The organism is Streptomyces caatingaensis, from assembly GCF_001187435.1.
Lineage (GTDB): Bacteria > Actinomycetota > Actinomycetes > Streptomycetales > Streptomycetaceae > Streptomyces > Streptomyces caatingaensis.
Genome location: NZ_LFXA01000002.1, coordinates 173015 through 230685, shown reverse-complemented (window position 1 = coordinate 230685; position 57671 = coordinate 173015). Strand labels below are relative to the sequence as shown.

Annotated in this window: 50 protein-coding genes and 1 tRNA gene (2 of these 51 running past the window's edge); 15 read left to right on the top strand and 36 right to left on the bottom strand. The window is 74.1% G+C overall.

The annotated features are described in order from the left end of the window. Positions 1-1461 carry the 3' portion of a malate synthase A gene (gene aceB, locus AC230_RS01795; protein WP_049714139.1) on the top strand. 156 nt of this gene lie to the left of the window's left edge, so 1461 of the gene's 1617 nt are visible here — the last part of the coding sequence; its start codon lies beyond the left edge, outside the window; the stop codon is at positions 1459-1461. Between the two features lie 13 nt (positions 1462-1474). Here the strand turns inward: aceB and AC230_RS01790 are convergent, their stop codons facing one another. The 7 genes from AC230_RS01790 to AC230_RS01760 form a co-directional block, all read right to left on the bottom strand. Continuing rightward, entirely contained in the window at positions 1475-2977 is a 1503-nt protein-coding gene (locus AC230_RS01790; protein WP_049714138.1) for a YfcC family protein, read from the bottom strand. Between the two features lie 37 nt (positions 2978-3014). Continuing rightward, positions 3015-4418, bottom strand: coding sequence for a nucleobase:cation symporter-2 family protein (locus AC230_RS01785; protein WP_049714137.1), 1404 nt, complete (start codon positions 4416-4418; stop codon positions 3015-3017). 122 nt (positions 4419-4540) lie between these two features. Then, the gene (locus AC230_RS01780; protein ID WP_049714136.1) at positions 4541-5926 is read right to left on the bottom strand and encodes an 8-oxoguanine deaminase; all 1386 of its coding nucleotides are present in this window, start codon (positions 5924-5926) and stop codon (positions 4541-4543) included. 29 nt (positions 5927-5955) lie between these two features. Then, positions 5956-6858: a factor-independent urate hydroxylase gene (gene pucL / locus AC230_RS01775; protein ID WP_049714135.1), complete on the bottom strand. Its 903-nt coding sequence runs from the start codon at positions 6856-6858 to the stop codon at positions 5956-5958. A gap of 7 nt (positions 6859-6865) precedes the next feature. Further along, positions 6866-7711, bottom strand: coding sequence for a 2-oxo-4-hydroxy-4-carboxy-5-ureidoimidazoline decarboxylase (uraD, locus tag AC230_RS30545; RefSeq protein WP_078870872.1), 846 nt, complete (start codon positions 7709-7711; stop codon positions 6866-6868). A gap of 129 nt (positions 7712-7840) precedes the next feature. Continuing rightward, complete coding sequence (locus tag AC230_RS01765) at positions 7841-8203, bottom strand: helix-turn-helix domain-containing protein (RefSeq protein ID WP_049714134.1); 363 nt, start codon at positions 8201-8203, stop codon at positions 7841-7843. Next, positions 8200-8451 carry a YkoF family thiamine-binding protein gene (locus AC230_RS01760; protein WP_078870871.1) on the bottom strand — a complete coding sequence of 84 codons (252 nt, stop codon included), beginning with the start codon at positions 8449-8451 and terminating at the stop codon, positions 8200-8202. The genes AC230_RS01765 and AC230_RS01760 overlap by 4 nt, the downstream gene beginning before the upstream one ends. A 256-nt stretch (positions 8452-8707) precedes the next feature. Between AC230_RS01760 and AC230_RS31700 the strand changes: the two genes are divergently transcribed. The 5 genes from AC230_RS31700 to AC230_RS01735 all read left to right on the top strand — a co-directional run bounded on the left by AC230_RS31700 (position 8708) and on the right by AC230_RS01735 (position 13721). Further along, positions 8708-9211, top strand: coding sequence for a transposase (locus AC230_RS31700; protein WP_107082035.1), 504 nt, complete (start codon positions 8708-8710; stop codon positions 9209-9211). 215 nt (positions 9212-9426) lie between these two features. Beyond that, positions 9427-10275 (top strand): TIM barrel protein, encoded by an 849-nt coding sequence (locus AC230_RS01750; protein WP_049714132.1) that lies wholly within the window; start codon positions 9427-9429, stop codon positions 10273-10275. Continuing rightward, the gene (locus AC230_RS01745) at positions 10272-11156 is read left to right on the top strand and encodes a 2-hydroxy-3-oxopropionate reductase (RefSeq protein ID WP_049714131.1); all 885 of its coding nucleotides are present in this window, start codon (positions 10272-10274) and stop codon (positions 11154-11156) included. The genes AC230_RS01750 and AC230_RS01745 overlap by 4 nt, the downstream gene beginning before the upstream one ends. Next, positions 11153-12871: a glyoxylate carboligase gene (gcl, locus tag AC230_RS01740; RefSeq protein WP_078870870.1), complete on the top strand. Its 1719-nt coding sequence runs from the start codon at positions 11153-11155 to the stop codon at positions 12869-12871. The genes AC230_RS01745 and gcl overlap by 4 nt, the downstream gene beginning before the upstream one ends. Before the next feature lie 160 nt (positions 12872-13031). After that, on the top strand, positions 13032-13721 hold the full coding sequence (locus AC230_RS01735) for a hypothetical protein (RefSeq protein ID WP_049714129.1): 690 nt from the start codon (positions 13032-13034) through the stop codon (positions 13719-13721). A 13-nt stretch (positions 13722-13734) separates the two neighbouring features. Here AC230_RS01735 and AC230_RS01730 read toward each other — a convergent pair whose 3' ends face one another. The 11 genes from AC230_RS01730 to AC230_RS01675 form a co-directional block, all read right to left on the bottom strand. Further along, the gene (locus AC230_RS01730) at positions 13735-13944 is read right to left on the bottom strand and encodes a hypothetical protein (protein ID WP_049714128.1); all 210 of its coding nucleotides are present in this window, start codon (positions 13942-13944) and stop codon (positions 13735-13737) included. Between the two features lie 357 nt (positions 13945-14301). Further along, entirely contained in the window at positions 14302-14502 is a 201-nt protein-coding gene (locus tag AC230_RS01725; protein ID WP_049714127.1) for a DUF6059 family protein, read from the bottom strand. Further along, on the bottom strand, positions 14499-15533 hold the full coding sequence (locus AC230_RS01720; protein WP_049714126.1) for a methyltransferase: 1035 nt from the start codon (positions 15531-15533) through the stop codon (positions 14499-14501). Before AC230_RS01720 ends, AC230_RS01725 begins: the two co-directional genes overlap by 4 nt. Before the next feature lie 116 nt (positions 15534-15649). After that, entirely contained in the window at positions 15650-17116 is a 1467-nt protein-coding gene (locus tag AC230_RS34450) for a methyltransferase (protein ID WP_338399775.1), read from the bottom strand. A 28-nt stretch (positions 17117-17144) separates the two neighbouring features. Beyond that, a complete protein-coding gene (locus tag AC230_RS01705; protein ID WP_049714125.1) occupies positions 17145-17438 on the bottom strand; it encodes an acyl carrier protein in 294 nt (97 codons plus the stop codon). Between the two features lie 52 nt (positions 17439-17490). Beyond that, positions 17491-18723: a ketosynthase chain-length factor gene (locus AC230_RS01700; protein WP_049714124.1), complete on the bottom strand. Its 1233-nt coding sequence runs from the start codon at positions 18721-18723 to the stop codon at positions 17491-17493. Next, entirely contained in the window at positions 18723-20000 is a 1278-nt protein-coding gene (locus AC230_RS01695; RefSeq protein ID WP_049714123.1) for a beta-ketoacyl-[acyl-carrier-protein] synthase family protein, read from the bottom strand. Before AC230_RS01695 ends, AC230_RS01700 begins: the two co-directional genes overlap by 1 nt. 1 nt (position 20001) lies before the next feature. Next, complete coding sequence (locus tag AC230_RS01690) at positions 20002-20418, bottom strand: cupin domain-containing protein (RefSeq protein ID WP_049714122.1); 417 nt, start codon at positions 20416-20418, stop codon at positions 20002-20004. A gap of 9 nt (positions 20419-20427) precedes the next feature. Next, positions 20428-20751 (bottom strand): TcmI family type II polyketide cyclase, encoded by a 324-nt coding sequence (locus AC230_RS01685; RefSeq protein ID WP_049714121.1) that lies wholly within the window; start codon positions 20749-20751, stop codon positions 20428-20430. 2 nt (positions 20752-20753) lie between these two features. After that, on the bottom strand, positions 20754-21092 hold the full coding sequence (locus tag AC230_RS01680) for an antibiotic biosynthesis monooxygenase family protein (RefSeq protein ID WP_049714120.1): 339 nt from the start codon (positions 21090-21092) through the stop codon (positions 20754-20756). Between the two features lie 44 nt (positions 21093-21136). After that, positions 21137-22774, bottom strand: coding sequence for an FAD-dependent oxidoreductase (locus AC230_RS01675; RefSeq protein WP_049714119.1), 1638 nt, complete (start codon positions 22772-22774; stop codon positions 21137-21139). A 668-nt stretch (positions 22775-23442) separates the two neighbouring features. Between AC230_RS01675 and AC230_RS01670 the strand changes: the two genes are divergently transcribed. Next, positions 23443-24255: a class I SAM-dependent methyltransferase gene (locus AC230_RS01670; protein ID WP_049714118.1), complete on the top strand. Its 813-nt coding sequence runs from the start codon at positions 23443-23445 to the stop codon at positions 24253-24255. Between the two features lie 144 nt (positions 24256-24399). On the opposite strand, the gene AC230_RS01665 is transcribed toward AC230_RS01670, so the two are convergent. Continuing rightward, a complete protein-coding gene (locus AC230_RS01665) occupies positions 24400-26019 on the bottom strand; it encodes an MFS transporter (protein WP_049714117.1) in 1620 nt (539 codons plus the stop codon). Between the two features lie 127 nt (positions 26020-26146). Between AC230_RS01665 and AC230_RS01660 the strand changes: the two genes are divergently transcribed. Continuing rightward, positions 26147-26800, top strand: a complete 654-nt coding sequence (locus AC230_RS01660; RefSeq protein WP_049714116.1) for a TetR/AcrR family transcriptional regulator — start codon at positions 26147-26149, stop codon at positions 26798-26800. Between the two features lie 194 nt (positions 26801-26994). On the opposite strand, the gene AC230_RS01655 is transcribed toward AC230_RS01660, so the two are convergent. Next, a complete protein-coding gene (locus AC230_RS01655) occupies positions 26995-28137 on the bottom strand; it encodes a methyltransferase (RefSeq protein WP_049714115.1) in 1143 nt (380 codons plus the stop codon). A 247-nt stretch (positions 28138-28384) separates the two neighbouring features. Between AC230_RS01655 and AC230_RS30190 the strand changes: the two genes are divergently transcribed. After that, positions 28385-29317 (top strand): helix-turn-helix domain-containing protein, encoded by a 933-nt coding sequence (locus AC230_RS30190; RefSeq protein WP_053160938.1) that lies wholly within the window; start codon positions 28385-28387, stop codon positions 29315-29317. Between the two features lie 265 nt (positions 29318-29582). Here AC230_RS30190 and AC230_RS34600 read toward each other — a convergent pair whose 3' ends face one another. Next, positions 29583-29993: a hypothetical protein gene (locus AC230_RS34600; RefSeq protein ID WP_157868478.1), complete on the bottom strand. Its 411-nt coding sequence runs from the start codon at positions 29991-29993 to the stop codon at positions 29583-29585. Positions 29994-31033: 1040 nt separating this feature from the next. Here AC230_RS34600 and AC230_RS01635 point away from each other — a divergent pair. Next, the gene (locus AC230_RS01635) at positions 31034-32170 is read left to right on the top strand and encodes a helix-turn-helix domain-containing protein (protein WP_198535378.1); all 1137 of its coding nucleotides are present in this window, start codon (positions 31034-31036) and stop codon (positions 32168-32170) included. Between the two features lie 224 nt (positions 32171-32394). On the opposite strand, the gene AC230_RS01630 is transcribed toward AC230_RS01635, so the two are convergent. Together AC230_RS01630 and AC230_RS01625 are read right to left on the bottom strand one after the other, a co-directional pair. After that, entirely contained in the window at positions 32395-34014 is a 1620-nt protein-coding gene (locus AC230_RS01630) for an AMP-binding protein (RefSeq protein ID WP_049714112.1), read from the bottom strand. Then, a complete protein-coding gene (locus AC230_RS01625) occupies positions 34011-35693 on the bottom strand; it encodes an AMP-binding protein (RefSeq protein WP_049714111.1) in 1683 nt (560 codons plus the stop codon). The genes AC230_RS01630 and AC230_RS01625 overlap by 4 nt, the downstream gene beginning before the upstream one ends. Before the next feature lie 447 nt (positions 35694-36140). Here AC230_RS01625 and AC230_RS01620 point away from each other — a divergent pair, with 447 nt between their 5' ends. The 3 genes from AC230_RS01620 to AC230_RS01610 all read left to right on the top strand — a co-directional run bounded on the left by AC230_RS01620 (position 36141) and on the right by AC230_RS01610 (position 38767). Beyond that, positions 36141-36569, top strand: a complete 429-nt coding sequence (locus tag AC230_RS01620; RefSeq protein ID WP_241833037.1) for an SAV_915 family protein — start codon at positions 36141-36143, stop codon at positions 36567-36569. A gap of 168 nt (positions 36570-36737) precedes the next feature. After that, positions 36738-38081, top strand: coding sequence for a diaminopimelate decarboxylase (gene lysA, locus AC230_RS01615; RefSeq protein WP_049714110.1), 1344 nt, complete (start codon positions 36738-36740; stop codon positions 38079-38081). Positions 38082-38188: 107 nt separating this feature from the next. Beyond that, a complete protein-coding gene (locus AC230_RS01610) occupies positions 38189-38767 on the top strand; it encodes a hypothetical protein (protein WP_049714109.1) in 579 nt (192 codons plus the stop codon). A 36-nt stretch (positions 38768-38803) separates the two neighbouring features. Here the strand turns inward: AC230_RS01610 and AC230_RS01605 are convergent, their stop codons facing one another. From AC230_RS01605 to AC230_RS01545, 13 genes are all read right to left on the bottom strand, one after another. Then, a complete protein-coding gene (locus AC230_RS01605; RefSeq protein WP_049714108.1) occupies positions 38804-39310 on the bottom strand; it encodes a GNAT family N-acetyltransferase in 507 nt (168 codons plus the stop codon). Positions 39311-39367: 57 nt separating this feature from the next. Further along, positions 39368-40153: an MgtC/SapB family protein gene (locus AC230_RS01600; RefSeq protein WP_049714107.1), complete on the bottom strand. Its 786-nt coding sequence runs from the start codon at positions 40151-40153 to the stop codon at positions 39368-39370. 47 nt (positions 40154-40200) lie between these two features. After that, complete coding sequence (gene mgtA, locus AC230_RS01595) at positions 40201-42945, bottom strand: magnesium-translocating P-type ATPase (protein WP_107082034.1); 2745 nt, start codon at positions 42943-42945, stop codon at positions 40201-40203. A 517-nt stretch (positions 42946-43462) separates the two neighbouring features. Continuing rightward, positions 43463-45355, bottom strand: a complete 1893-nt coding sequence (locus AC230_RS01590; RefSeq protein ID WP_157868477.1) for an FG-GAP repeat domain-containing protein — start codon at positions 45353-45355, stop codon at positions 43463-43465. A gap of 221 nt (positions 45356-45576) precedes the next feature. Further along, positions 45577-47376, bottom strand: coding sequence for a trypsin-like serine peptidase (locus tag AC230_RS01585; RefSeq protein ID WP_049714105.1), 1800 nt, complete (start codon positions 47374-47376; stop codon positions 45577-45579). A 138-nt stretch (positions 47377-47514) separates the two neighbouring features. Then, positions 47515-48144 carry an NAD(P)-dependent oxidoreductase gene (locus AC230_RS01580; RefSeq protein WP_078870865.1) on the bottom strand — a complete coding sequence of 210 codons (630 nt, stop codon included), beginning with the start codon at positions 48142-48144 and terminating at the stop codon, positions 47515-47517. Positions 48145-48170: 26 nt separating this feature from the next. Then, positions 48171-48761, bottom strand: a complete 591-nt coding sequence (locus AC230_RS01575) for a TetR/AcrR family transcriptional regulator (RefSeq protein WP_049714104.1) — start codon at positions 48759-48761, stop codon at positions 48171-48173. Between the two features lie 96 nt (positions 48762-48857). Continuing rightward, positions 48858-48930, bottom strand: a tRNA-Ala gene (locus AC230_RS01570). Continuing rightward, a complete protein-coding gene (locus AC230_RS01565) occupies positions 48921-50057 on the bottom strand; it encodes an XdhC family protein (protein ID WP_078870864.1) in 1137 nt (378 codons plus the stop codon). Before AC230_RS01565 ends, AC230_RS01570 begins: the two co-directional genes overlap by 10 nt. A gap of 24 nt (positions 50058-50081) precedes the next feature. Then, entirely contained in the window at positions 50082-51533 is a 1452-nt protein-coding gene (locus AC230_RS01560; RefSeq protein WP_049714103.1) for an NCS2 family permease, read from the bottom strand. 123 nt (positions 51534-51656) lie between these two features. After that, complete coding sequence (gene pucD, locus AC230_RS01555) at positions 51657-54044, bottom strand: xanthine dehydrogenase subunit D (protein WP_049714102.1); 2388 nt, start codon at positions 54042-54044, stop codon at positions 51657-51659. A gap of 3 nt (positions 54045-54047) precedes the next feature. Continuing rightward, a complete protein-coding gene (locus AC230_RS01550; RefSeq protein WP_049714101.1) occupies positions 54048-54545 on the bottom strand; it encodes a (2Fe-2S)-binding protein in 498 nt (165 codons plus the stop codon). Next, the gene (locus tag AC230_RS01545) at positions 54536-55423 is read right to left on the bottom strand and encodes an FAD binding domain-containing protein (protein WP_049714100.1); all 888 of its coding nucleotides are present in this window, start codon (positions 55421-55423) and stop codon (positions 54536-54538) included. Before AC230_RS01545 ends, AC230_RS01550 begins: the two co-directional genes overlap by 10 nt. Before the next feature lie 243 nt (positions 55424-55666). Between AC230_RS01545 and AC230_RS01540 the strand changes: the two genes are divergently transcribed. Both AC230_RS01540 and AC230_RS01535 read left to right on the top strand, forming a co-directional pair. Further along, positions 55667-57361: a PucR family transcriptional regulator gene (locus tag AC230_RS01540; RefSeq protein WP_049714099.1), complete on the top strand. Its 1695-nt coding sequence runs from the start codon at positions 55667-55669 to the stop codon at positions 57359-57361. Between the two features lie 143 nt (positions 57362-57504). After that, positions 57505-57671 carry the 5' portion of a pyridoxal-phosphate dependent enzyme gene (locus AC230_RS01535; protein WP_049714928.1) on the top strand. It continues 886 nt past the right edge of the window, so the window shows 167 of its 1053 coding nt (coding positions 1-167); it begins with the start codon at positions 57505-57507; the stop codon falls past the right edge of the window.

The window sequence follows — 57671 nt, the reverse complement described above, 5'->3', positions numbered from 1 at the left end:
CGCGCCGGGATCGCCCGCACCGGCACCCTCGACTTCCTCGCCGAGACCGCCCACATCCGCGAGGACCCGGACTGGCGGGTGGCCCCCGCACCGGCCGCCCTGGAGGACCGCCGCGTCGAGATCACCGGCCCCACCGACCGGAAGATGACCGTCAACGCGCTCAACTCCGGGGCCCGTGTCTGGCTCGCCGACTTCGAGGACGCCTCCTCCCCCACCTGGGAGAACGTCGTCCTCGGCCAGCTCAACCTGATCGACGCCTTCGCCCGCCGCATCGACTTCACCGGCCCCGGGGGCAAGACGTACGCCCTGCGGCCCGACCACGAGCTGGCCACCGTCGTCGTCCGGCCCCGCGGCTGGCACCTGGACGAGCGCCATCTCACCGCCGGCGGCCGCCCCGTCCCCGGGGCCCTGGTCGACTTCGGCCTCTACTTCTTCCACAACGCGCGCCGGCTCGCCGCGTCCGGCAAGGGCCCCTTCTTCTACCTGCCCAAGACCGAGTCGCACCTCGAGGCCCGGCTGTGGAACGACGTGTTCGTCTTCGCCCAGGAGCGGCTGGGCCTGCCGCACGGCACCGTCCGCGCCACCGTCCTCATCGAGACGATCACCGCCGCCTACGAGATGGAGGAGATCCTCTACGAGCTCCGCGACCACGCCTCCGGGCTCAACGCGGGCCGCTGGGACTACCTCTTCTCCCTCATCAAGAACTTCCGCGACGCCGGCGAGCGCTTCGTCCTGCCCGACCGCAACGCCGTCACGATGACCGTCCCCTTCATGCGCGCCTACACCGAACTCCTCGTGCGCACCTGCCACAAGCGCGGCGCCCACGCCATCGGCGGCATGGCCGCCTTCATCCCCTCCCGGCGCGACCCCGCCGTCAACGAGGCGGCGCTGGCGAAGGTCCGCGCCGACAAGGACCGCGAGGCGGCGGACGGCTTCGACGGCTCCTGGGTCGCCCACCCCGACCTCGTCCCGGTCGCCCGCGCCTCCTTCGACGCGGTCCTCGGCACCCGCCCGCACCAGAAGGACCGCCTCCGCGAGGACGTCCGCGTCACGGCCGCCCAGCTCATCGCCATCGAGGGGACCGGCGCCCGCCCCACCCTGGACGGCCTGGTCAACGCCGTGCGCGTCGGCCTGCGCTACATCGAGTCGTGGCTCCGCGGGCACGGCGCCGTCGCCATCTTCCACCTCATGGAGGACGCGGCGACGGCGGAGATCTCCCGCTCCCAGATCTGGCAGTGGGTGCACGCCGGCGTCGTCCTGGAGGGCGGCGAGAAGGCGACGGCCGCCCTCGTCCGCGAGATCGCCTCCCGCGAACTGGAGGCGCTGCGCGCCGAGTCGGGCGAGGAGGCGTACGCGGCCGGGCGCTGGCGGGAGGCGCACGACCTGCTGCTGAAGGTGGCGCTCGACGAGGAGTACGTCGAATTCCTGACGCTGCCGGCGTACGAGCGCCTGGAGGGCTGACGCCGCGTCGCCGTCACGCCGCGGCCACCGCCCCCACCGCCAGGAATCCGCAGATCAGCACCGCCAGGATCAGCAACAGCGGCCACACGAAGCGCAGGTAGCGGTCGTAGCCCACCTTCGCCAGCGACACCCCGCCGACGACCACCGCCGTCGTCGGCACCCACAGGTTCATCCAGCCGCTGGCGGCGGCCCAGGCCGTGACGGCGACGGAGCGCGGGACGCCCGCGAAGTCGGCGAGGGGGGCCTGGACGGGCATCGCGAGGGTGGCGTGCCCGGAGGAGGAGGGGATCAGGAAGGCCAGGGGGAGGTTGACGACGAAGACGAGGATGGCGAAGGCGGCCGCGGCGGTGCCGGCGACCGTGCTCTCGACGGCGTGGAGCACGGTGTCGGTGATCCGGGCGTTGTTCATGATGACGGTGATGCCCCGGGCGAGGACGATCGCCAGCGCCGGCGCGACGAAGTCCGCCGCCCCCTGGACGACCAGCCCGCTCAGCCGCCGCTCCCCGAGCCGGGCGACCACCCCGACCAGTACCGAGGCGGCCAGGAAGAGCGCGGCCAACTGCGCGAAGGACCAGTCGAGTTCCCAGCCGTAGGGGGCGGCGCCGGCCCGCCCCGTGAGCGCCTGCGCCCAGGGGATCACCGAGAAGACCATGAAGAGGAAGACCAGGGCGACCAGGACGAGCACGGCCTTCTGGAGTCCGGTGAGCGACGGCGGCTCCTCGGCCGCCGCCGCCAACTCCCGGTCCCCGGGCAGGAATCCGACGAGCGAACGCTCCGGGCGGGTGCGCACCCGGTGCGCGTACCGCACCACGTAGCCGATGGTGACGGCGGTCAGGACGAGCCACATCGCGAACCGCAGCGCGATCCCGTCCCCCAGCGAGACCCCCGCCGCCGACGAGGCCACCCCGGTGGCGAAGGGGTTGACCGTGGAGGCCAGCACCCCGACCCCCGCCCCGAGGACGATCGCCCCGGTGGCGACCATCCGGTCGTAGCCGAGGGCCAGCATCAGCGGGACGAGCAGGCCGTAGAAGCCGAGCGTCTCCTCGGCGAACCCCTCGACCGTGCCGAGCAGCGAGAAGACGGTCATGACGGCGGCGAGGAGCAGCGCGCCGCGGGTGCGCAGCCGGTGGGCGAGGCGCTCGATGCCGCGGTCGAGGGCGCCGGTGGCGAAGACGACGGTGATGAACGTGCCGATGGCCAGGACGAAGAGGAAGACGCCCGCGCTGCCGTAGAGCGCGCCCACCGCGTCCGGGGCCACCTGCCCGGTCGCCGCGTCGCGCACCCCGTAGAGCCCGTTGACGGGGGCGAGGAAGAGCTGGCCGAGGCGGTGGACGAGGTCGCCGGGGGCGGCGGCGTGGTGGTACGTGCCCCGGATCGGATCGCCGGCGGGGGTGCGCCGGTACGTGCCGGACGGGACGACGAAGGCGAGGGCCCAGACGACGACGGTCACGGCGGCCAGGACCGTGAGCGCGCTCGGGAAGACGAACTTCCGCTCCTTCGCGGCCTGTTCCTCCATGGTGGGGCACCTTTCATGGGAATGCCCCGCATTATCGCTACATCACCGGCTTCTCCTCGTCCGCCACGCGGGGCGCCGGCACCCCGGGGGCCGCCCGGTCCCGCCCGCGGCCGAGGTGGTGGAAGGCCAGGTTGAGCAGGACCGCGGTCAGGCACCCGGCGCTGACGCCCGAGTTCAGGACGGTGCGCAGGGTCTCGGGCACGGCCGCGGAGGCGTAGAAGGTGTGCGACACGACGGGGATCAGGCCGACGCCCAGGGAGACGGCGGCGATCAGCATGTTGTCGCCGCGCTCCAGACCGGCCCCGACGAGCACCCCGACCCCGCCGGCCGCGACGGTGCCGAAGAGCACGAGCCCCGCCCCGCCGAGCACCGGCTGCGGCACCAGCGCGACGAGCGACGCGAAGGCCGGGCTCAGGCCGAGGAGGGCGAACATCAGCCCGCAGACCGCGACGGTGAAGCGGCTGCGCACCCCGGTGAGCGCGACCAGCCCGATGTTCTGCGCGAAGGCGCTGTTGGCGAAGCCGTTGAAGAGGGGGCTCAGCGCGCTGCCGAGGGTGTCGGCGCGCAGTCCCCCGGCGATGGTCCGCTCGTCGGCGGGCCGGCCGACGATCTCGCCGAGCGCCATCATGTCGGCGGTGCTCTCGGTCATGCAGACCAGCATGAGGATGCACATGCTGAGCACGGCGGCGAGCTGGAGGTGCGGCGCCCCGAAGTGGAAGGGCGCGGGGAAGCCGACGAGGGCCGCGTGCCGGGTGACGCCGGTGTGCACGGCTCCGGCGGGGATGGCGAGCAGGGTGCCGGCGACGAGGCCGAGCAGGACCGCGATCTGCCGCGGGAAGCCGCGCAGCACCCGGCGCAGCAGCAGCACGATCGCCAGGGTCGCCCCCGCCAGGCCGAGGTTGGTGCCGGAGGCGGGCCGGTCCGGGTGACCGCCCTGGATCCAGCCGAAGGCGACGGGCAGCAGGCTCAGCCCGATCAGGGTGATGACCGTCCCGCTGACGACGGGCGGGAAGAAGCGGACGAGCCGGCCGAACCAGGGCGCGAGCAGGAAGCCGAGCACGCCCGCGACCATGACCGCCCCGTAGACGACGGGCAGCGCGTCGCGCCGGTCGGCCTGCTGGTCGGCGACGGCGAGGACGGGCGCGACGCCCGCGAAGGAGACGCCGTTGACGAACGGCAGCCGGGCGCCGACCTTCCAGAAGCCGATCGTCTGGAGGAGGGTGGCGAGGCCCGCGGTGAAGAGGGCGGCCCCGACGAGGAAGGTGACCTGGGCCGGGGGGAGCCCGACGGAGGCGCCGATGACCAGCGGCGGGGCGACGACGCCGGCGTAGCTGGCGGCGACGTGCTGGAGCCCCGTCGCCAGGAGCTTGCCGGGGCGGGGCACTTCGTCCACCGGATGCGCCGCGCGGCGCTGCCCGGTGGTCCTGGAGGCGGTGGCCACGAGGGGGGTTCCTCCCGTCAGGGGGTGGAGGGTGCGGGGCCGGGGCCCGCGCCCCGGCCCCGCGGTGGCCGAGGGCCGTCCCCCTCGGCCGGTCTGCGGCGGCGGTCCCGGCGGTGGCCCGGTCAGTCCCCGCCCGCGATCCGGGCGAGGCGGCGGGCCTCGGCGCGGGCGCGGCGGGCGATCGTGTCCTCGTCGGCGGTGAGCAGCCGGCCGTCCTCGACCACGGGGCGGCCGTTGACGAGGGAGAGGCTGACGGGGGCGGGCGGGCCGAGGACGAGGGCCGCGACGGGGTCGGCGACGGTCGAGTGCCCCAGCCCGTCGAGCCGCCACAGCACCAGGTCGGCGAGCTTGCCGCGCTCCAGGGACCCGAGGTCGTCCGCCCGGCCGAGGACCCGGGCCCCGCCGTACGTCCCCATCCGCAGCGCCTGACGGACCGTCAACGCTGCGGCCCCGCCCGCGAGTCGGTGGACGAGGAGGGCGTTGCGCAGCTCGGTGTGGAGTTCGCCGGTCTCGTTGGAGGCGGTGCCGTCCACCCCGAGGCCGACGGGGACGCCGGCCGCGAGGAGGGCGGGGACGGGGGCGGTGCCGGCGGCGATGCGGGCGTTGGAGGAGGGGCAGTGGGCGACGCCGGTGCCGGTGCGGGCGAAGGCGGCGATGTCGGCGTCGTCCATGTGGATGCAGTGGGCCATCCACACGTCGTCGCCGAGCCAGCCGGTCGAGTCGAGGTAGCCGGTGGGGCCCGTGCCGAACCGCTCCTCGCAGAAGCGCTCCTCCTCGACGGTCTCCGAGCCGTGGGTGTGCAGCCGCACGCCCTTGCGGCGGGCCAGTTCGGCCGCCTCGCGCAGGAGCCGGGTGGTGACGGAGAACGGCGAGCAGGGCGCGACGCCGACGCGCAGCATGGAGCCGGGGGACGGGTCGTGGTGGGTGTCGATCGCCGCCTCGGTGGCGGCGAGCGCCTCGTCGGTGGTCTCGACGGCGAAGTCCGGCGGCAGCCCGCCGTCGGAGGCGCCGAGGTCCATCGACCCGCGGGTGGGGTGGAAGCGGACGCCGAGTTCGCGGGCGGCGCGGATCTCGGCGCCGAGCAGGTCGCCGGCGCCGCGCGGGAAGACGTAGTGGTGGTCGGCGGCCGTGGTGACGCCGCCGCGCGCCATCATGGCGAGGGAGGCGCGCGCCGCCTCGTACACCATCGGTTCGTCGATGCGGGCCCAGACCGGGTAGAGGGCGGTGAGCCAGTCGAACAGGGCGGAGTTCTGGGCGAGTCCGCGGGTGAGCCACTGGTAGAAGTGGTGGTGGGTGTTGACCAGGCCGGGGGTGGCGAGGTGGCCGGTGGCGTCGATGCGCCGGACGACGCCCTCCAGCGGTCCGGGCGCGGGGCCGGGGCCGACGGACTCGATGCGGTTGCCCGCGATCACCAGGTGCCCGGAGGCGTGTTCGGTGTCGTGGGGATCGACGGTGGCGACGGCGCAGTTCTCGATGACGGTGCGCTCGATGACGGGCGGTGCGGTCACGGTGGTTCCTTCGACGGCGCGGTGGGGGATCAGGGACGGGCCGGTTCCACCGGTATGCGCGGCTGCGCTCCGTCGCGCAGCACGGTGGCCTCGATGAGGCCGTAGGGCCGGTCGGCCGCGTGGTAGACCTCGTTGTCGTTCTCCAGGCCGAACGGCTCCAGGTCGACGAGGAAGTGGTGCTTGTTGGGCAGGGACAGGCGTATCTCCTCGACGTCCGGGAGGCGTTCGACGACGCGGGCGCCCATCGCGTAGAGCGTCTGCTGGAGCGAGTAGGAGTACGTCCCGGCGAAGGCGTGGAGCAGCTGCTCGCGGGCGAGGGCGTGCGCGGCGTCCCAGTCGACGTCCGTCCCGGCGTACCGCCAGCGGGCGTTGACCTCGGTGGCGAGGACGCGGTCGCGCGTCTCGGGGAGGGTGGTGTAGCGGTCCTTGACGTAGCCGTGGAACTCGGAGGCGGTGGAGTTGAGCACCACGAGCCCGGTGAGCCCCGAGACGACCTCCCCTCCCGCGCCGTCGTGGACGACCTCGGCCGTCCGCGCCTCCCGGCCGGCCCGGACGAAGGAGTGGCGGGCCGGGCCGGCGTCCGGGGCCTCGATCCGGTCCCAGACGTACTCCTCGACGTGGATCCGGGCCGAGCGGATCGGCTCCTGGCTGGTGACGAAGTGGCGGGCGAGCCGGAGGGCGAACTCCTCGGCGGAGGCGACGCCGTGCTCCTTGGCGAAGGCGAAGACGGTGTTCTTGGTGGCGTCCGTGGTGAGGACGTTGGCGTTGGAACCCGTGAGGTGGACGTCGTCCATGTCGCCGGAGAGGGCCACGGAGACGTTGAGGTCCTTGATGTGGTGGGTGGTGCCCTCGCGGGTGATCCTCACGACGCGGGTCTCGGCCTTGCCGTACTGGTTCTGGCCGAGCACCGCCCGGCGGGGTCCTGCGGTCATGGGCGTGCTAGCTCCCTCGGTAGACGGAGTAGCCGAAGGGGCTGAGCAGCAGCGGCAGATGGTGGTGCTCCCCCGCGGCGACGGCGATCACGGCCGTCACCTCGGGGAAGAACGCCGCTCCTCCGGCCTGTTCGCGGGTCAGGTGGCGCTCGGTCCCGAACCGCAGCCGCGCGTGGGTGGCGTCCGCCGGGAGCGGCGGCAGTCCGGTGCAGCGCCCGTCGGTGTCGGTGGCCGCCGCGCCGAGCTCCCGCCAGGGGCCCGCGCCGGTGCGCACGGCGAGGCCGACGGGGATCCCGGCGGCGGGCCGGCCGGCGGCGGTGTCCAGGACGTGGGTGGAGACGGTGGCGGCGTCCGCGTCGACGAGGGCGGCCAGCCGCCGCCGGTTGATCCTCGCCAACTCGGCCCGCACGGCCTCGCGTTCGCGCTCGGGCGGGTGGGAGATCCTGCGGCGGACGGCGTCCAGCAGCTCCTCGGCGGACAGCCCGTCGGCGCAGACGAGGAAGACGTGCCCGAACTTCTCCTGGTAGGCGAGGTTCAGCCCGAGCATCTCGGCCCGCAGGTCGTCGGGCGCGCCGGCCATGCCGCGCTGTTCGCGGGCCGAGCGGGCGTCGCCGGGGGCGGGGCGGCCGATCGGCGGGTGGGCGGCCAGCGCCTCCGCGAGGTCCGCCGCGTCCAGCGCCTCGACCGCCGCGTCGGAGGCGGCGAGGAGCGCCCGGACGTCGGGGTAGGGGCGGCGGTCCAGCAGGGCGCCGGCCCAGGTGGTGCTCGCGCAGATCTCCAGCAGCGCGGTACGGGCCGCCTCACGCTCCAGGGCGTTGAACCGGGCCGTGCCCGCCGTCGAACTCGAAGACACGGGTACCTCCGTGGTGCTTCTCGTCGCACTCGACCGAGCTGCGGGACAGCTAACGCCTTCGCGAACACGACGTCAACACTTTGTTGAAAACACCGTGTTACGCGTCCGCGCCGACGGGTCGGCGGCCGCCTACCGCTCGCGGTTGAGGTAGTTGTAGATCGTGAAGCGGCTCACCCCGAGGGCCGCGGCCACCGTCTCCACCCCGTGCCGCAGGGCGAAGGCACCGCGCGCCTCCAGTCCGCGCACGAGCAACTGCTTCTCCTTGCGGTCGAGTCGGGCGAGCGGCATGCCGTGCCGGTGCTCCAGCTCGCCGAGGATGCGGTCCAGGGACTCGGACAGCCGCGGCAGCCGGACGGCCACGGCCTCGCGCCCCTCCCAGGAGAGCACCACGTCGCCGTCCTCCGCCTGGCCGGGGTCGAGCATCCGCCCGCCCACGGCGGCCACCAGCGGCGCGACCGCCGCGCGGAACCGCTCCGTCCCGTCCGCGCTCACGCGCCGCCCTCGCCGACGACGTTCACCTGGAGCGAGACCCGGGTGGCGCCCGCCCCTATCGCACGGCGCAGCAGGTCGCCGACGGCCGACAGCACGGCGTCGGCGCCGCCCTCCGCGGTGTTGCCGAACGGGCCGACGTCCACGGAGTCCAGACCGGCCCCCTGGACGACCTCGCGCGCGACGACGGCGTGCGGCGGTGCCTGCTCCAAGTCGAACGGCTCCGTGGTGAATTCCACTCTCAGGCGCATGTGCCCACGGTATCGCCGGAGCGTCAAGTGACGTTGAACACCTTGCCGGTTCTGTGGCATTACATCCATCATTGTATTGGCCAACGATTTAACTGCCGCCGTTTCCGGATCTCCTGCGAGACGTCCCGAATGGTCCGTACCTCCGACGCCGAGGCCGACCCGCACCCGAGACCCCGGGCACCGCTGCTCCGGATCGTGGTCCGCGGCGACCCCCGACTTCCCCGCCGCGCACAGCAGTTCCCTACCGCACACGGCGATGACGGAGGACGATGTGACCCCACCCGCGTTACCCGACCACCGCCCCGCGACGGCGCCCCGCCCGGCCCCGTCCCCCCTCCCCCTCCCCGGCCGCAGGGCGGCGGTCCTCACCGAACGGCTCGTCCCGGACGACCTGTGGCTGCTGGCCCGCACGGCCATCCCGGCGGCGCCCAGACGCCCCCAGGGCGGCGGCCAGCCCCGGGCCGACGACCGCGACGTCCTGGCCGCCATCGTGTTCCTGGCCGGCTCCGGGTGCAGCTGGCGCCAGCTCCCGCCGGTCTTCGGGGCGTCCTGGCAGACCGTGCACCGCCGGTTCACCGAGTGGACGCACGCCGGCCTGTGGGACACCCTCTGCGCGGCCACCGCCGACCGCCACGGCGCCCCCCTGCGCGCCGACTGGACCCGGACCGTCTGCCATCACATCCGCAAACGGGCCGGACTGCCGTGCACGGCCGGCGCGCCGCCCCGCGGCGACCGCTCCTCCCCCGCCCCGGGGGACTGACCCTCCCGCCGCCGGCGCGGGCGCCCGCCCCGCCCCGCCGGCGCGCGAACACGACGAACGGCCCGCCGGGCAGCGCAGGACGCCGCCCGGCGGGCCGTTCGCGCCGTACGGGCCACGCGCCCGGCCCTTGACACCCGCGCGGGCCACGGGCACCCTCCCTTCCACTGCACGGATTTGACTTTCCGTTATATGGAAAATATTGGAAGGAGCCCACCGTGGCCCTCCCCGATCCCCGTCTCGCGCTGAACCTGTCGCTCCTGTTCACCGAACTCCCGCTGCTCGAACGGCCCGCCGCCGCGGCCGCCGCCGGCTTCCGCGCCGTGGAGCTCTGGTGGCCCTGGCCGGACGACCCCGCTCCCCCGCCCGCCGAACTCGACGCCCTGCGCGCCGCGTTGAAGGAAGCCGGCACCGAGCTCGTCGGCCTCAACCTCTACGCCGGCCGGCTCCCCGGCCCCGACCGCGGGGCCCTGTCCCTCCCGGGCCCGGAGTCCGCCCGCTTCCGCGCCAACCTGCCCGTCGCCGCGGACTTCGCGGCCTCCATGGGCTGCCCGGCCCTCAACGCCCTCTACGGCAACCGCCTCCCCGGCGTGGCCCCCGAGGACCAGGACGCGCTCGCGCTGGAGAACCTCGTCCTGGCCGCCCGCGCCGCGCACCGGGCCGGCGCCCGGCTGCTGATCGAGGCCCTCAACTCCGCGGAGTCCCCGGACTATCCACTGGTCACCGCCGACGCCGCCGTCGCCCTCGCGGACCGGGTCAACGCGGCCACCGGCCTCGGCAACACCGCCTTCCTCATGGACCTCTACCACCTCGCCCGCGGCGGCGCCGACCTCGCCGGCGTCATCGACCGGTACGCCGGGGCCACCGGCCACGTCCAGTTCGCCGACTGCCCGGGACGCGGCGCCCCCGGCACCGGCGCGCTCGACCTCGCCGCCCTGGCCGCCCGCCTCCGCGCGGCCGGCTACGAGGGCTGGATCGCCCTGGAGTACCGTCCCGCGGGCCCCGCCGCCGACGGCCTGGCCCGGCTCCGCGCGACGGGCCCCGCGCACCAGGGAGGAACACGATGACCCCGCTCCCCCGCGTCGCCTGGATCGGCCTCGGCGTCATGGGCTCGCCCATGGCCGAGAACCTGCTCCGGGCCGGCTACCCGGTCACCGGGTACACCCTCGAACAGCACAAGCTCGACCGGCTCGCCGCGCACGGCGGCGTCCCCGCCCCGTCCGCCGCCGAGGCGGCCCGGAACGCTGACGTGATCGTCACCATGCTCCCCGCCGACGCCGACGTGACGGCCGTCGCCCACGGCCCCGACGGGATCCTGGACCGGGCCCGGCCCGGCGCGCTGCTCATCGACATGTCGACGGTCGCGCCCGGCACGGCCGTCGCTCTCGCCGCCGCCGGGGCGGAGCACGGTCTGCGGGTGCTCGACGCACCGGTCTCCGGCGGCGAGGCCGGGGCCGTCGAGGGCTCGCTGTCGGTCATGGCCGGCGGCCGGGCCGAGGACGTCGAGGCCGCCCGCCCCCTCTTCGAGGTGCTCGGCGGCACCGTCGTCCACTGCGGGCCGCACGGCGCCGGGCAGACCGTCAAGGCCGCCAACCAACTGATCGTCGCCGCCGGCCTCCAGGCGTGCGCCGAGGCGGTCGTCCTCCTGGAGCGCTCCGGCGTGGACGTCGACGCCGCGCTCGACGTCATCGGCGGCGGACTCGCCGCGTCCGCCGTCCTCACCCGCAAGCGCCGCAACTTCCTCGACCGCGACTTCACCCCCGGCTTCCGCATCGACCTGCACCACAAGGACATGGGCATCGTCACCGCCGCCGCCCGCGAGGCCCGGTTGACGCTCCCCCTGGCCGAACTGGCGGCCCGGCTGATCGCCGAGGCCCGGGAGCGGGGCGACGGCGGACTCGACCACTCCGCGCTGCTGCGCGGCGTCGAACGGGCGGCGGCGTCATGAGGGCCGCCCGGATCCCCGCCATGAGCGCGGCCGTCCACGTCCTCAAGGACGAGGGCGTCGACATCGCCTTCGGCTGCCCCGGCGCCGCCAACCTCCCGCTCTACCGGGCGCTGGAGGCCGACGGCGGCATCGAGCACCTCGTCGTCCGCCACGAGACGGCCGCGGCCCACATGGCCGACGGCTGGGCCCGCACCAACGGCCGCGTCGGCGTCGCCCTCGCCACCTCCGGGCCCGCCGCCACCAACCTCGTCACCGGCCTGTACACCGCGTACGCCGACTCGGTGCCCCTGGTCTGCCTCACCGGCCAGGCGGTCTCCGCCAAGCTCCACCAGGAGGCGTTCCAGGCCGTGGACATCGCGGCCGTCGCCGCGCCCGTCACCAAGTGGTCCGTCCAGGTCAAGGAGGCGGCGCAGCTCCCCTGGATCCTCCGCGAGGCGTTCCGCACCGCGCGCGAGGGCCGCCCGGGGCCCGTGCTCGTCGACATCCCGCTGGACGTGGCCCGGCGCGAGATCCGCTACGACCCGGAGGCCGGCACCCGGCTGCCCCTCCGCCCCTGCCCGCCGCACGGCCCCTCCGTCGAGGCCGCCCTCGACCTGCTGCTCGCCGCCGAACGGCCGCTGCTCCTGGCCGGCGGCGGGGTGATCCTGGCGGACGCGGCGGACGAACTCCGCGCGCTGGTCGAGGAGCTGGACCTTCCCTTCCAGGTGACCCTGATGGGCAAGGGCGCCGTCGAGGACGACCACCGGCTCAACATGGGGACCACCGGCATCCAGACGTCCCAGCGGTACGCCAACGCCTCGTTCCTGGAGGCCGACTTCGTCCTCGCCGTCGGCGCCCGCTTCGGCGACCGCCACACCGGAGGGGACCTCTCCGTCTACCGCGGCGACCGCGTCTTCGTCCACGTGGACGTCGAACCCGCCCAGCTGGGCCGGGTGATCGAACCGGACCTCGGCATCGTCGCCGACGCCCGCGCCTTCCTCGCCGCACTGCGCGCCGCGGCCGCCGCCCGCGCCGCCCGGCCCGCCATCGGCGCGTGGCGCGCCCGCTGCGCCGAGCTCAAGCGGACGCTGGTGCGCCGCGAGGACTTCGACACCGTCCCCGTCAAGGCGCCCCGCGTCTACAAGGAGCTCAACGAGCTGCTGGACGAGGACGCCTACGTCGTCACCGCCATCGGGCTCTACCAGATCTGGGGCGGCCAGCACCAGAAGGCCCACCGGCCCCGCCACTACCAGGTCTGCGGCCAGGCGGGCCCGCTCGGCTGGGAGCTCCCGGCGGCCATCGGCGTGCGCAAGGCGCTGGAGGGCATGGGACGCGGGGACGCCGACGTGATCGCGGTCGTCGGCGACTACGGCTTCCAGTACACCGTCGAGGAGCTGGCCGTCGCCGCCCAGTACGACATCCCCCTCGTACTGGTCATGCTCAACAACGAGTACCTGGGCCTGATCCGCCAGGCGTCCCTCGGCTACGGCATGAACTACCAGGTGGACATCCACTACGACGCGACCGGCACCGACCACGTCCGGATCGTCGAGGCGTACGGCGGGTCGGCGCGCCGCGTGGTCGATCCGGCCGGCATCCGGCCCGCGCTGGAGTGGGCGCGCGAGCGCGCCGCCGCGACCTCGCGCCCCGCCCTCGTCGAGATCATGATCGAGCGCGAGGCCAACACCCCGCACGGGCCGGACATCGACCGCGTCCGCGAGGTCGAGGACTCCTGACGCGGCCCCCGAGCGTCCGGACGGCGGCGCCCGTTCTGCCGTGTTCGCGCCGAGGAGCCGCCGTCCGGACTTCCCGTTCCGCCATTCGCGCCCCCGGCGGCGTCCGCATCGTGGACTATGGAGTGCCCAGTCCTACGGACCTGTTCGCTGGAGCCCGACCATGGCCAAGAGCGTCCCGGTGCCCTGCCCGACGTGCGGCAGGGAGCACCCCTTCACCCCGCCCACCTATCCGTGCGCCTGTGGCGCGCCCCTCACGCTGCCCGTCGCGCCGGGCGCCGCACCGCAGTTGCTCGGCCACCGCTCCTGGCAGGAGAGCTGGGTCGCCGTGCGCTGCCCGGGCTGCGGCCGCCAGGGGCAGTGGCCCCGGCCGGAGTTCGACTGCGTCTGCGGCGCCGTCCTCCAACTCCCCGTCGAGAACCCGCCCTCGGCGTCCGCCGGGACGCGCCCCGCCGCCCGCCGCGCCACCCGTTCCGCCTTCCGCCCGGTCGCGATCCGCACCGAGCGGGACGCGGTGACCGCCGCGCAGCGCTATCTGCGCTGGCTCGGCCACGCCCATGTGCAGCGCCCGGCGCACCGCGCCTCCGGCGGCGGTGTCGTCGACCTGCTGGCGGCCGGCCTCGTCGTCCGGGTGGACCCCACGACGCTGCCCACGACCGTGCGCGACATCGAGTGCCTGTGGCTGTACGCGCTGACCGACGACGCCACCGGCGTCTGCTTCTCGCTCGCCGGCTACACCACCGAGGCCCGGGTGCGGGCGGACGGCCTGGGCGTGCCCCTGTTCGTCATGGACCTCACGGGGACGCCGAGAGCGCTCAACGACGGCGCCGAGGAGATGGTGCGGGGGCGGTGAACGGCCCCTCCCCTCAGCCGCGTTGCTCCGCGACCCGCGACAGTGCGATCACGCTCGCCACCGTCTCGGCCGCCTCCAGCTTCCACGCCTCCAGGGCGTCCTTGCCGGAGGTGACCACGTCGTCGAAGAACCCCGTCCGGCCGGCGGCCGGGCCTCCGGAGGGGCCGGAGGGCTTGGCGGGCTTGGAGAGCACACCCAGGAACGCGGCGGCTCGGAGGGTCATTACGGCGACATTGCGCATGAAGTACCTCTAATCCGCTCATCGGCTGAGACACATCACGACTTGCCCTGGGCACTCTCGCGACATGCCCCGTGTCCCCCGGTGTCACTCGCACGGGGAGAGCACACAGATACGAAAACGTTTCCCCGTACGGAAATTCGGGGACCCCACCCAGGCACTTGCTCCACGGTGAGCATCCCCGGCCCCCCGGCCCGCCGAAACGATCGATCCGACACTTCACTCAACAGCGGGAAATACCGGACAGGTTGTTCATTTTCCCCCGGGGGACCGCACGACCGGCCGGCGGCCCGCGCCGTCCGGTCGTGCCGCCCGCCGGGGCGGTGGCGCGGGCCGCCGCCGTCAGCGGGTCCAGCCCAGCTCGCGCGAGAGCAGCAGCTCGTGTTCGGTCAACGGCTCGTGCGGGACGAGGCGTTCGGGATGGCCGGGGGGCGGGGGCACGGGGCGGGGGCGGTCGTCGGCGGTCTCGGCGGGGAGCGGGCCCACCCAGAAGAGGCCGAGGGCGACCAGGCCCCGCCAGATCAGCGCGCCCAGCGGTCTCATCGAGGCTTGCGGCCGATCGCCAGGGTGTCGGGCCGGCTCACCGGCACGGTGTCCACCTCGGTGAAGCCGGCCGCGGCCAGCCACTCCCGGCACTCGGACGGGGTGTACTCCCGCCCGCCGTCCGAGGTCAGCAGCATGTTGAGGCTGCCCAGCAGGCTGAGCGGGGCGCCCTTGCGCTCGTCGTCGATCATCCGGTCGTAGACGAGCACCGCTCCCCCGGGGTTGAGCGCCTCGAAGACCCGGGCCAGGAGGTCGCGCCGCTGTCCGGCGTCGAAGTAGTGGAGGATGTGGCCGATCACGAAGACGTCCGTGCGCGGGAGCTCGTCGCGGAAGAAGTCGCCCGCGGCGAAGTCCACTTGGCCGGCCATGCCGAGCGCGTCCAGGTGCTCCCGGAAGAACGGCTCCATCTGCGGCAGGTCGAAGCAGGTGGCGGTCAGATGGGGGTGGGCGCGGCGGAGCGTCGCCGCCAGGTTGCCGCGCGCCCCGCCGAGGTCGGCGAAGGAGCCGTACCGCGCCCAGTCCACCACCTCGGCGAGGCTGCGGGCGACGCCGCTGTTGACGGCGTCCATGGCGCCGAGGAAGCCGCGGGCCGCCTCGGGGTCGTCGTATCCGCCGAAGAAGCTGCCCCGGGAGGGGACTTGCTTCGTCCCGGTGCGCAGCGCCTCGGTGAGGTTCTGCCAGACGGGGAAGAGCTTGGTGTCGGCGAGGCGCGCGTAGCCGCCGACGTATCCCGGCTTGCGGCGGTCCAGGTAGCGGTCGGCCTCGGGGCTGTTGCGGTAGACGCCGTCCTCGCGGCCGAGCAGCCCCAGCGACACCAGGGCGTCGAGGAAGTCGGCGGCGCCGCGCGGGTGGATGCCGGCGGCGCCGCACAGCTCCTCGGCGTTCATCGGCTTCTCGGCGAGGAGGGTGAAGACGTCCAGCTCGACGGCGCTGATGAGCGCCCGCGACCCGTAGAAGGCCATGGTCAGCTGGAGGATCTCGCCGGGCCCCCGGACGTCCGTCCGGTTCTCTGTCGTCGTCTGCGTCGTCATCGTCTGCCTGTTCTCTGCGGTGCGGGGTGAGGTGGGTGGGGGCCGCCGCGGCCGTCCCGTCCGTGTGCGGGACGGCCGCGGCGGTGCCGGCGGCGAAGGCCGGCCAGTGGCGGAGGTCAGCCGGCGGCGACGGGGCGGAGCTCCAGCGTGGTCCAGCTGAGCCCCGGCTCGTTGGCGAGCTCGAAGCCCGTCTCGGCGAACAGCTCCCGCCATTCGGCCAGGGTCCGCTCGCGGCCGCCGAAGAGGACGAGCATGTCGATGTCGAGGAGCTTGGCGTGGTCCCACTCGTTCTGCGGGGCCATGACCTGGTCGAAGATCAGGACGCGGGCGTCGCCGTCCCCGATCGTCCGCCGGACCTTGTGCAGCACGGCCCGCGTCCGGTCGTCGGACCAGTTGTGCAGGACGCCCTTGAAGAAGTAGGCGTCGCACCCGGTGGGGATCGGGTCCGTGAAGAAGTCGCCGGGCACCACGGTGACGCGGTCGGAGACCCCGGCCTCCGCCAGCACCGGGCCCGACGAGGAGGTGACCCGCGGCAGGTCCATGAGCACGCCCGTGGCCCGCGGGTTGCGCCGGAGCATCTGCGCGAGGAACCAGCCGTCGCCGCCGCCGAGGTCGGCCACCCGGGAGAACCGTTCCATGCCCTTCTCGGCGAGGCCCGTGCCGACGAGGCGGCGGCTCCAGTGCGCCATGAAGCGCTCGAAGAACTCCCCGGCCTCGGGGGTCGACTCCAGGTAGTCGAAGAACGGCATCCCGAAGGCCTGCCCGAAGGCGGGCTCCCCGGTGCGCACGCTGTGCAGGATCTTCTCGTACGGCTGCCAGGTGAGCGCCATGTTGTTGTACTTCACCAGCGGCAGGACGCCGTCGGGGTTGTCGGACCGCAGGCCCTCCGAGAGCGGGGTGTGGGAGAAGGTCCGCACCGGGCCCTCCGCGAAGACCCCGACCGCGGCGGCGCTGCGCAGGATCCGGTAGAGGGACAGCTCGTGCGCGCCGGTCTCATCGGCCAGCGCCGCGACGGTCCGCGGGCCGCCGGCGAGCCGGTCGGCCACCCCGAGCTCGACGAGCGCGTGGACGATCCTGGCGAGCCGGCCGCTGCCGGCCAGGAGCAGCAGCTGCTGCTCGTGCAGGTCGGTGGGGAACGGGGAGGCGGCGGCCGTGCGCTGCTCGCGGTGCCGCTGCTCGACGACCTCCTTGATGCGGGCCATGTTGACCCGGGTCGCCGCGTTGAGGTGCTCGGTCATCCGCTCGTTGTCGAAGGGCGCTTCGGGCTTCATGTCGAACTCCTGGACCCAGCGCATCTCGGTGCCCTGCCCGGTGGTCCGGTAGGTCCAGCGCAGGTTCATGTACTGGAAGGGGCCGGTGTCGATGCGGTGGGCGTCGACGGTGTAGGTCTCCTTGCGGGGGGTGCGGCGGGAGACCCACTCCCAGACGTTCCCCCGCTCGTCCGGGCGGGTCTTGAGGCGGAAGTCGAATCCGTCGCCGTCCCGGCGGAGGATCTCCGTCTCGGCGTACTCGGCGAAGAGTTCGGGCCACGACTCGACGTCGTTCGTCATGTCCCACACGAGGTCGAGGGGAGCGTCGATCACTACGGAATTGTCGGTACGCGCTGCCATGTCAGGCTGCCACCTCGGAGCTGTCGGTGCGGTCGGCGTCGGTGCGGTCCGCGTCGGAGCGGACGGCTTCGTTGAGGAGCCGGAGGGTGATGCGCGGGGTCTCCATCTCGGTCTCGGAGACGGTGGCCCCGAACTCCTCCTGGAGGCGCGCGGAGATCTCCAGCAGCGCGAGCGAGTCGTAGCCGAGCTCCTCGAACGTCACGTCGAGGATGTCGCCGTCGAGGTCGAACTCGTCGGAGTCCCCCGCGCATTCCCTGATGACGGTGACCAGCCGGTCGAGGGTGATTTCAGACATCGTGCAACTCCTGTGGTCTTCCTTGTTGTTGCGTCACGGGCGCGGCCGGCCCTCAGGCGTCGTGCCGCTGGACGACGAGGGCCGAGTTGAACCCGCCGGCCCCGCGGGCGATCACCAGCGCGGAGCGGACCGGCATCTCCCGGGGCGAGCCGAGCACCAGGTCCAGGGCGGGGCCGGTGGCGGGCTCGGTGGTGCCGACGGTGGGCGGGACGACGGAGTCCCGGATGGACAGCAGGGCGGTCGCGGTGTCCAGCGCCGCGCCCCCGGCGTAGAGGCGGCCGGTCATGGTCTTGGGCGCGGTGACGGGGACGCCGCCGGGGCCGAACACCTCGGCCAGCGCCTCGGCCTCCGCCCGGTCCAGGGCCGGCACCCCGGCCGCGTCGGCGAACACCACGTCGATGGCGCCGGGTTCGAGCCCGGCCGCGTCGAGGGCGCCCCGGACGGCCCGGGCGAGGCCGGGCGGGCGGCCCGAGCCCGGCCGGGGGTCGAAGGTCGAGGCGTGGCCGGCGATCCGTCCGTAGACACGGCCGGCGCCCCGCGCGGAGGCGGTGTCCTCCTTCTCGACGACCAGGACCGCGCCGCCCTCGCCGGGGACGTACCCGCAGGCGCGGCGGTCGAAGGGAAGGTAGGCGCGGTGGGGCTCGGGAACCTCGCTCAGCAGCCCGCCGGGGAGCTGGGCGACCAGGCCCCACGGGCAGACGGACGCCTCGAACCCGCCGGTCAGCGCGGCGTCGATGGTGTCCTGGCCGAGCAGGCGCACCGCGTGGGCGGCGGCGTCGAGCGCGCCGGCCTGTTCGCCGACGAAGACGGAGCTGTGCCCCTTCATGCCGTTGCGGATCGAGATCTGCCCGGTGTTGACCGCGTAGAACCAGGCGAAGGACTGGTAGGCGCTGACCTTGGCGGGCCCGGTCCCCCAGAGCTTCTCCAGCTCCCGCTGGCCGAACTCGAATCCGCCGGACGCGCTGGCCGTCAGCACGCCGAGGCGGAACGCGTCCGTGGCGTCCGGCCGGAGCCCCGCGTCGGCGAGGGCCCAGTCGGCGGCGACGAGCGCGTGCTGTGTCATGCGGTCGGTCTGCGGCAGCAGCCGCTTGGGCAGGTGGGCGGCGGCGTCGAAGTCGAGCACCTCACCGGCCACCGTCACCGGGTAGCCGTGCGGGTCGAACCGCTTGATGACGTCGATGCCGCTCTCGCCGGCCAGCGTCGCCGCCCAGTACTCCTCCGTGCCGAGGCCGTTGGGCGCCACGACGCCGAGGCCCGTCACGACGTTCGCCGTCGCTGTGCTCATCACGCGACCTCCGCCGGCTTGGTGAGGACCGCGGCGCTCTGGAACCCGCCGAAGCCGCTGCCGACGCTGAGGACCGTGTCCACCCGCCGCTCGCGCGCCACGTTGGGCACGTAGTCCAGATCGCACTCGGGGTCGGGTTCCGCGTAGTTGGCGGTGGGCGGGATCACTCCGTGCTCGATGGCCAGGGCCGAGGCCGCCAGCTCCAGGGAGCCGATGGCCCCCAGCGAGTGGCCGATCATCGACTTGATGGAGCTGACCGGCACCTCGTAGGCCCGCTGCCCGAAGCTCCGCTTGAACGCCGCCGTCTCGTGGCGGTCGTTCTGCCGGGTGCCCGAGCCGTGGGCGTTGATGTAGTGGAGGTCGCCGCCCGTGCGGCGGGCCTGCCGCATGGCGGCGTCGATGGCCTCCGACATCTCCCGCCCGTCCGGCCGCAGTCCGGTCATGTGGTACGCGTTCGACCGGGTCGCGAAGCCGCTGATCTCCGCGTACGCGTGCGCCCCCCGCCGGCGCGCCGCCGCCGCCTCCTCCAGGACGAACACGGCCGCGCCCTCCGCGAGGACGAAGCCGTCGCGGTCGCGGTCGAAGGGCCGGGAGGCCCCGGCCGGATCGTCGTTGTTCGCCGACGTCGCCTTGATGGCGTCGAAACACGCCACGGTGATCGGCGAGACGGGGGCGTCGGTGGCGCCGCACACGACCACGTCGGCGCGGCCGTCGCGGATGAGCTCGGTGCCGTAGCCGACCGCGTCGAGCCCCGAGGTGCAGCCCGTCGAGACGACGGTGACCGGTCCCTCGGCGCCCACCTCCCAGGCGACCTCCCGGGAGATCGAGGTGGGGGTGAAGTAGTCGAAGAGCTGCGGCACCGCGAGGGTGTGGTCCACGAGCCACTCCGCACCGCCCCGGCTGACCCGCTCGTACTCGCGGTCCAGGCTCGTGGAGCAGCCGACGGCGGTGCCGATGCTCACCCCGGTCCGCTCGGGGTCCAGGTCGCCGGCCGCGAGCCCGCTGTCCGCGAGGGCCTCGCGGGCGCAGGCGACGGCGAACTGGGTGGCCCGGTCGTACGTGGCGATCTGCTCGGCGGAGAAGCCCTCGGCCACCGGGTCGAAGTCGACCTCCCCCGCGATGCGGGAGCGGAACGGCGTCGGGTCGAACAGCGAGATGGTCCGGGTGGCGGTGCGCCCGGCGGTGAGCAGCTCCCAGAAGGCGCGCTTGCCGACGCCGCCCGGGGCGCGCACCCCGATGCCCGTGACGACCACGCTCTTCGGCGCGGATCCCGTCATCTCAGCCACCCACCTTCGGCGGTCCGTCCTGCGGGTGCGGTACCGGCTCCGTGTCGACGTGGCCGAGTTCCGGCCGCGGCGCGAGCGGGGCGATCTGGAAGACGATCCGCGCCTCCTCGTCGCCGGTGTTCTCGAAGCGGTGCCGCTGGCCGCGCGTGACGAACAGCGCCTCGTCCCGCTCCACGGTGACCGGCTCGCCGTTGACGGTGACCGTCACCGAACCGGACACCACGTAGAGGTACTTGTCCGAGAACGGGTGGTAGATCTCCGTGACGGTCTCGCCGGGGGCCAGTTCCATGTGCCCCATGAATCCGGACGTCGCCCCCACCGACGCGGGGGTCAGCAGCGCCCGCGTGCTGCCTCCCTGCCGGCGGCTCGGCGTCACGCCCGCCAGGGCGACCTTGGCTGCCGTTGCCATGTCTCCCCCTTACTCCGCGGTCCAGCTGTAGAAGACCTCGGCCTTGGAGTCCTTGAGCTCCCGCCAGTCGGTCGCGTACGGGGTGAGGAACCGCCCCACGCGCTCGTTGACCTCCTGGAAGAGCGGGTTGCTGCGCGCCTGGTAGAGGCGCTCCATGATGTCGTCGTCGGCCTCGATGAGGTGCATGTACAGGTCGTGGAAGCGGAACAGCGTCCGGCGCTTCACACCGATCTCGTGCGGCAGGGACGACGTGTCGTGCTCGGCGAAGGCGGCCGCCACGTGCTCGGCGTCCTCCGGGTCCATGCGCAGGACCATCAACGCGCGGTAGGCCACGGTCAGTTGCCCCCTTCGCCGACGCCGCGGAACGTGCGGGCCACGTCGCAGGAGATCTGCCGCGGCTGCGAGACGGAGCGGCAGAAGGCGAAGTGCTCCTCGAGCCGCGGATCCGCGTGCATGGCGCGGAAGTCGGCCTCGGAGCGCCACTGGGCGTAGTTGACGACGTGCCTGCCGTCGTGACCGAGGTGGAAGTTGGCCGAGACGAAACCGGGCATGTGCCGGATGAGGTCCTCGGTCACCTGGGCCAGGTGGTCGCAGAGCCTCTGCTGGTTCTCGGGTTCGACCGTGAACACGTTGACGAGCGTGAAGAGTTCGCCGTCCGGGGAGATGGAAACCATGGGGTGATCCCTTTCGGGGTTCGTGCGTGAGCGGTGCCGGCCGCTCAGGGGCGGGCGAGGATCCGGTCCAGCGCGTCCTGGAGGGCGCCGTGCGCGTCCTCCGGCGCGCTGTCCGCCCGCCAGGCGACGAAGTCGTCGGGCCGGACGAGGAGGGCGCCGTCCCGGGACAGTCCGGTGACAGCGGTGAAGTCGCCGTCCGCGAGGACGTGGCAGCTCAGCGGGATGCCGGTGGCCGCCGTGACCTTCTCGGCCGCGGCCGCCCACTCGTCCCCGTCGGGGCCCGTGAGCAGGACGAACGTGGTGTCGCTGAGGTCGACCGTCGAGACCCGCCCGCCGTCGCGCTCCAGCCAGACGTGGGGCACCCGGGCGCCGGGCCGGCCGGTGAGGTCGTGCTCCGTGGGGATGGGCTCCGGATAGCCCGGGCCGAGGACGGCGTCGGAGGTGTAGCGGTAGCCCGTCGACACCAGCGTCGCCTCCCGCAGGGCGCGGCGCAGCTCCTCCGAGTCGTTCAGGCGCCAGGTGTGGCGGATCCACGCCTGGTCGGCCACGGCGGCGCCGATCGGGCGCCGCTCCTGCTCGTAGGTGTCGAGCAGCGCCTCGCCCGCCTCGCCGCGGAGCACGGCGGCCAGCTTCCAGGCGAGGTTGTGGGCGTCCTGGATGCCGCCGTTGGCGCCGAAGGCGCCGGCCGGCGGGTGGACGTGGGCGGCGTCGCCGGCGAGGAAGACGCGGCCGCTGCGGTAGGCGTCGGCGTTGTTGTGCGACATCTCCCAGGGCCGGGCCATCTGGACCTCGATCTCCAGGTCCGGGATGCCGGTGGCGGTGCGGATGATCTGCGCGCAGCGCTCCTCGGTGAACTCCTCGGCGCGGGTCTCGCGCGGGTCGTAGAAGAACCCGAAGATCCAGCGCTCCTCGTCGAAGAGCTGGAGCACGGCCGGGACGTCGGGCATCTGGAGGACGCCGGGCTCGTCGGGGTTGGGCAGGTAGCAGATGACGAAGCGGCGGCCGCGGACGGTCTCCTTGAGGTCCGCCTTGAACAGGACGCTCATGGCGCAGCCGACGGTGCCGTGGCCCTGGCGGGTGATCCCGAGGCTCTCGCGGACCGGGCTGCGCACGCCGTCCGCGGCGATGAGGTACTGCGCCCGGACCGTGCTGGTCCGGCCGGTCCCGCGGTCGGTGACGGTGGCCGTGACCCCGTTCTCGTCGGCCGAGAAGGAGTCCATCACGGTGTTGAAGGTGATGTGTGCCCCGCGCCGGACGGCCTCGTCGCGCAGGATGGGTTCCAGGCGGTCCTGGCCGCACCAGTAGGGCTTGGTGGGGCTGAGGTGGCCGACGTCGAGGGACGGCTCCTCGACGACGACGGCGTTCTCCAGGTCGCCGAGGCCGTTGGAGCGGATCACCACCCAGGGGATCTGGTTGGCCGGCTGGCCGAGTTCGCGCCAGCGGGCGCCCTCGATGAGCTTGGGCCCGCGCTCGACAATGGTCTGCTCCAGGCCGACGTCGCGCAGGAGCTCCATGGTGCGGGAGCTGATGCCGGACGCGCGGGTCAGGATCGTCGTGCCCTTGTGCCGCTCGACCAGACGACAGTCGATGCCGTGCTGGCTGAGAAACATCGCTGCGGACAGGCCGGTGAGGCCGCCGCCCACGATCAGGACCGGTACTTCTTGGACGTCTTCAACAGTCAAGGTCTGCTCCCGGAGTGAGGGGTGATGGAGGCGTGAGGGGCCGGCTACGCCTGGCCGATGACCGTCGGCAGAGGCGTTCGGGCTGGTCACGGACGGAGGAATGGCGCTGGGCCGGAAGAGGGGCCCCGCCGTGCGCGGCGGGGGCCGACGAGCCGCCGACCCGACGGACGGGCCCGGGGGTGCCCTCTCCCCAGGGGTTCGGGCGGCCCATCGACCCGTCGGAACTCGGCCACCAAAGATGATCACTCCGGGGCCGCCCCGTCAACCCCCCGGGAGCTTGCCGAATTTTTGAAAAGAACTGCTGGTCAGGGCTGTTGGGGCGGCTCACGGGGCCTGGCCGAACAGACCAGCATGGCCCATTGTCCGGCGCGCTAAACCTCCTGGCCCGAAGTTGTCCGCAGCATGCCGTCCAAGGGTGAGGAAAAGGGACGTCCTGGAGGCGGCTCCTCCGTCCGGCCCGCCGCCCCGGGCCGGCGGCGGGGGCCCAGACGAGCCACCTTCAAGACCGCATCGTTCCGGCCATTGTCGTCACCAACCGGCCGTCGAATGACGGGGGATGCTCGCTTACGCACCTTTTCGACGCGCTGTGCGTGGCCGAAATCCGACACCCGGGCAGGCGAGTTGGCGTGGCTTGACGTCACCGCCTCCGACTCGGAAGCTCTCGTCCCATGGTTGAAACGATTCAGCTGACGGGGGCACAGGAGACTCTCCTGGCCACGCTGCAGGCACGGGCCCTGGACAACCGAAGACCCCGGCCGGTGCTGGGGGATTCCACCGCCGAAGCCCTGCTGCGGCGCATCGAGTACGACTTCGGGCGCATCAGGACCGGGGCCAAGGACGAGCGGATCGTGACGTTCCGGGCCAAGAAGCTCGACGAATGGGCCTCCGCCTACCTGGCCGGCCATCCGGACGCCGTCGTCCTGCACCTGGGCTGCGGGCTCGACAGCCGCGCCTTCCGCCTTGACGTCCCGCCCGGCGTACTGTGGATCGACGTCGATATGCCCGAAGTCGTCGAGCTGCGCGGCAAGTTGTATCCGGACAAGGACGGATACCGGATGATCGGCTCCTCGGTCACCGACGAGGGCTGGCTGGCCGACCTGCCCACCGGCCGCGACGTCCTCGTCCTCGCCGAGGGCCTGACCCCGTACCTCCCCGAGGCCGGCGGCGAGGCCATGCTCCGGCGGATCACCCGGCACTTCCCGGCGGGCATGATGGCCTTCGACGCCGTCGTCCCCCTGGCCGTCCGCTGCGCCCGGTTCTCCCAGCTGCTGCGGGCGACGGGCGCCACCTTCGGCTGGGGGGTGGGCGACCCGCGCAGCCTGGAGATGCGCGTTCCCGGGCTGCGCCACCGCGAGCAGTGGTCGCTGATCGCCGCGCCCCAGGTCGCCGACGCCGGGCCGGTGGACCGCGCGATCGGCGCCGCCATGCGCCGCATCCCTCCCGTCCGCGACTCCTACCGTCTGCTGCGCTACACGTTCTGACCGGCGCCCTGGGGCCGGGCGTCCGGCCCCCGCCCCTCCGGGTTCCGCACCCCGCGGAGCCCGTGCCGTTCGGCGCGCACGCCGAACAGGGGTGCCGCGCCGGTGAGTTCACCGGACGCGACACCCCTGGCGGGGGGGGAGGGATCAGCCCTGCCCGGCGGGGGCCGCGGCCTCCGCGGCCTCGGCGCGGCCGGCGGCCGCCGGGGGTTCGCCGCCCTGCCCCTTGCGGGTGAACAGCGCGAACCCGGCCCCGGCCACCGCGACGACGGCACCGACGACGAACGCCAGCCCCATGCCGGAGATGAACGACGCGTGGACGGCCTCCGCGACGGCGCCGCGCGGCAGCCCGGGCAGCGAGGGGGCCACCCCCACCTTCGCCGCGTCCTCCACCGCGCCGGCCCGGTCGGCGGCGAGCGGCGGCAGGCCGGCCCCGGACCACTCGCCGGGCAGTACGTCCTTCACCCGCGACGCCATCAGCACACCGAGGACGGCGGTGCCGAGGCTGCCGCCGACCTGCATGGCCGACTGCTGCAACCCGCCCGCCACACCGGCGAGTTCGGCGGGCGCGTTGCTGACGATGACGTCGGTCGTGCCCACCATCACCGGAGCGAGCCCGAGCCCGAGGAGCACGAACCAGCACGACGCGACGCCCATGCCCGTGCCGGCCTCCAGCGTCGACATCCCCCACAGCGCGGCCGCCGTCAGCAGCATGCCCGCCACCAGCGGGGGCCGCGGGCCGAAGCGGCTGATCACCGCGCCCGAGACCGGGGCGCCCACGATCATCATGCCGGTGAGCGGCAGCAGGTGCACCCCGCTGGAGACCGGGCTCATGCCGTGCACGTTCTGGAGATAGAAGGTGACGAAGAAGAGCCCGCCGATGAACGAGAACGACATCAGCACCATGAGGACCGTGCCGGCGGAGAGCGCCGTGGAATGGAACATCGACAGCGGGACGAGGGGCTCGCCCGCCCGGCCCTCCCGCAGCGCGAAGCCGGCGAAGGCCACCACCGCGGCAAGCAGGAAGCCCAGCGTCCGAAGGTCGCCCCAGCCCCAGGCCGGAGCCTTGATGAGCCCCCAGACCAGGCAGAACATCGCCGCGGACAGCAGCGCGATGCCCGGCACGTCGAAGGATTCGGGCGCCTTGTCCGCCCGGGTGTCCTTGAGGATCACCACGCCCACGGCGAGCGCGGCGGCCCCGACGGGCACATTGATCATGAATACCGCCTCCCAGCTGACGTGCTGCACCAGGAGGCCGCCGATGATCGGGCCGGCGGCGGTCGCGGCGCCGACCACCCCGCTCCAGATGCCGATCGCCATGTTGAGCCGCTCGGGCGGGAAGGTCACCCGCAGCAGGCCCAGCGCCGACGGCTGCATCAGCGCGCCGAACAGCCCCTGGAGGACGCGGAAGACGACGATCGCCGCCACGCTGCCGGAGAGCCCGATGGCCGCGGAGGTCGCGGCGAACCCGGCGACGCCGACCAGGAAGGTCTGCCGGTGCCCGAACCGGTCGCCCAGCTTCCCGGCGGTGATCAACGACACGGCCAGCGCCAGGAGATAGCCGTTGGTGATCCATTGGACGTCGGCCAGCGAGGCGCCGAGGTCCTGCTGGATCGCGGGGTTGGCCATGGCGACGATCGTGCTGTCCAGGGCCACCATCATGACGCCCACGGCGACCGCCAGGAGCGTCGGCCAGGGGCGCCCGCGGAGCCCCGCCTCGCGGGGGCGCGCCGCCGCTAACGGTTCGTCGTGTGCAGGTGAGTTCATGAGGGGTTCCTCTGGAAGGTCCGGGCGCGTGCCCGTGTCGAGTGGATGCGCGAGGAAGCTACAGCAGTGACTGGCACTTGGCAATCGATGTCAGGCGCCAGTCACTGGCGCGAGTTAGGGTTGCCCGGTGGACACTTCGCACCCCGGGCTCAACACCGGTCTCCGTGAGCGCAAATTGCGCCGCACCCGCGACGAAATGATTCGCTCCGCTTTGCAGTTGTTTCTGGATCAGGGCTATGAGGAGACGACCGTCGACCAGATCACCGCGGCCGTCGAGGTCCATCCCCGGACCTTCTTCCGGCACTTCGCGAGCAAGGAGGAGGTCGCCCTCACCCCGATCAGCAGCATCGACATGGCGTTCCTGGCCGCGCTGGAGGCGCGGCCCGCGCGCGAGAACCCCCTCCAGGCCATGACCGGCGCCTTCCGGGCGGTGCTGGAGCAGGTGCGCGAGGACCGGCTGGACGGCATGGACGGCGGCCTGCACCTGGCGATGATGCGGCTGGTGGAGCGGACGCCGGGGCTGCTGGCCGAGTACCTGCGGCGCAGCGAGGAGACGGAGGAGCGCCTCGCGCGGATCATCGCCGACCGCGAGGGGCTCGATCCGGAAGATTCCCGACCGCAACTGATAGTCGCGGTGTTCAAGGCGGTCGGCCGCGTCATGAGCCGCGCCTGGTACCAGCGGGCCGAGGCGGACCTGGGAACGCTGGCGTCCGCCTTCGAGGCGGCTCTCGACGGTCTGGGACCGGAGCTGTTCGGCGACTGGCGCCGCCCGGCGAACTGACGCCGGCCGACGGCGGCTCGGGCGGGGCCCGGCGGGGGCGGGGCCCGGCGGGGGCGGGGCCCGGCGGGGGCGGGGCCCGGCGGGCGGGGCCCGGCTCGGGCGGGGCCCGGCGGGGGCGGGGCCCGGCGGGGGCGGGGCCCGGCGGGCGGGGCCCGGCTTGGGCAGGGCCCCGCCATCACGGCCGGGCCCCCGGTTCACTCCGCCCGGGCGTCACCGCCCGCCGTCAGCCGCCACAGCGAGGTCACCTCGGCGGCGCGCTCGGCGTACAGCGGATCGCTGCGGTCCTGGGGGCGGGAGTGCCGCGGCCGCGTGTCCAGGCGCCCGGCGACGCTCAGCCCGGCCTCCTCGAACAGCTCCGGCAGCTCGTCCCGGCCGCGCAGCCCCAGCCGTTCGGCCAGGTCGGAGATGATCAGCCAGCCCTCGCCGCCGGGTTCGAGGTGCCGGGACAGTCCGCCGACGAACTCCCGCAGCATGCGGCTGCCCGGGTCGTACACCGCGTACTCCAGCGACGTCCGCGGACGGCCCGGCAGCCACGGCGGGTTGCACACCACCAGGGAGGCCCGCCCCTCCGGGAACAGATCCGTCTCCTCGACGGTGACGGCACCGGAGAGCCCGAGCCGGCCGAGGTTCTCCCGCGCGCAGGCGATGGCCCGCGGGTCCTGGTCGGTCGCCACCACCCGCGGGACACCGCGGCGCGCCAGCACCGCGGCGAGCACACCCGTACCCGTACCGATGTCGAACGCCCGGTCGCCGGGCGGCAGCGGCGCCTGCGCCACCAGGTCGACGTACTCGCCCCGCACCGGCGAGAACACCCCGTAGTGCGGCGTGATCGACTCCCCCAGGGCGGGCACGTACAGCCCCTTGCGGCGCCACTCGCCGGCGCCGATGACGCCCTGCAGCTCCCGCAGCGACACCACGTACGGCTCCGTCGCCGGGCCGTAGGCCTGCTCGCACGCCGCCCGGACGTCCGGCGCGCGGCGCAGCGGCACGACGTGCCCCGGCTCGAAGGGCACCAGCAGCATGCCCAGGATCCGGGTGCGCCGCGACTGCGCCTGCCGGTACCGGTGGAAGGTCTCCGTCGGGGTGGCGCCCGGCCTGGGCGGCTTCCGGTCGACGCGCCGTGCCATGGCCGCGAGCAGCTGACGCGCGTTGTGGAAGTCGCCGTTCCACAGCAGGGACGTTCCCTCGCAGGCGAGGCGGAACGCCGTGTCGGCGTTCATGCGGTCGTCGGCGACCACCACGCGCTCCGGCGGCGGCGCGCCGTTCTCCGATCGCCAGCGGGCCCGGCGCTCCTCTCCCGAATCGTCACGCCATCGCACGGTCTGTTCTGTACTCACCGCCTCATCATCCCAGGGCCGCCCGTGCCCCCTCCTCACGGGCGGCCGGCGGGCGGCGTGGACCACCTCACCCCCGTAGAGGCGGTCCACGACGTGACCCCACTGGCCCGCGCCGCCGGACGCCGGACGCCGCCCGCGTCCCGGCCACCGGTACGGCGACGGGTCGGGACGACGTTAACCGCGCGCGGTCGGGCGGGGATTGGAAAAATGTAGGATCGGTGAAACCGGTACCTCCGAGGGGAGCGGTGTGACACAGCGGGCGACCCTCCTCCACCTGCGGGCCTCCGAGCCCGCCGAAATCGCCTACAGCGCGCCCCATCCGCGCCTCGCCGGCCTCGTCCTCATGTACACGGGCGAGGACTGGACGCTCGCCCGTCCGCTCCGGCGGCGCGTGATGGCCCAGGCGTCCGTCGGCCTCACGATCGACTTCGAGTCGCCGGCCCGGCGGACGGCCACCGGCCCGTACCCGCCCGCCGGGCTGCCGACCTCCTCCCTCGTCGCCGGGCTGTCCGACCGGCCGATGATCGTCGAGCAGACGGGCCGGGCGTTCGGCATGACCGTGCAGCTGACCCCGCCCGGTGCCCGCGCCCTGTTCGGCATGCCGCTCCACGACCTCACGAACACGGCCTTCGGCCTCGACGAGCTGTGGGGCATCGGCGCCCGGCGCCTCGCCGACCGCCTCGCCGAGGCGCCCGACTGGCCCGCCCGCTTCCGCCTCATGGACAGCTACCTGATCTCCCGGATCGGCGCGGGACCGCCGCTGCCCGCACCCGTCCTGCGCGCCTGGCAGCGCCTCATCGCCCTCTCGGGCGACGTGCGGATCGGCACGCTCGCGGACGAAGTCGGCTGGTCCCGCCAGCACTTGAACGCCCGCTTCGGCCGCGAGATCGGCTTGTCGCCGAAGACGGTGGGCCGCATAGCCCGCCTCCAGAAGACCCTCTCCTTCATGAGCGACACCCTGCTCCGCCCCTCCTGGGCCGACGCCGCCGCGGCCTGCGGCTTCACCGACCAGCCGCACCTCAACCGCGACTTCCGCATGCTCGCCGGCATCACCCCCACCCAGCTCCCCGCCCTCCTGACCGACTGGAGCGGCCTCCTCACCGGCAACCCCCTCATGACCCACAAGCCGCTCCTGCGACGCATCGACGAGGGTGACGGCGAGGAGCGGAGCGGCCGGTGACGAGACCGCCCGACACCACCCCGGCTCCCTCCCGCCGCCCTCCCGGCCATCGCCCCCGGCCCCCGCCGCTCCACCTGCGCGCCGGCCGGCTCCGGCCCCTGTCCCGGGAGGACCGGCGGCGCTGTGCGCCGGGGCTGCCGTACGGGCGGACGTGCCCGGCGGGCTGAACGGGCGGGCCCAACCCGGCGGAGGGCCAACCCCGTTGGCCTTTGGAACGCCGACCGCGCGGCGGCGGCCGTTCTGCTCCCGGCGGTGCAGGAGGCCGTCAAACGCCTATCCGGTCGCGGGGGACGGCGAGGCGCCGTCGGCGGAGGAGCTGCGGGGTCGCCTCGACCGGGCGTGGGCCGCCCGGCATTCGGCCGCGCGCCACCGCGACGTCCTCGGCGGGCTGCTGCCCGGCCTCATCCGGGACGCCCGACTCGCCGTGCGGCGGGCCGGGTCGGCGGCGGACCGGCGGAGACTGGAGGGGCTCCTGTCCGAGGTCTACTCCCTGGCCCAGTTCTTCGCGGCCTACCAGCCCGGCCCCGCCCTGCTGTGGCGGGTCGCGGACCGCGGGATGGTCGCCGCGCAGGAGTCCGAGGACCCGCACGCCATCGGCGTCGCCGCCTGGCTGACGGTGCAGGCCCACCGCGACTCCGGCCACGCCCACTTCGACGCCGCCGACTCCGTCGACCACGGCACGCTCGCCTTTCTGGAACCGCTGGTGCCCGACGCGGGCGACGACGTCCGGGCCGTCGTCGGGGCCCTGCAGTTCGAGGCCGCGTACACGGCGGCGCGGCGAGTCCGGTACGGCGTGGGGCTGGTGGGAGAAGGCCCACGCGCTCGCCGAATCGCTCCCGCCGCACTACTACCACCCGGTCACGTCCTTCTCGCGAGCGGTGATGTCGGCCCACGCCGTCACCGTCGCCGTCGAGTTGCACGCGGGCGGCGAGTCCGTACGGCAGGCCGCGGCGGCCGACGCCCACACCATCCCCTCGCGGCCGCGCCGGGCGCGGCACCGCGTCGAGGAGGCCCGCGGCTACCATCTCGACGGCCAGCCCGACGCCGCTCTCGCCACCCTGGCCAAGGCCCACGAAGCGGCACCGGACACCGTCATGTACAACGGCCACGCCCGCCGCATCGTCCTCGAGGAGACGGCATCGAAGAGCCCACCCACCCCACCGCCCAAGGCCGCCCTCTGGCCCGTCTCCCGCGAGCCACACCCCCGCGTCGCCCGTGAGGCGTGGGCCAGGGGACTGCCCGCCACACTCCGCGCCGGGGTCCCCTTCGACGCGGTCCACATCCCGGCAGCCGTGATCGAGAACGGGATCACCGGGCCTCGTCACCGCGACGCCGTCGAGGAGCATTTCCGCGCCGCGGGCATCACGACGGCCGTCATCGTCTCCCGCCGCCAGGACCGCTACAGCGTCCTCGTCCCCCCGGACACGGCCCGCGCCTGGAACGTCCCCGGCACCCAATGCCTCGGCACCGACCACACCAACTACCTCACCACTCCCCCGCCCGCCCGTCATGAACCCCCGGGCGCGCACCGGCTGTTGCCCGCTCCGGGCGACGAGCGGGCGCTCTGTGCGCCCGAGGCCGTGCGGGGGCTGCTGGAGCGGCAGGAGCGGCCCACGGGGGTCCGACGTTCCCGGACCGCGGGGGCGGGACGGGCAGAACATAGAATCGGGACACGCGCCCACGGTGTGCTCCGTTCTGTGCTTCGGGGAGGAAGCGATGCGGATGGACCAGGCGGCCGCGGTCGGCATTCGGACGTCCGAGTCCTTCGAGTTCCCCCACCGCGCCCCCGACCCCCGTCTCGCCGGCCTCGTGCTGACGTACACGGGCCAGGACTGGACGCCGGTGCGGCCGTTGACGCGGCGGATGATGGCGCTGGTCTCCGTGGTGCTCGTGATCGACTTCGAGGCGGCGGAGCGTCAGGTGGCCGTTGCCGGCCGGCCGCTCACCCGGCTCCCGACGGGCTCGCTGGTCACGGGGCTGAGCGATCGGCCGATGCTGATCGAGCAGAGCGGGCGGACGTACGGCATGACGGTGCAGCTGACGCCGCCGGGCGCCCGCGCGCTGCTCGGCATGCCGCTGCACGAGCTGACGAACGCGACCTTCCGCCTCGAGGACCCCATGGGCGCCGAGGCGAGGCGGCTGACCGAACGGCTGGCGGAGGCGCCCGGCTGGCCCGCCCGGTTCCGGCTGCTGGACGACTTCCTGCTCACCCGCATGACCGCGGGCCCGGATCTCGCGTCGCCGCTCAGGCGGGCCTGGCAACGGCTGACGGGTCTGTCGGGGGACGTGCGGATCGGCGCGCTGGCGGACGAAGTGGGCTGGTCACGCCAGCACTTGAACGCCCGGTTCCGCCAGGAGATCGGTCTGTCGCCCAAGATGGTGGGCCGGATCGCGCGACTGCAGCGGACGCTGTCCTTCGCGACCGACGCGGGGCACCTCAGCTGGGCGGACGCGGCCGTGGCCTGCGGTTTCGCCGACCAGTCGCATCTGAACCGGGACTTCCGCCTGCTGGCGGGCTGCACCCCCGCCGAGCTGAGCTCCCTCCTTGCGGCCTGGTCGGGCCTCCTGACGGGCGATCCGGCCGTGGACCGGGCCACCGCTCCGCCGCCGCGCGGCCGGCCGCGCGGCGGGCCCGCCGTCGAGCGGCCCCCGTCGCCCCGGGCCGGGAGCCGGGCCCCCGGCGCGGCCCGGCCCCGGGGGGCCCGACCGGTCGAGACGGCGGGGGTCCTGTACGGCGACGGGGCCGGACCGCCGGCGGTCGGGGCCGGTGTCCGCAGCCGGACGGGGACGACGGTGTGGGTGACCGTGCGGGACGGGCAGGACCCCCGAGCCTTCCTGGCGGGACTTTTCTGACGCGACGGCCGTGCGGCGCCGGCCGGTTCACGGCCCTCCGGAACGGGCCGCCCCGGCGTCCGGAGCGGATACGGGCGGCGGTGCGCCCGCCCCCGCCCCCGCCCGCAGTTCGCGGATCAGCGCCCGCACCGCCCCGCTGCCCGCCGGTTCCGGCGTCGTCACGTAGCTGGGCGTGCTCCGGGGGCGCACCACCGGCAAGACGCTCGTCCGCACGGCCGGTTGACTCACGACCCGACCAGCGCCACCGCCTCCTCCCTCAGCTGCACCTTGCGCACCTTCCCGCTGACCGTCATCGGGAAGGTCTCCATGATCCGCAGATAGCACGGCACCTTGTAGTGGGCGAGGCGGCCCCGGCAGTAGCGGGCGAGTTCGTCGCGGGTGAGGGGCTCGCCGGGGTCGCGGAGGATGACGCAGGCCATGATCTCCTCGCCCATGCGCTCGTCGGGGACGCCGATGACCTGGACGTCGGCGATCTTCGGATGGGTGTGCAGGAACTCCTCGATCTCCCGGGGGTAGACGTTCTCCCCGCCCCTGATGATCATGTCCTTGCTGCGGCCGACGATGCGGACGTAGCCGTCCTCGTCCATGACCGCGAGGTCGCCCGTGTGCATCCACCGGTCGGCGTCGATGGCCTCCGCCGTGCGCTCGGGCTCGTCCCAGTAGCCGAGCATCACCGAGTAGCCCCGGGTGCACAGTTCACCGGTCCGCCCGCGCGGGACCGTCGCGCCGGTGTCCGGGTCGACGACCTTGATCTCGATGTGCGGGAGGACGCGGCCGACGGTGCCGGTGCGGCGGTCGAGGTCGTCGTCGCGACGGGTCTGGGTGGAGACGGGGGAGGTCTCGGTCATGCCGTAGCAGATGGCCACCTCCTCCATGTGCATCTCGGCGACGACGCGCTTCATCACGTCCGCCGGGCACGGCGAGCCCGCCATGATGCCGGTGCGCAGCGTGGAGAGGTCGTAGGTGGCGAAGTCCGGCAGGTCGAGCTCGGCGATGAACATCGTGGGGACGCCGTAGAGCGAGGTGCAGCGCTCGCGTTCGACGGCGTGGAGGGTGGCGGTGGGGTCGAAGGTGCGGGCGGGGATGACGACGCAGGAGCCGTGGGAGGTGGCCGCGAGGTTGCCCATGACCATGCCGAAGCAGTGGTAGAAGGGCACGGGGAGGGCGATGCGGTCCTCCTCGGTGTAGCCCAGCAACTCGCCCACCGAGAAGGCGTTGTTGAGGATGTTGCGGTGGGTGAGGGTGGCACCCTTGGGGAAGCCGGTGGTGCCGGAGGTGTACTGGATGTTGACGGGGTCCGTGGGGCGCAGCTTCGCCTCCCGCTCGGCGAGCCGCTCGCGCGGCGTGCCGGCCCCGAGCCTGACGAGCCCGGTCCACGTCGGGTCGCCGAGGTAGACGACGTCGCGCAGCGCGGGGCACTCGCCGCGCACCTGCTCCACCATGCGCCGGTAGTCGCTCGTCTTGTACTCGACGGCGGAGACGAGGACGGAGATCCCCGACTGGCGCAGGACGTACGCCAGTTCGTGGACGCGGTACGCGGGATTGATGTTGACCATGACGGCCCCGATGCGGGCGGTGGCGTACTGGACCATCACCCACTCCGGGCAGTTGACGGCCCAGATGCCGACCCGGTCGCCCTGGGCCACCCCCTTGGCGAGCAGCCCCAGCGCGACCTCCTCGACGGCCCGCCCGAACTCCGCGTACGTCCACCGGCGTCCGCCCCGTACGTCGACGAGCGCCTCCCGTTCGCCGAAGAGCTCGACGGTACGGGCCAGGTTGGCGCCGATGGTCTCGTCGAGCAGGGGGGTGTCAGTGGGGCCTCCCGCGTACGAGGGTGTGCTCACCGGTGGTCTTCCTCTCTGAACTCGGTGCCGCCGCCCTGCGCGGTGCGCTCGCGCAGTTCGATACGGCGGATCTTGCCGGACACGGTCTTGGGCAGGTCGGCGAACTCCAGCCGGCGGATGCGCTTGTACGGGGCGAGGACGGCGCGCGAGTGGGCGAAGAGCGCCTTCGCGGTGCCGGGCCCGGGCTCCCAGCCGGCCGCGAGGACGACGTACGCCTTGGGGACGGCGAGCCGCAGCGGGTCGGGGGCCGGCACGACGGCCGCCTCGGCGACGGCCTCGTGCTCCAGGAGCGCGCTCTCCAGCTCGAAGGGGGAGATCTTGTAGTCGCTGGCCTTGAACACATCGTCCGCGCGCCCGATATAGGTGATGTACCCCTCTTCGTCCCGTGAACCGATGTCGCCGGTGCGGTAGTAGCCGCCCGCCATCGCCTCGGCGGTGCGCTCGGGGTCGCCCTCGTAGCCGGTCATCAGGCCGACCGGGCGGGTGGCGAGGTCGAGGCAGATCTCGCCCTCGTCGCCCGGCTCGCCCGTCACCGGGTCGAGGAGGACGACGTCGAAGCCGGGGCTCGGGCGGCCCATGGAGCCGGACTTGAGCGGGGCGCCGGGCGGGTTGGCGACCTGGACGGAGGTCTCCGTCTGCCCGAAGCCGTCGCGGATGGTGACCCCCCAGGCCCGCCGGACGGCCTCGATGACCTCGGGGTTGAGGGGCTCGCCCGCGGCGACCGCCTCGCGCGGCGGGGTGCGCAGGGCGCGCAGGTCGGCCTGGATGAGCATGCGCCACACGGTGGGCGGGGCGCAGAAGCTCGTCACGCCGCAGCGGTCCATCTCGGCCATGAGGCGGACCGCGTCGAAACGGGTGTAGTTGTGCACGAAGACCGTCGCCTCGGCGTTCCACGGCGCGAAGAGGTTGGACCAGGCGTGCTTGGCCCAGCCGGGCGAGGAGATGTTGAGGTGCACGTCGCCGGGGCGCAGCCCGATCCAGTACATGGTGGTCAACTGGCCGACGGGGTAGGAGACATGGGTGTGCTCGACGAGCTTGGGCCGGGCGGTGGTGCCCGAGGTGAAGTAGAGGAGCAACGGGTCGTCGGCGCGGGTGGGGCCGTCGGGGACGAAGTCCTCCCCGGCGCCCGCGCTGTCCTCGTAGGCGAGCCACCCGGCCGGTGCGCCGCCGACGGCGATCCGCGTGTACGCGCCGGGGACCTCGGCGAACTTGCCGGTGTCCTGCGCCCGGACGATCACATGGCGGGCCCGGCCGCGGGCGACGCGGTCGGCGAGGTCGGCGGGGCCGAGCAGCGGGGTGGCGGGGATGACCACGGCGCGCAGCTTGATCGCGGCGAGCATGGTCTCCCACAGCTCGGTCTGGTTGCCCAGCATGACGACGATCCGGTCGCCGGCGGCCACGCCGCGCCCGCGCAGCCAGCGGGCGACCTGGTCGGAGCGGCGGCGCAGGCCGTCGAACGTGGACCTCGCCTCGCGGCCGTCCTCCTCCACGATCCACAGGGCGGTGCGGTCGTTGCCGCGCGCGAGCGGATCGAACCAGTCGAGCGCCCAGTTGAACGTCTCCGGCCGGGGCCAGACGAAGCCGGCGCGGGCGCCCTCGTAGTCCGCCCGGTGCTCCAGCAGGAAATCCCGCGCCGCCCGGAACTCCTCGCACCCTCGAACGGTCCGCCTCGTCGTCACGTGTGCCTCCAGGTTGCCGGGTGGGCCGTCGGTCGCAGATGAGCATCGTGCGACGGTGATCGACGACCCGCCAGCCCCGGGCAGTGGTGTCCGCGCCTCGCGAACACGGGTTTTCCGAAGGACCGCGGCTACGGGATGTCCGACCCCGCCGCGATTCTTCCAAAGTTTTTGCCCCTGTACGGCAGCGTGGAGGCGGGACCCGGCGCACGGCAGGGGCGCACACCCGGCGCACGGGGTCACGGACGGGGTCCGGGAGCCCCCTGCGCACCGCTCCGGAACGCCGCCGTCCGGCACCTCACGGGGCCGTCAACGAGCCGTCAAGGGAGCGCCGCCGGGGGTCAACAGCCTGTCAAGGAAACGGTCGTCCGCCCGCGGAGCGGGCATAGCGTGAGCGGCGCGGCCCCGGCCGCGCCCCGACGCGTCCCTCCTCCCATCCGAGGAATCACCATGCATGTCAACCGAACTCCCGCCGAGGCGGCGGCCGTCGCCGCCGTGACGGCCGCGCACGGCACGCGGACCGAGGGCGGGGAGTCCTCCGAAGAGCCCGCCCATCCCGGCGGGGCCGCACCGGTCCGCCGCTCCCCGGAAGCGCTCCTGATCCCCGTGCGCCCCTGCGCCGGCGGCTACGCCCTGCGGGTCTTCCGTACGCCCCTGGGCGCGCGGACCGCCGTCGCCTTCACCACCGCCGGACGGCTCGCCGCCTGCCTCGGCCCCGGACAGCCCGCCGTCCGCCTCTCCCTGCCCGCCGTGCGCTCCCTCGCCGGGCCCCTCGGCGTCACCCTCGTCTCCGTGGACCCCCAGCTGACGGCCCCGCCGGTGCGCCCCGAGCCCGACGGCCCCACGCCCGCCGACCGGCTGCCCACCCTGCCCGGCTGACGCGCCCCTCCGGCCCGCCGGACCAGGCCACCGCGCGCCGGACCGGCCCGCACAGCCGGCCCCGCGCCGTGGGGCGGACGGGGCGTCACGACCGCCCGCCCCACGGCCCCGCTCCTCCCCTCCCCCAGGAACTCCCGGGCCCCGCCGGCCCGTCGAAGGAAGTCCGCCGTGTCCCTCCCCGTCGTTCCCCTCCCGCCGCTCGTGCCCGACGACACCGCGCCCGCCCCGGTGTGGCCCGCCTCCACCCGCACCCCGCCCGACGGCGGGCTCTCCGTCGGCGGCGTCGCCCTCGCGGAGCTCGCCGACCGCTTCGGCACCCCCTCCTACGTCCTCGACGAGGACGAGGTGCGCGCCCGCGCCCGCGCCTGGCGCACCGCCCTGCCGGACGCCGAAGTCGCCTACGCGGGAAAGGCGTTCCTCTCCCGTGCCATGGTCCGCTGGATCGACGAGGAGGGGCTCGGCCTGGACGTGTGCTCGGCCGGCGAACTCGACCTCGCCGCCCACGCCGGCTTCCCCGCCGAGCGGATCATCCTGCACGGCAACGCCAAGAGCCCCGCCGACCTGGCCACCGCCCTGCGCCTGGGCGTCGGCCGCATCGTCATCGACGCCCCGGGCGAGATCGCCCGGCTCGCCGCCCTCGTCCCGCCCGGCTGCCGGCAGCGCGTGCTGATCCGTGTGGTGCCCGGGGTGGAGGCGGGCGCGCACGCCGCGATACGCACCGGCGTGGAGGGCCAGAAGTTCGGACTGCCCGTCGCCGGGGGCGAGGCGGAGGAGGCCGTCGCCCGCGCCCTCGGCCAGCCGCGGCTCGAACTCGTGGGCCTGCACTGCCACCTGGGCTCCCAGATCACCTCGGCCGGCCCGTACGTCACGGCCGTCCAGCGGCTCGTCGCCCTCCTCGCCCGGCTCCGCGACCGGCACGGCGTCACCTTCCCCGAACTCGACCTCGGCGGCGGCTTCGGCATCGCCTACCGCGACGGCGACCCCGCCCTCGACCCCGCCGCGTACGCGCCGCGCGTCACCGGCGAACTCGCCCTGCGCTGCGCCCGCGCCGGCCTGCCCGTCCCCCGGCTGACCGTCGAGCCGGGCCGCTGGATCGCGGGCCCGGCCGGCGTGGCCCTCTACCGGGTCCTCGCCGTCAAGACCACCGGCGCCCGGACGTTCGTCGCGGTGGACGGCGGCATGAGCGACAACCCGCGCCCCGCCCTCTACGGCGCGCGCTACACCGTCCGCCTGGCGGGCCGCACCTCACGGGTGCCCGCGCGGGCGGTCACGGTGGTCGGCCGGCACTGCGAGGCGGGCGACGTCCTCGCCGAGGACGTGCCGCTGCCCGGCGACGTCCGCCCCGGCGACATCCTCGCCGTCCCGGCGGCCGGGGCCTACCACGTGTCGATGGCCTCCGCCTACAACCTGGTCGGCCGCCCGCCGGTGGTCGCCGTCACCGGCGGCTCGGCACGGCTGCTCGTGCGCCGGGAGACGACGGAGGACCTGCGGCGGCGGGACGTCGGGGCCTGAACGGGACGCCGGGGTCTCCCCCGCCGCGGCCGTCCGGCCGTCCTGTACGGTGCATGCCGAGCTCGTCAAGATCGTGACGGGCTCGTCAAGACCACGGGGAGTACCTCATGCACATATCCCGTTCGCGCGCCGCGGCCGCCGCCGCGTGCGGCGCCGCGCTCGTCCTCGCGTCGGTGTCCGGCGCCGAGGCCGCCGCGCCGCGGCAGGCGCCGCCCGCCGGGACCATCGCCGCCGCCCAGGGCGGCGGCTACGGCAAGCCGTCCGCCGCGGAGCTGCGCCGGGCCACCGCCCGTCCGGCCGCCGCGGCCGCCGCCGGGCTCACCATCCCCAAGTGCCAGGGCAGCTGGTCGCTCCCCATCGCCGACGTGACGACAAAGGAGTCGCTCAAGGGCGGCGTCTCGTGGCAGGTGGGACTGTCCAAGAAGCGCAACGCCTCGATGGGGACGGTCAACTTCCGCACGCAGATCTTCGCGGACGGCCACGAGGTGGCGGGGACGGGCACCCAGAAGCAGAAGTGGAACTACAAGTTCCATGGCACGGTGCCGCGGACGTTCGTCCGTGCCGACAACAAGAAGAAGTTCACCCTGCCGCAGGGCTCGGTCGTCTCCTTCTTCTGGACCTGGAAGTCCGTCGCGAAGCCCGGCCTGGAGGGCTACCGCTACACCATCTGCCAGTTCCAGCCGTAGCAGGACCGTGAGCGGGGCCCGGCCCCCGGGCCCCGCTCACACCTCGCGCCGCATGCACACCCGCGGCCACCGGTCGAGCCCGAGCGCGGCCTCGCGCTCCCGGACGGCCCTGAGCCCGGGCGTCAGTTCGCCGTCCGCCAGCCGCCGGAAGCCGCACCGCTCGTAGTACGGCGCGTTCCAGGGCACGTCCGCGAACGTCGTCAGCGTCAGCGCCGCCGCGCCGGAGGCGCGGGCCGCCCCGGCGGCGTGGTCCAGCAGCGCGCGCCCGACGCCCCGCCGCGCGGCGGCCGGGTGGACGGACACCTGCTCGACGTGCAGCGCCGAGTCCACCGGTTCGGCCAGCAGATAGGCGACGGATCCGCCGGCGGCGTCGGCCGCCACCCACGCCGTCCCCGCCTCCTGGAAGCGCCGGAGCTCCGCCAGGGACGGCGGGTCGTCCTCGGCGATCTCCGGCATCCCCACGTCGTGGAAGCACCGGCCCGCCGCCCGCTCGATGTCCTGGAGCGGGGGAAGATCGTCAACTCGGGCCGGACGTATGCGCATGGGGCCATTGTTCCACCTGATTCACCTGGTGCGCCTGACTCACCGGGCTCACCGGACTCACCGGGTGAAGGGGTTGCGCGCCCAGCGCCGGCCGCGGCCGTTCTCCTCCCCCGTCTCCTCCGACTCCTCGTCGGGGGCGTGGAGGACCGTCCAGCTGACGGCGGAGACGGCGGGCTCCAGGGAGAGCCGGCTGACGGCCTCCTCCAGGAGGCTGTCGTCCCGCCGCTCGGTGGTCAGTTCGGCCGCGACGGCGACCTTGCCGGGCGCCTCGGCGTCGCGGCTGGAGACGGACCGCAGCCGGAAGCCGGGCCGCGTGACGGACTGGACGACGAGGGTGCGGACGTGGGCCTCCTCCGGCTCGGTGCAGACGACCTCGAAGAGGTAGTCGGTGGCGACCTCGGAACCGCCCCGCAGGTCCCGGTCCAACTGCCGGGCCAGCGGCCGCAGCAGCGTGTTGGCCGCGACCACGCCGACCGTGCCGAGCACGGCGATGACGTACAGCCCGGTGCCCGCCAGGGCGCCGACCGCGGCCGAACACCACAGCGTGGCCGCCGTGTTGAGCCCGCGCACCCGCAGACCGTCCCGCATGATGACCCCGGCGCCGAGGAAACCGATGCCGGAGACGATCTGCGCGGCGACCCGTGAGCCGTCGTACCCCGTCGAACTGGTCGCGTCCGCGAAGCCGAAGGTGGAGAGCAGGACGAAGAGGGACGAACCGGCGGCGACCAGCGCGTTGGTGCGCAGCCCCGCCTCCCGGGCCCGCCACTGCCGTTCCAGGCCGATGACCGCGCCCAGCCCCAGGCCGGCGGCGATGTTGGCCGCCATGTGCCACTCGTTGATCATGTTGCTCCGTCCTCCTCCGGTGGCGTGTCGTGATCTCTATCGGCGGCTCACAGCCAGCTGTTGAACCGGCGGATGTACCAGCTCTTCACCCCCTGGGTGAGCAGGCAGTAGGCCAGCAGCGTCCCGGCCAGCCAGGGGAAGTAGCCGAGGGGCAGCGCCTGCATGCCCAGCGCGCCGGCCAGGGGCGAGAACGGCAGGACGATGCCGGCGGCCATCACCAGCGCGGTCATCAGCAGCACCGGCGCGGTGGCGCGGGACTGCACGAACGGGATCTTCCGGGTGCGCAGCATGTGCACGACCAGCGTCTGCGTCAGCAGGCCCTCCACGAACCAGCCGGGCTGGAAGAGCGCCTGGTGCTCCTCGCCGTCCGCCCCGAAGACGTGCCACATGAGCAGGAAGGTGGTGATGTCGAAGACGGAACTGGTCGGCCCCATCACCAGCATGAACCGCCCGATGCCGCGCGCGTCCCAGGTGCGCGGCCTGCGCAGGTACTCCTCGTCCATGCGGTCCCAGGGGGTGGCCAGCTGGGAGATGTCGTAGGCGAGGTTCTGCACCAGGAGCTGGACGGCGAGCATCGGCTGGAAGGGGATGAAGGCGGAGGCGGCCAGCACCGAGAAGACGTTCCCGAAGTTCGAGGAGGCCGTCATCTTGATGTACTTGATGGTGTTGCCGAAGGTCTGCCGCCCCTGGAGCACTCCGCGCTCCAGGACCGTCAGGTCCTTCTCCAGCAGGATGATGTCGGCCGACTCCTTGGCGATGTCGACGGCGGTGTCGACGGAGATGCCGACGTCGGCGTCGCGCAGCGCGGCCGCGTCGTTGATGCCGTCGCCGAGGAAGCCGACGGTGTGGCCCTCGGCCCTAAGGGCCCGGACGATGCGGGCCTTCTGCACCGGGTTCGCCTTGGCGAAGACCGTGGTGGTGCGGACGAGCGCGCGCAGGGCGGCGTCGTCCAGGGCGTCGATCGCGGCGCCGGTGACGACCTCGCCGACGTCGATGCCCACGTCCGCGCAGACCCGGGCGGCGACCAGCTCGTTGTCGCCGGTGACGACCTTGACGGCGACGCCGCTGTCCGCGAGGGCGCGCAGCGCCTCGGCCGCGTCCCGCTTGGGCGGGTCGAGGAAGGCGAGGAAGCCGGTCAGGGTCAGCCCCGCCTCGTCCTCGACGCCGTAGGTCTCCCGCCGGGAGGTGAACGTCCGGGTGGCGACGGCCAGGACGCGCAGGCCCTGCCGGTTGTTCTCCTCGGCGGTGCGGGTCACCCGGCGGCGCAGCGCGGCGGTGAGCTCGACGCGCTCCCCGCCGTCGGTCATGTGGGTGCACAGGGCGAGGACTTCCTCGACCGCGCCCTTGGTGATGATCACGTGCTGGTCGGCGGGGCCGTCGAGGCCGTTGCGGGCGAGGACGACGGACATGCGGCGGCGGGCGAAGTCGAAGGGGATCTCGTCGACCATGGTGAAGCGGGCGTCGACGACGATCTCCTCGGCGGCGAGGACCCGGTCGACGACCGCCTGGTCCATGAGGTTGCGCAGCCCGGTCTGGAAGTGGCTGTTGAGGTAGGCGTATTCGAGGACCTCGGCGTCCTCCCGGCCGTGCACGTCGAGGTAGCGGTCGAGGACGATGCGGTCCTCGGTGAGCGTGCCGGTCTTGTCCGTGCAGAGGACGTCCATGGCGCCCAGGTTCTGGATGGCGTTGAGCCGCTTGACGACGACCTTGCGCTTCGCCATCGCGACGGCGCCGCGCGCCAGGTTGGTGGTGACGACCATGGGCAGCATCTCGGGGGTGAGCCCGACGGCGACGGCGAGGGCGAAGGTGAACGCCTCGGCCCAGTCGCCCTTGGTGAAGCCGTTGAGGGCGAGGACGACGGGGACCATCACCAGCATGAAGCGGATCAGCAGGAAGCTGACCTTCCGCACCCCGGTGTCGAAGCCGGTCTCCGGGCGCTCGCCGGCTAGGGAACCGGCCATCGAGCCGAAGTAGGTGTCCGCGCCGGTGGCGACGACGACGCCGGTGGCGGTACCGGAGGTGACGGAGGTGCCCATGAGGCAGAGGTTGTCGGCCTCGACGGGGTCGGTGGTGGTCCGCTGCCCGTCGTCGCGGACGCGGGTGTCGGCCTTGGCCACCGGCAGGGACTCGCCGGAGAGCGCGGCCTGGCCGACCATGAGGTCCTTGGCGGTGAGCAGCCGCAGGTCGGCGGGGACGAGGTCGCCGGCGGCCAGCCGGACGACGTCGCCCGGGACGACCTGTTCCATGGGGATCTCGGCGGTCACCGGCCCGGCGCCGCGGCCGGCCCGGCGCCGGACCGCCGTGGTGGTGGTGACCAGCGCCCGCAGCGCGTCGGCCGCCCGGCCCGAGCGGTACTCCTGCCAGAACCGCAGCACCGCGCTGACCAGCACCATCGTGGCGAGGATGGCGATGCCGGGGTCGAAGGGCTCCTCGTCGGCGGCCTGGAGCCACTGCCAGAGCATGACCGCGTCCAGGGCGACGAGGACGAGGATGAACGGATTCCAGAAGGACCGGGCGAACTGGACGGACCAGTGCGGGGCGCGCTCGTGCTCGACGGTGTTGGGGCCGTGCCGCTCCAGGCGCTCGGCGGCCTCGTCGGCGCGCAGGCCCTGGGCGGTGCTCCGGTGATCCCGGAGCACCTGGGCGGCCGGCTGGGCGCTGATCGCGGCCAGGCGGCCGGCGACGGCGCGGGTACGGGCCTCCAGCTCGGCGGCCCGGCGCTCGCGGCGGGTGCCGGGGGTGCGGCCCGGCGGAGCGGGCTTCTGCGGGGTGAGGAGGGTGGTGTCGGTCATGGCGGAACCCTTCTCCGGGCACGGCGGCACGACGGCATGACCGCATGGCGCGGCGACGCGGGGACGGCGTCGGGGCGCGCGGGCAGGCCGAAGGGGGCCGTGGCTCGGAACGGTGAGCGGAATCGCGCGACGCGGATCACCAGGTCCCGCCGGTGCGGGGCCTCTTGAACCGGATCGCGGAAAGGGAACGGGCCCGGGCGGGCCGTGGTGAAGGGAAATTCACGCGACAGCGTGGAGGGGCGTATACGTCAAGCCCCTGCGGAACCAGGTCGGTTCGACGAAGACGTCAGCCGGCCGTGACCGGGACGAGCACACTGCGGCGAGGACTTCCCTCGGGACTCCGACTGGTCATCCCGATCACCTCCTCGCTCGGACGGACAGCGTGGGTGCCGCACGGCACTCTCGCGCCCCAGCTTGCCACATGCCGCGCGGCGGCGGGTAACACGGGGGTGAACGCATGCGGGGCGGGGCCGGCCGCAAGCCGGTCCCGCCCCGTGAACACCGGGATTCCGCCCGATCAGGGGGAGACGAGAGGTGTCCACGTACCGAGACGGTTCGCGGCCGTCCGGTCGTAGTACGCGGTCTCGCCGTCGCTCCAGCGCACGACGAGGTCGTCGCGCCGGCCCGCGGGTCCGCCGAAGTCGCCGGCGGTCATCAGGACCGGTCCCCGGAAGGAGGGGTTGGCACCCTGGAGGGCGGAGGCGGCGGCGGGCAGCCCGGCCCTGCTCACGCCCGCGTAGGCCACGAGGCCGCCGTCGCCCCGGCGGACCAGCAGGTCGGCGTTGCCCTTGCCGGACACCTGGGCGGCGGCGAGGCCGAGGACGGCGTCCTTGCCCGCCCACGGCGAGCCCTTGCCGCCGGCCGCGAGCCGCTTCTCGGCGCCCAGGCGGGAGGCGGTGGTGCCGGAGTACAGGTCCACCTCGCCGTCGTCGAAGCGGACGACCAAGTCGTTGGCCTTTCCGGGGGAGTTGAAGGGCCCCGCGGCGAAGTGGGTCGCGTGCTTCCAGGTGTTGTTGGCCTTGACCAGCGTGGACTCGCGGCCGGTGCTGCCGGCGCGGACGTCCGAGAAGACGCTGACCTTGCCGGTGTTCCAGCGCACGGCGAGGTCGGCGGTGCCACCGCCGTTGAAGTCACCGGCGGTGACGGCCTCGGCCCGGCCCCAGGGATTGTCCTTCCCCTGGCTGATGATGCGCACCTCGCGGCCGAAGCGGCCCCGGCCGTCGCCCGGGTAGGCGTCGATCTCGCCGTCCCGCCATACGACCAGCAGGTCGTCGCGGCCGTCGCCGGTGAAGTCGCCGGTGACGAGGTGGTGGGCGTCCTTCGCCTGACGGGCGGTGAAGGGAAGTCCGTCCTTGACCGCACCCTGGAGGTCACCGGGCACGGGGGCGCGATCGGCGACGGCGTCGGCGTAGAGGCTCTGGATCTCCGGGCCGTAGACGGGCGAGAAGCTGCGCCAGTGGGTGTCCTTGTCGGCGCCCTCCTCGCCGCCGCCGTTGTAGCCGCCGACGTTGCCTATGACGTCGCCGGTCTTCTTCTTCGCGTCGTAGCCGGCGATCCACGGGCCGCCGGAGACACCGCCGTAGAAGCCGCCGCACTCCAGCTTGAGCTGCCGGAAGTAGGGGCCCCTGGCGGTGGGCACGGTGCAACTGACCGCCTTGCGGGCGGGGTTGAGGCCCTGGCCGGGGTAGCCGTAGGCGGTGACGGTGGTGGACCAGCGCGGGGTGTCCGTCAGCCGCAGCCCGCCGCCGACGCGGTCCTCGGCCTCCTTCCCGCCGAAGGGCGCCACGCGCACGAAGGCGAAGTCCAGGTCGGAGTCGGCCTGCTTGGAGTTGTGGCGGTACCGCTGATCGATGAAGGTCCGCTCGACGACGTACGCGCCGAACGGCTGGTCCGCCGCCTTCTTCCCGTTGCGGTACTGGGGGACGAAGATCGAGGGCGGGGTGTTGCCCGGCTTGCCCTTGTCGGCCTCGTACTGCGCGGCGGTGCGGAGGCCCTGGGCGCAGTGGGCGGCGGTGAGCAGCAGGTTGTGCCCCTTGCTGCGGACGATGCTGCCGGTGCAGTAGGTGGTGCCCTTGACGGGGTCGGGCCGGAAGAAGGTGCCGACCACGGGTATGCCGTCGCCGAGGGTGCCCTGCTTCAGGCCCTTCGGCGCCGCGAGGCCCTGGCGGGGGGCCGCCTGGGCCGTCCCGGCCCGGGGCTTGGCGGCGGGGCCCGGCGCGACGGGCCGGGCGGAGGCCATGCGGTCGGCGGTCCAGTAGGCGAGGACGGACGAGGCGGTGCCGGCCGGGGAGGGCCCGGGGGCGGCGGCCGCCGCCGTCACCGTGACTGCCGTGACTCCCGTGACCGCCGTGCCGCAGGCTGCCATGGCCAGGGCTATGGAGAGGGTCCGGGACCGTCTGGATGAGGTCAAAGTGACTCACTGAGATAGGGGATGATGTCGCGCACATGTTCACACGTCGTGCGCGCGCTCCCGCCCCCGGGGTGGCCCGGACCGCCGCCCCGGCCGTCGCCCGCAACGGCGCGGGGCCGCGGTCCGGACGACGGTCCGGGCGACCACGGCCCCTGAACGGCGCGTCGCTTGAACGGCACGTCGCTCAAGCGGCACGCCGCGTGAACGGCGCGTCGCTCCCGTCAGGGGGAGACCAGCGGGTTCCACGCCCCCAGGCGCCCCTCGCCCGTCCCCGGGTAGAGCGCGGTCTCACCGTTGCCCGCCCAGCGGACCAGCAGGTCGTCCGCCCGGCCCGCGGGCCCCGTGAACGCACCCGCGATCATGAGCGAGTTGCCCCGGTACGAGGCGTTCGCCGGCATGAGGGTGGCCCGGGACGTCAGGCCCTTCGTCGCGGCGACGGTCTGGAGCTGGCCGTCGCCCCAGCGCACCACCAGCCGCGCGGGGCCGCCCGAGAACTGCCCGGTCGTTACGGCCGCGGCGCCCTTCCAGGGCGACTTGTCCTTCGCCACCAACTGGCGTTCCCGGCCCGTGCCCGAGCCGTTGACGCCGGTGTGCAGGCTCACCTCGCCGTCCCGCCAGACGACGGCCACGTCGTTGGCCCGGCCGGAGGTGTACTTGCCGGCGGTGATCCGGGAAGCGTCCTTCCACATCGAGCCAGAGCGGGCGACGACGTGCTCCTTGCCCAGCCCGGACGGGCTCACGTCCGCCCAGACGCTGACCTTGCCGGTGGGCTTGCCGGCCTTGTCCGTCCAGACGACCATGAGGTCCGACCGGCCGCCGCCCGTGAAGTCACCGGCGGTGACGGTCTGCGCCCGCTCCCACGGGCCGTGCTGCTTCGCCAGCCGCCGCCCGGCGCCGAAGCCGCCGCGCCCGTCGCCCGGGTAGAGCGTGACCTCGCCGTCGCGCCAGACGACGATCAGGTCGTCGCGCCCGTCGCCGGTGAACTCGCCGGCCGCCAGGTGCCGGGCCATGGTCATGGTGTGGGCGCTCTCGGGCAGCCGGGGCCCGGACAGCGAGCGCAGCGGCCCGCGCACCGGCGCCCGGCCGGCGACCGCGTCCGCGTAGAGGGCCTGGATCTCCTGGTCGTAGACCGGGGAGTAGCTGACCCAGTCGTGGTTCTGGTCGTCACCGCCGCCGTTGTAGCCGCCGACGTTGCCTATGACGTCGCCGGTCTTCTTCTTGGCGTCGTAGTTGGCGATCCACGGGCCGCCGGAGACACCGCCGTAGAAGCCGCCGCACTCCATCTTCAGCTGCCGGAACTTCGGCGCGCGGCCCGTCGCCACCGTGCAACTCAGCGCCTGCTGCCCGGGGTTGCCGGACTTGGGGTAGCCGTGGACGGTGACGGTGTTGGTCCAGCGCGGCGTGTTCGTCAGCCGCAGGCCGCCGGTGCGGTTCTCGACGTTCGCGCGCTGCGCGTTGGTGCCGACGCGGACGAAGGCGAAGTCGAGGTCCGAGTCCGCCTGCCGGGAGTTGCTGCGGTAGCGGGGGTCCATGAAGACCCGCTGCACGGGGAAGACGCCGAACGGCTGGTGCGCGGCGTCCTTGCCCTTGCGGAACTGCGGCACGAAGATCGTACGGCCGTCGGCCTTCAGGGACTTGGCGCAGTGGCCGGCCGTCAGCACCAGGTTCCTGCCCGCGCTGCGCACGACGCTCGCACTGCAGTAGGTGGCCCCCGAGGGCCCGGCGGCGAAGAACGTGCCCACCGAGGGGATGCCGCTCCCGAACGTGCCCTGCTTGAGGTTGCGCGGGGCGGCGGCGGGCGCCCGCAGCGCCGACCGGGCGGCCGGCGCGGTCCCGCGTCCGGCGTCGACGGGCTGCGCGCCGGCCAGCCGCTCGGCCGTCCAGTAGTGCTCGGCGCCTCGGGCGTCGGGCGTGGTGGCGGGGGCGGCGACGGCCGGCGCGGTGCCGGCGGCCGTCCCGCCGACGGCGAGGCTCAGGGCCGTCAGGAGGGTGCGGGCGTGTCTGCGTCTGAAAGGTGTCAAGGCGACTCACCGAGATAGGGGACAAGATCAGGTGTTCGAGATCAAATATTTGCATAGCCCACTGACCTCGCCGCCCCCGCCCCCGGCCCCCTCGTCAACCACCCCGAACGGCACGCCGGTTGCCGTCCGGACGGCCCCTCAGCCCGCCAGCCGCGAGGCGGCCATGTCCTTGGCGCCGTGCCCCCGTTCCGCCGCGCGCCGGAAGCGCGCGAGGCCGGCGGCCGCGAGGTCGGCACGGACCCCCGCCGCCTCGGCCGCCTCCGTCAACAGCCGGGCGTCCTTGACGGAGTTGTCGACGGAGAACGCGGTCGTGTAGTCGTCGGCGAGCATGGCCCGCGCCTTGCCCTGGAAGAACGCGCTGTCGAGCGGGCCTCCGGTGACCGCCTCCACCACCAGCGCCGGATCGACGCCGAGCCCCTCGGCGAGGGCCAGGCTCTCCGCCGTGCCGTGGGTCAGCGCGAAGACGAGGCCGTTGACCGCCAGCTTGAGCCGGCTGGCCGCGCCGGGCTCCTCCGCCACCCAGACCGTGCGGCTGCCGATGGCCGCGAACACGGGCTCCACGACGGCCCGCTGCCCCTCCGGCCCGGCGGCCAGCACCACGAGCTGCCCGTTCTCGGCGGGCTGCCTGGTGCCCTGGACCGGGGCGTCGTAGAGGACGAGCCCGTACTCCTCGGCGGCACGGGCGAGTTCGCCGATCGCGGCCGGCCCGACGGTGCCGAGCTGCACCCACACCGCACCGGCGGCGAGCGCCGGGGCCGCCGCCCGCATCGCCTCCGCGGTGGCGGGACCGTCCTTCAGGACGGTGACGATAGGGAGCGCAGCACCGTCTCGACGATGTCCGTCATGACGGCCCGGTCGGCGGTCCTGCCGAGCACCCTGAGCCCGTACATCGAGTTGAGGAGGTACCGCGCCAGGGCACGGGCGTCGCGGTCGGCGCCGATCTCGCCGCGCCCGCGGGCCCGCTGGAGCGCCTCGCAGAACGCGTCCTCCATGCGCCGGAAGGTCCGCCGCACCACGGCGGTGACCTCCTCGTCCCGCCCGGCGAGCTCGACGGCCGCGTTCACGGCCAGACAGCCGCGCCGGTCGCCGGCCGGGGCCGACTCCTCGTCGACGACCGTCATCAGCACGGCCCGCACCTTCTCCCGGACGGCCCCCTCGCCCTCCAGCACCGCCACCTGCCGCGTGGCCCACTCCTCGTCGTAGCGCCGCAGCGCCTCGACGAAGAGCCCGTGCTTGCTGGCGTAGGCGTTGTACAGACTCCCCCGCCCGAGCCCCGTCCCGTCCACCAGATCCTGGGCGGACGTCGCCGCGTACCCCTTGCTCCAGAAGGCGTGCATCGCGGCGTCGAGGACGCGGTCGGGGTCGAACCCCTTGGGTCGGGCCATGACGGGAACGTACCACGTTCTGGAACGCCCGTTAAAGATCTCCCGCGCACGAACGCGGCGAGGGCCGCTCCCGAAGGAACGGCCCTCACTCTCCTGTGGAGCTAAGGAGAATTGAACTCCTGACCTCCTGCATGCCATGCAGGCGCTCTACCAACTGAGCTATAGCCCCGTGCCGGTCGCCTGTCCGCCCGGCGGCACGGGAAGGAGATTACACGATCCCTCCCCTCCCCCGCCAAAGCGGGCGGGCGCGGCCGGCTCCGGCCGGTGGACCGGGGTCCTCGTCGTGGTCAGCGGGAGTCCGGAACCGCCCCTGCGGGCGGCGACGATCTCGGCGGCGATCGACAGGGCCGTCTCCTCGGGGGTGCGGCCGCCGAGGTCGAGGCCGATGGGTGAGCGGAGGCGGGCGAGTTCGGCGGCGGTGAGGCCGGCCTCGCGCAGGCGGCGGAGGCGGGCCTCGTGGGTGCGGCGGGAGCCCATGGCGCCGACGTAGGCGACGGGCAGGCGCAGGGCCCGTTCCAGGAGCGGGACGTCGAACTTCTCGTCGTGGGTGAGGACGCACAACACCGCACGGGAGTCGAGGCGTTGGGAGTCGAGGTAGCGGTGCGGCCAGTCGGCGACGACCTCGTCGGCCTCCGGGAAGCGCCGGCGCGTCGCGAAGACGGGGCGGGCGTCGCAGACGGTGACGCGGTGGCCGAGGAACGACCCCACCCGCACCAGCGCCGCCGCGAAGTCGACCGCCCCGAAGACGATCATCCGGGGCGGCGGCGCGCTCGACTCCAGGAAGAGGCGGACCCGCTCGCAGCCGGCCTCGACCACCCCGGTGTGCCCGGGCGGGAGGACGGAGGCGGGGATTCCGGGGAGGGTGCCCCGGGACGTCCCGTCCACGACCGCCAGCCCCGCGGACCCGTCCGCCCGGCGCGCCACGGTCACCGCCTCGCCGCGCAGCACGGACGCGAACGCGGCCCTGAGGGCGGGGCGTTCGGCGGGGCCCACCGGTGTCACCAGGATCTCCACGACGCCGCCGCAGGTCAGGCCCACGGCGAAGGCGTCCTCGTCCGACCGGCCGAAGGTCCGGGCCGTGCCCTGTCCGGTCTCCAGGGACTCGCGGCACAGCTCGTAGACCGCGCCCTCCACACAGCCCCCGGAGACGGAGCCGATGGCCGTCCCGTCCGCGTCCACGGCGAGGGACGCGCCGGGCTGCCGGGGGGCGCTGCCGTGGACGGCGACGACCGTGGCGACGGCGAAGGCGCGTCCCTCGGCGCACCAGCGGTGCAGTTCAGGAGCGAGGTCGAGCATCGTTCCTCCTCATCGGCTCGCGGCTCACGTGACGCCGAGCCATTCCTCGATCGGGTGCAGCGCGAAGTACACGCCGAAGACGGCCGTCAGCACCCACATGAAGGGGCCGGGCGCCCGCCATCTGCCCTGGGCCGTGCGGATCGCGGTGTAGGCGATGACGCCGGCGCCGACTCCGGCGGTGATGGAGTAGGTGAAGGGCATGAGGACGACGGTGAGGAACGCGGGGACGGCGGCGGCCCGGTCGTTCCAGTCGACGTGCCGCGCGTTGCCCATCATCATCGCCCCGATGACGACGAGCGCGGCCGCCGCGACCTCGCCGGGGACGATGCGGGTGAGGGGGGTGAGGAAGAGGCAGGCGGCGAAGAGCAGTCCGGTGACCGTGGCGGACAGGCCGGTGCGGGCGCCCTCGCCGACCCCGGTGGCGGACTCGACGAAGACGGTCTGGCCGGACGCGCCCGACAGGCCGCCGATCGCGCCGCCGGCGCCGTCGACGAACAGGGCGCGGCTCAGGCCGGGCATCCGGCCGTCCGCGTCGGCGAGTCCGGCCTCGGTGCCGACGCCGATGATGGTGGCCATGGCGTCGAAGAAGCCGGCGAGGACGAGGGTGAAGACGATGACGCCCACGGTCAGGCCGCCGAGCGCGCCCCAGCCGCCGAACTCGACGCGCCCGAGGAGGGAGAAGTCGGGCATCGAGACGGCGCCGCCGTGGAGTTCGGGCGGGCCGGCCTGCCAGGCGCCGGGGCCGGGGCGGGCGAGGGCGTTGACGGCGAGGGCGAGGAGCGTGCCGGCGACGATGCCGATGAGGATCGCGCCGGGCACCTCGCGGGCCTGGAGCATGAGGACGATCAGCAGGGTGGCGCAGAAGACGAGGACGGGCCAGCCCGCGAGTTCGCCGGCCGGCCCGAGGGTGACCGGCCCGCCGCCCTTCGGCCCGGCGTGCACGAACCCGGCCTTCACCAGCCCGATGAACGCGATGAACATCCCGATGCCCATGGTGATGGCGTGCTTGAGCGCCAACGGCAGGGCGTTCATGACCAGTTCGCGCAGCCCCGTGACGACGAGCAGGACGATGACGCCGCCGTAGACGACGCACATGCCCATCGCCTGCGGCCAGCTCATGTGGGGGGCGACCTGCCCGGCGAGCACGCCGGAGACGCCGAGGCCGGCGGCGAGCGCGAGCGGCGCCCGGCCGACGAGGCCCATGAGGAGGGTGGAGACGGCGGCGGCGAGCGCGGTGGCGGTGATGAGCCCGGCGTGGCCGAGGGTGTGCCCGGTGGCGTCCTTCCCGGACAGGATCAGGGGGTTGAGCAGGAGGATGTAGCTCATCGCCATGAAGGTGGTGATGCCGCCGCGCACCTCCCGGGCGGGGGTGGAGCCGCGTTCGGTGATGCGGAAGTAGCGGTCGGGCCAGGACCTGCGGGGCGGGGGACACGCGCCCCCGGCCGTGAGCGCCGGGCCGACGGACGACTGGGTCATGGTGCCTGCTCCTTGGATGCCGATGCGTGCGCGTGCCGGGGGGCGCGTGCCGGTGCGGAGCGGCCGCACGGCCCGGGGGACGGCCCGGGGTGTACCGCCGGTGGGGAGAGGGGGGTGGGGGCCTCAGGCGGGGACGTCGGTCCCCGTCAGGTGCTCCGGCCGCAGCGGTACGCGGCGCAGCGGCAGGCCCGTGGCCTGCCGGACGGCCGCGACGACGGCCGGTGTGGCGGAGAGGGTCGGCGCCTCGCCGACGCCGCGCAGCCCGTACGGGGCGTGGGCGTCGGCGAGTTCGAGGATGTCGACGGGCATGGCGGGGGTGTCGAGGACGGTGGGGATGAGGTAGTCGGTGAAGGAGGGGTTGCGGACGAGGCCGGTGGCCGGGTCGACGGCGATCTCCTCCATCACGGCCAGCCCGAGCCCCTGCGTGGTGGCGCCGTGGATCTGGCCGACGACCGAGAGGGGGTTGAGGGCCTTGCCGACGTCCTGGGCGCAGGCCAGCTCGACGACCTTGACGAGGCCGAGTTCGGTGTCGACCTCGACGACGGCGCGGTGCGCGGCGAAGGAGTACTGGACGTGCCCCTGGCCCTGGCCGCTGCGCAGGTCGAAGGGTTCGGTGGGCCGGTGGCGCCAGACGCGTTCGGCCTCCACGGGCTCCTCGCCGTCGAGCACGTCGGCGAGACCGGCCAGCACCTCCCCGCCGTCGGTGACGATCTTGCCGCCCTCCAGCAGGAGTTCGGCGGTCGCCCAGGCGGGGTGGTACGTGCCGAACTTGGCGCGGCCGAGCTCCAGGACCCGCTCGCGGACGGCCTCGCAGGCCGCCTTGATGGCACCGCCGGTGACGTACGTCTGACGGGAGGCGGAGGTCGAGCCGGCCGAGCCCATGCGGGTGTCGGCGGGCTGGAGGGTGACCTCGGCGACGCCCAGCTCGGTGCGGGCGATCTGGGCGTGCACGGTGACGCCGCCCTGGCCGACCTCGGCCATGGCGGTGCGCACGGTGGCCACCGGTTCGCCGGCGACGGACTCCAGGCGCACCCGGGCGGTGGAGTAGTCGTCGAATCCCTCGGAGAAGCCGACGTTCTTGATGCCGACGGCGTAGCCGACGCCCCGGACGACGCCCTCGCCGTGGCTGGTGTTGGACACCCCGCCGGGCAGGGCCCGCAGGTCGGCGGAGCCGCCGGCGGTCTCCCACTGGCGCTCGGGCGGCAGCGGCAGCGCCTTGACGCGGCGCAGGAGTTCGGCGACGGGCGCGGGGGCGTCGATGACCTGTCCGGTGGGCATGACCGAGCCCTGCGAGACGGCGTTCCTCCGGCGGAACTCGACCGGGTCGAGGCCGAGTTCGGCGGCGAGCCGGTCCATCTGGGCCTCGTAGGCGAAGCACGCCTGGACGGCGCCGAAGCCGCGCATGGCGCCGCAGGGCGGGTTGTTGGTGTAGAGGGCCAGGGCCTCGACGTCGACGTTGTCGCACGCGTAGGGGCCGACGGCCAGCGAGGCGGCGTTGCCGACGACGGAGGGGGAGGACGAGGTGTAGGCGCCGCCGTCGAGGACGATGCGGCAGCGGACGAACAGGAGCCCGCCGTCGCGGTCGGCGCCGTGCTCGTAGTGGAGCCTGGCCGGGTGGCGGTGGACGTGGCCGAAGAAGGACTCGAAGCGGTTGTAGACCATCTTGACGGGCCGTCCGGTGCGCAGCGCGAGCAGGCAGGCGTGGGCCTGCATGGACAGGTCCTCGCGGCCGCCGAAGGCGCCGCCGACGCCGGAGAGGGTCATGCGCACCTTGTCCTCGGGCAGGCCGAGGACGGGGGCGATCTGGCGGAGGTCGGCGTGCAGCCACTGGGTGGCGATGTAGAGGTCGACGCCGCCGTCCTCGGCGGGGACGGCGAGCCCGGACTCGGGACCGAGGAACGCCTGGTCCTGCATGCCCACTTCGTAGTCGCCGGTGACCACGGCGTGCGCGCGGGCCCGTGCGGCCTCCACGTCGCCGCGGACGACGGGCTGGCAGTGGACGACGTTGGGGTGCGGGACGTGGGGGGCGTGCTTGTCGGCGCGGGCCGGGTGGAGCAGGGGCGCGCCGGGCGCGGTGGCGCTCTTCTCGTCCGTGACGACGGGGAGTTGCTCGTAGACCGCCTTGATCTTCGCGGCGGCGCGGCGGGCGGTCTCGGGGTGGTCGGCGGCGACGAGGGCGACCGGTTCGCCGTGGTGGCGCACGACGCCGTCGGCGAGGACGGGGGCGTCCTGGACCTCCAGGCCGTAGCGGGTGGCGGCGGGCAGGTCGGCGTGGGTCAGCACCGCGTGCACGCCCGGGGTGGCGAGCGCCTCGGCGGTGTCGAGGGAGACGATCCGGGCGTGGGCGTGCGGGCTGCGCAGGGTGTGGCCCCAGAGCATGTCCTCGTGCCACAGGTCGGAGGCGTAGGCGAACTCGCCGGTGACCTTGAGGCCGCCGTCGGGGCGCAGCGTGGAGGCGCCGATGCCGCCGCGGGTGCTCTGCTGGGTGAGGTCGGTGCGGGTCGGTCGCATGGCTCAGGCCCCCTGTCCGGAGCGTGCGGTGCGGGCCGCCGCGAGGCGGACGGCGTCGAGGATCTTCTCGTAGCCCGTGCAGCGGCACAGGTTGCCGGAGAGGGCCTCGCGGATGTCGGCGTCGGACGGGTCGGGGTCGCGTTCCAGCAGGTCGTCGGCGGCGACGAGGAGGCCGGGGGTGCAGAAGCCGCACTGCACGGCGCCCGCGTCGACGAACGCCTGCTGGACGGGCGAGAGATGGCCCTCGGCGGCGCCGGCGCGCGCGGCGAGGCCCTCGACGGTGACGACGTCGCGGCCGTGCGCCTGCCCGGCGGCGACCAGGCAGGCGCAGACGGGGACGCCGTCGAGGCGGACGGTGCAGGAGCCGCACTCGCCCTGTTCGCAGGCGTTCTTGGAGCCGGGCAGGCCCAGCCGCTCGCGCAGCAGGTACAGCAGGCTCTCGCCCTCCCAGACGTCGTCGGCCTGCCGCGGGCGGCCGTTGACGGTGACGTTCACGCGCATCGGGCGGTCCCCTCCCCCGTGGTGTGCTGTTCCCAGGCCCAGGCGAGGGTGCGCCGGGCCATGACGCCGACGGCGTGCCTGCGGTAGGCGGCGCTGCCGCGCACGTCGTCGATCGGTCGGCAGGCGGCCGACGCGAGGCGGGCGAACTCCGCGGCGACGGCGGGCGGTACGGGCGCGCCGGTGTCCCAGCAACGGGCCTCGGCCAGCGCGGCGTTCAGGAAGTCCTCGGCGGTCCGGGCGCGGACGGGCGTGGGCGCGGCGGAGCCGATGCCGGTGCGCACGGTGCGGGTGTCCGGGTGGAGGGCGAGGGCGAAGGCGCAGACGGCGATGACCATCGCGTTGCGCGTGCCGACCTTGGAGAACTGCTGCGGGCCGGTGGCCTTGCGGACGTGGACGGCGCGGATCAGCTCGTCGGGGGCGAGGGCGTTGCGCTTGACGCCGGTGTAGAACTCCTCGACGGGGATCAGCCGCGTGCCGCGCACCGATTCCGCCTCCACCTCGGCGCCGGCGGCCAGCAGCGCGGGGTGGGAGTCGCCGGCCGGGGAGGCGGCGCCGAGGTTGCCGCCGACGCTGCCGCGGTTGCGGATCTGCGGGGAGCCGACGGTGCGGGCGGCGAGGGCCAGTCCGGGCAGCTCGCCGGCCAGGCGCTCGATGACGCGGGCGTAGGGGACGGCGGCGCCGAGGCGTACCCGGTCGCCGGCGTCCTGCCAGGTGTACAGCTCGGTGACGCGGGTGAGGTCCAGCAGGTGGGAGGGGCGGCGGTGGTCGAAGTTGATCTCGACCATCACGTCCGTACCGCCGGCGATCGGGACCGCCGCGGGGTGCTCGGCCTTGGCGGCGAGGGCCTCCTCCCAGCGGGCGGGGCGCAGGAAGTCCATGGGCGTTCTCTTCTCGGTCGGGTGCCGTGTGCCGTGGTTCCGTGGGTCGTCTGCCGTGTGTGCGCGCCGCGTGCAGCCAGTACAGCGAGGGCCCGGCGGGTGCGAGCAGTCACCGAAACGATGAAGCGGTTGGCTGGTCGCCGGGTGGGTCTTGTAGATTCGAACGAAAGGCGGAGCCTCGAAACCTCACGGCTTCGCACCGGAAACACCCAGAACATCGAGAAAGATCGGCGGCGACCCACGATGCGGCTGCGCGCACTGCTGGAGACCGAGGCGCTCGGCCTCCGCCTGCTCGGCGGCGAGGACGAGCTCGACCGGACCGTGCGCGGCGTGATGACCACCGACCTGCGCGACCCCAGCCGCTACCTGTCGGGCGGCGAGCTGGTCCTGACGGGTCTGGCCTGGCGGCGCGAACCGGCGGACTCCGAGCGGTTCGTCCGCATCCTGTCGGCCGCCGGGGTGGCCGGTCTGGCGGCCGGCGAGGCGGAGATCAGCTCGACGCCGGACGACCTGATCGAGGCGTGCGCCCGGCACCGGCTGCCGCTGTTCTCCGTGGACGAGAAGGTCTCCTTCGCGTCCATCACCGAGTACGTCGTCCGGCAGGTCTCCGGCGAGCGCGCGGGCGACCTGGCGGCGGTCGTCGACCGGCACCGGCGGCTGATGACCTCCGGCCCGGCGGGCGGCGGCCCCGAGGTCGTCCTCGACCTGCTCGGCACCGACCTGGACCTGCGCGCCTGGGTGCTCTCCCCCACCGGCCGCGTGATCGCGGGCTCCTCGCTCACGGGCACGGGCCCCGCGCTGCCGCCCGCGACCGCCGCGACCCTCGCGGGCGAGCAGCTCGCCGCCGCCCGCTCCGGCCGCCGCGGCCCGCACCGCGTCCTCGCCGGCGCCGTCACCTACTCGCTCTTCCCGATCCACGGCGCGGGGGCGGGCCCCGCCGACGTCCGCGAGACCGTCCTGTCGGACTGGGTGCTGGCCGTCGAGGCCGACGCCGGCGACTGGCCGGCCGAGCGGCTGGACCTGCTGCACGGCGTCACCCAGCTGATCGCCGTCGAGCGGGAGCGCCGGGACGCGGCCCGCACGGTGCGCCGCCGCCTCGCCCAGGAGGTGCTGGAGCTCGTCCAGACCAACGCCTCCCCCGCCGAGACCGCCGCCCGGCTGCGGGTCGCCGCCCCCGTCCTGCTCCCCGGCCCGGTCACCGCCCCGCACTGGCAGGTCGTCGTGGCCAAGGTCGAGTGGACGGACGGGGACGGGCCGGCCGGCGGGCCGGTCGCCCAGAGCCTGCTGGAGGAGGTGCTGGTCGCCCCGGAGGCCGCCGGCACCGAGCCGTCCGACCGCATCGCCGTGGCGCACTCCGGCGACGAGGCGGTCGCGCTGGTGCCGCTGCCGCCGGCGGACGACGCGTCCGGCGCTTCCGGCGCTTCCGGCGCTTCCGGCGCCCCCGGCCTGGAGGCCGACGCGCTCCTCGCCGCCATCCGCGCGCCCCTCGCCAAGGGCCTGGACGGCGACGGCCGCCTCACCCTCGGCGTCAGCGCCCCCGTCGCGTCCGCGGAGGGCCTGCGCGGCGCCCTGGAGGAGGCCCGGCACGCCCGGCGCGTCGCCGCGGCCCGCCCCGGCCGCGTCTGCGCCGCCGGCCACCAGGAGCTGGCCTCGCACGTCCTGCTGCTGCCCTTCGTCCCCGACGACGTCCGCCGCGCCTTCACCGCCCGCCTCCTGGACCCGCTGCGCGAGTACGACCACCGGCACCGCGCCGAGCTGATCCCCACCCTGGAGGCGTTCCTGGACTGCGACGGCTCCTGGACGCGCTGCGCGACCCGGCTGCACCTGCACGTGAACACGCTGCGGTACCGGGTGGGCCGCATCGAGCAGCTCACCGGGCGCGACCTGTCCCGCCTGGAGGACAAGCTGGACTTCTTCCTGGCCCTGCGGATGAGCTGACCGACGACCGGAGTCGATCTTGACCGGGCCGGACCGCCCGTCCGAGACTCGTGTCGTCCGGGAGGTGACAGGTGGTGAACGGGGTGGTGAGTCGGGTGACGCTGGGGTGCGCCTCGTGCGGGCGGCTGCATCCGCTGTCGGACATGGCGTGGCGCTGCACCGCGTGCGGCGGCCTGCTGGACGTCCACGGCTTCGACCCGGCGCTGCCGAACGCCCTCGAACTCGGCCGCCGCCCGCCGACGTTGTGGCGCTACGCCGAGGCCCTGCCCGTGCCCGGCCCGCCGCGCATCACCCTGGGCGAGGGCATGAC

Bases quoted from the DNA above. Each gene is read 5' to 3' on its own strand.
- AC230_RS01605 (WP_049714108.1), bottom strand. From the start codon at position 39,310: ATGCGCATACGTCCGGCCCGAGTTGACGATCTTCCCCCGCTCCAGGAC.
- AC230_RS01700 (WP_049714124.1), bottom strand. From the start codon at position 18,723: ATGAGCACAGCGACGGCGAACGTCGTGACGGGCCTCGGCGTCGTGGCG.
- AC230_RS01665 (WP_049714117.1), bottom strand. From the start codon at position 26,019: ATGAACTCACCTGCACACGACGAACCGTTAGCGGCGGCGCGCCCCCGC.
- pucD (WP_049714102.1), bottom strand. From the start codon at position 54,044: ATGCGACCGACCCGCACCGACCTCACCCAGCAGAGCACCCGCGGCGGC.
- AC230_RS01730 (WP_049714128.1), bottom strand. From the start codon at position 13,944: ATGACCCTCCGAGCCGCCGCGTTCCTGGGTGTGCTCTCCAAGCCCGCC.
- AC230_RS01560 (WP_049714103.1), bottom strand. From the start codon at position 51,533: ATGACCCAGTCGTCCGTCGGCCCGGCGCTCACGGCCGGGGGCGCGTGT.
- AC230_RS01725 (WP_049714127.1), bottom strand. From the start codon at position 14,502: ATGAGACCGCTGGGCGCGCTGATCTGGCGGGGCCTGGTCGCCCTCGGC.
- gcl (WP_078870870.1), top strand. From the start codon at position 11,153: ATGAGGGCCGCCCGGATCCCCGCCATGAGCGCGGCCGTCCACGTCCTC.
- AC230_RS01565 (WP_078870864.1), bottom strand. From the start codon at position 50,057: ATGCTCGACCTCGCTCCTGAACTGCACCGCTGGTGCGCCGAGGGACGC.
- AC230_RS01540 (WP_049714099.1), top strand. From the start codon at position 55,667: ATGCGGCTGCGCGCACTGCTGGAGACCGAGGCGCTCGGCCTCCGCCTG.
- mgtA (WP_107082034.1), bottom strand. From the start codon at position 42,945: ATGACCGACACCACCCTCCTCACCCCGCAGAAGCCCGCTCCGCCGGGC.
- pucL (WP_049714135.1), bottom strand. From the start codon at position 6,858: ATGACCGCAGGACCCCGCCGGGCGGTGCTCGGCCAGAACCAGTACGGC.
- AC230_RS01575 (WP_049714104.1), bottom strand. From the start codon at position 48,761: ATGGCCCGACCCAAGGGGTTCGACCCCGACCGCGTCCTCGACGCCGCG.
- AC230_RS01550 (WP_049714101.1), bottom strand. From the start codon at position 54,545: ATGCGCGTGAACGTCACCGTCAACGGCCGCCCGCGGCAGGCCGACGAC.
- AC230_RS01695 (WP_049714123.1), bottom strand. From the start codon at position 20,000: ATGACGGGATCCGCGCCGAAGAGCGTGGTCGTCACGGGCATCGGGGTG.
- AC230_RS01620 (WP_241833037.1), top strand. From the start codon at position 36,141: ATGCATGTCAACCGAACTCCCGCCGAGGCGGCGGCCGTCGCCGCCGTG.
- AC230_RS01635 (WP_198535378.1), top strand. From the start codon at position 31,034: ATGCGGATGGACCAGGCGGCCGCGGTCGGCATTCGGACGTCCGAGTCC.
- AC230_RS01670 (WP_049714118.1), top strand. From the start codon at position 23,443: ATGGTTGAAACGATTCAGCTGACGGGGGCACAGGAGACTCTCCTGGCC.
- AC230_RS01600 (WP_049714107.1), bottom strand. From the start codon at position 40,153: ATGATCAACGAGTGGCACATGGCGGCCAACATCGCCGCCGGCCTGGGG.
- AC230_RS01610 (WP_049714109.1), top strand. From the start codon at position 38,189: ATGCACATATCCCGTTCGCGCGCCGCGGCCGCCGCCGCGTGCGGCGCC.
- AC230_RS01545 (WP_049714100.1), bottom strand. From the start codon at position 55,423: ATGGACTTCCTGCGCCCCGCCCGCTGGGAGGAGGCCCTCGCCGCCAAG.
- AC230_RS01760 (WP_078870871.1), bottom strand. From the start codon at position 8,451: ATGCGCCTGAGAGTGGAATTCACCACGGAGCCGTTCGACTTGGAGCAG.
- AC230_RS01735 (WP_049714129.1), top strand. From the start codon at position 13,032: ATGGCCAAGAGCGTCCCGGTGCCCTGCCCGACGTGCGGCAGGGAGCAC.
- AC230_RS01580 (WP_078870865.1), bottom strand. From the start codon at position 48,144: ATGCGGGCGGCGGCCCCGGCGCTCGCCGCCGGTGCGGTGTGGGTGCAG.
- AC230_RS31700 (WP_107082035.1), top strand. From the start codon at position 8,708: ATGACGGAGGACGATGTGACCCCACCCGCGTTACCCGACCACCGCCCC.
- AC230_RS01680 (WP_049714120.1), bottom strand. From the start codon at position 21,092: ATGGTTTCCATCTCCCCGGACGGCGAACTCTTCACGCTCGTCAACGTG.
- AC230_RS01790 (WP_049714138.1), bottom strand. From the start codon at position 2,977: ATGGAGGAACAGGCCGCGAAGGAGCGGAAGTTCGTCTTCCCGAGCGCG.
- AC230_RS01745 (WP_049714131.1), top strand. From the start codon at position 10,272: ATGACCCCGCTCCCCCGCGTCGCCTGGATCGGCCTCGGCGTCATGGGC.
- AC230_RS01690 (WP_049714122.1), bottom strand. From the start codon at position 20,418: ATGGCAACGGCAGCCAAGGTCGCCCTGGCGGGCGTGACGCCGAGCCGC.
- AC230_RS01720 (WP_049714126.1), bottom strand. From the start codon at position 15,533: ATGACGACGCAGACGACGACAGAGAACCGGACGGACGTCCGGGGGCCC.
- AC230_RS01705 (WP_049714125.1), bottom strand. From the start codon at position 17,438: ATGTCTGAAATCACCCTCGACCGGCTGGTCACCGTCATCAGGGAATGC.